Source organism: Schinkia azotoformans LMG 9581 (assembly GCF_000307855.1).
Lineage (GTDB): Bacteria > Bacillota > Bacilli > Bacillales > Bacillaceae_J > Schinkia > Schinkia azotoformans.
In genome coordinates this window covers 57672-109664 of record NZ_AJLR01000152.1, presented here as the reverse complement: position 1 = coordinate 109664, position 51993 = coordinate 57672, and the positions used below count along the sequence as shown (strand labels likewise).

The following is a 51993-nucleotide window of genomic DNA, read 5'->3' as shown; positions in this document are numbered from 1 at the left end:
TTAGCAATTCTTAGTTGACTCATCGTAGGGAGGAGACCTGAAGTTTGCTAGGCGATAGGCGCTGGAGCTAGACAATGTTGAGTGGGACATGGGGTCGGGTTCTCCGTCCCGCAATTACTTTTGCTTAATAATGCGCTTAAGAATGAAAGCGTTTTAACGAAGAAGAAAAAAACCACACAAAAAACCTGTTTCAAAAAAATGGCTAATGGTGTTTCATTGCAGTTGCCAAGTAGTTGGATTTTGCAAAAAATTTGCTATATATAATAGGAAGAAACTCGAAATAGGTAAACAGGAAATTATATGTTCCTTATAAATTATTATTTTATCTTTGAAAAGGTCAACTTTACTACCCTCGCTCTACTAACTATATTTAAAACTATTGATACAGTCCAAAAACCTTGTCACACTCCGATTAATAAATTTTTACATAAAAATACCATTATAGTGACACAATAATCGATTAAGGAGTGTGGTGCTATAATGCTAAAAACTATCATTAGTTTGACCCTCGTCAACCTGCTTTTATCAAGTCAACTTACGCATACTTATGCACATCAAATCCATACGAATGTTCCGAAAATAAAACCAATTAAAATAAACGTAACCCCTCCAGAAAAGAATCAATCCAAAAAGTTCATCATTGAAGTTGAAGACCAAGAAGTACTTAAGAAAATAAAAGCCAATTATCCAAATGTAAAACTAGACAAGGTGTTTGATACGGTCCTTCAAGGTGCATCGATTGTTGGAACCGAGGAAGATATTGAAAAAATAAAACGGCAGCCCGGGATTAAAGAGGTGCATCATACAAGTACCTATAAAGTTGAGCTTGATCAAAGTGTGCCTTTCATCGGTGGAATGCTTCTCCGCGGTGAATTCGATCAGAAGGGTCGGCGCCTGACAGGTAAAGGTGTGAAGGTCGGTGTTATCGATACGGGCATTGATTATACTCATGGAGATTTGCAACGAAATTATCAAGGTGGGTTTGACCTTGTCGATGAGGACGAGGATCCGATGGAAACGGTGAAAAGCCAAGGGGAGGCTACCTTGCACGGATCACATGTGGCTGGAATCATTGGTGCCAACGGAAAGTACCTTGGGGTAGCACCCGATGCTGAAATTTATGCCTATCGTGCGCTCGGTCCGGGTGGTGTCGGAACATCCGATCAAGTCATTGCCGCCATTGAAAAAGCGGTCGAGGATGGAATGGACATTATTAATCTATCGCTTGGCAGCTCAGTCAACGGTCCGGATTATCCGACGAGCATGGCACTCGATAAGGCGGTGGAAAAAGGAGTTATTGCGGTAACTTCAAATGGAAACTCCGGCCCTGGGTTGTGGACGGTAGGCTCGCCAGGCACTTCGGAAAAAGCAATTTCAGTTGGTGCTTCGACTCCGCCGCTTGAGATTCCTGTACTAGAGCTGGAGTTGGTTCCAAACAAAACCTTTATCCTTCAGCCACTTCAAGGCTCCGTACCTTGGAACCTAACAAAAAGCCACAAAATCGTTTTCGGCGGACTAGGATACCCAACAGAATTCCCGGATGTCAAAGACAAAATTGTTTTAATCGAAAGAGGAGAAATATCTTTTACGGAAAAGGTTAATAATGCCTATAAAAAGGGCGCGAAAGCAGTGTTGATTTTTAACAATGAGGAAGGAACTTTTTCAGGAGGACTAGAGGAGGCAATCACGATTCCGGTTGTAGCGCTCACCCGGGAGGACGGACTTTTTATAAAAGACGAACTGGAAAAAGGACATGAGTGGGCGGCGACAAAAATGAGGAAGGTGCAGGACCAATTGGCCAATTTCAGTTCACGCGGTCCGGTTACGCACACTTGGGGAATCAAGCCCGATGTGGTGGCACCGGGTGTGAAAATTAAAAGCACAATCCCGAACGGTTACATTTCATTGCAAGGGACAAGTATGGCTGCACCGCATGTTGCTGGAGCGGCGGCGTTAATTAAGCAGGCTCACCCTGATTGGAATCCAGAGCAAGTAAAGGCGGCGCTGATGAATACAGCAAAACCGATTTTCGATGATGTGGGTCGAATGTACAACCCATACGAGCAGGGGGCCGGTCGGATTCAGGTCGAGAAAGCGGTGGATGCGAAGGTGTTGGCATATCCTGGGTCATTGGCGTTGGGATCGATTGTGCCAAATAGCGGAATGATTGAGAAGTCGGTAAAGATAACGCTAGAAAATAAATCTAGTCAAACTGAAAAAATATCATTCGCCACTCCTAACTTGAAGGAAGGAGTACACTGGAGGCTGCCTTTATCCTTTTCGTTAAAACCGCTGGAAAAGAGAATCGTGACTGTAGCTGTGACTGTCGATTCGAATAAGATAACGGATGGCATTCACTACGGAAATGTAAAAGTAGAGTCAAGCAGTGATGACGAAATTCTACTCCCATATCTATTTGTTGTCGGAGATGCGGACCATCCACGGGTCATGGGCTTTTCATTCGAGAAGGAGAGTGGGGCGGATGATGTTTATAAATACGAACTCTACTTACCAGAAGGAGCGGAGGAATTAGGAGTTGCCCTCTTCGATCCGCTGACTTTAACCTACGTCGGACACCTAGTCCAGGAAAGAAATGTGAACAGAGGTTTACTAGAGGCTGAACTGAAGCGAGACGACATTCCATTCGCCGACGGGGATTACATTTGTATTGTCTATGCAATACAAAACGGCAAAGAAGGAGTGCAACAAAGTAGGATAACCATTGGGGAGGGGAAGTGAATAGAAGGGCTGGCAGTGGTGCCAGCCCTGTGAGGGGGACATTTCCGAACTTCCATGTGTAGAATTATTAAATAAAGGTAATTTAGTGTAATTTCATTATAAAAACGAACCTTTTTCTCACAGATTGGTTGTATTGTTATGAAAAAAGCATATTAAATTAACGAAAAGCCCTTTTTATGGACAATCTGTTGACCAAATTACCCAAAAAACAGGTTTAAAGCTGGGTGGAAGGGGGAAAGAGTACCCTGGGGAAAGCGATGATAGTACAGCGACAGTGAGGTACCACCGACCAGTTCCCAACGTCGAAAATACCTCTCACAGGGCACTGAAGGGGCTGCTTCCGAAATTTTGACATATATGTGACGATTTTCACTTAAAATGGATTGACATTAAAAGTGCCCTATTGTATGCTAAAAAAGGTGTGAAAAGGGAGCAAAATATGTATATATTTGTCAGTGAATTGAAAAAACTTTAGCGGAAGGAGTGTTTTTCCTTGCGTGATGAGAAACGGCCTAGAAATCCTTATAAGGCGATGGCGCTTATGTCCGCCATTTCTGCCCAATTGGTTGGCTCAATCTTAATAGGTTTATTTTTAGGAAAATGGCTGGATGCCGAGTTAGGGACGCTGCCATTATTTTTAATTTTAGGTCTATTTCTAGGATTGGCGACTGGCATCTATAGCATGTTGCAGCTTATCAAGAAGTTCAATGTGAACGATGATCAAAAATAAACATATTCTCACCCAAAGCCTTAAGCCATCTTAAGCCTAAGCCTTGAAAAAAGGGAGACATGATGAATATTAAAGAATACAAGCAAATTTTCATCAGAGAACTTAAGATTATTATTAATCTACTAGCAATATTTGTGATAGGATGGGGCTTTACGCCATACCCTCACATTTTTTTAGGGCTAATACTGGGAACTCTTATCAGTACATACAATTTATGGTCGATGCATAGCAAGGTTAACCGAATGGGACAAACCATCGTCGACAATGCGAACAAAAAAGAAGATGAAAAGAAAAAGAGAGTCAAGTCTCTTGGATCTTTGAACAGACTAGCAGCTGCCGCGCTGGCAGTTCTTATCGCAATGCGCTACCCGGAAACGTTTAGCCTAGTAGCCGTGATTATAGGATTAATGACAAACCATTTCGTCATTATGATAGATTTTCTTTTTCAATCCATCCGGAAAAACTGAAAGAGAGGTGAAACAATTTGGAACATGGTGCTCCAATAGTAACATTTTTAGGACTTCAATTTAATTTAGCCAACGTCCTTATGATCACAATTGCTTCAATTATTGTATTTTTACTTGCAACTGCTGGCGCAAAATCCTTACAACTCCGCCCAACTGGGATGCAAAACTTTATGGAGTGGGTTTTGGACTTCGTCAAAGGGATCATCGGGAATACAATGGACTGGCAAACGGGTGGTCGTTTCCTAACATTGGGCGTAACAATCATTATGTACATCTTTGTATCAAATATGTTAGGTCTACCATTCTCAGTATCGATTGATGGCGTTCTGTGGTGGAAATCACCTACAGCAGACCCAACAATCACATTAACTTTAGCTGTAATGGTCGTAGGTCTATCCCATTATTACGGTGTTAAGTTAACAGGGGCAAAACATTATGGAGGAACATTCTTCGCTCCAATGAAGTTTTTATTCCCACTAAAAATCATCGAAGAGTTTGCAAACACTCTAACTCTCGGTCTGCGTCTCTATGGTAACATCTACGCAGGTGAAATTTTACTAGGTTTACTGGCAGGATTAATGTCAAGTGGTGTCGGCGGTGCAATCGGTGGTATTTTACCGATGCTTGCATGGCAGGGATTCAGTATTTTCGTAGGTACAATCCAAGCATTTATTTTTACAATGTTAACAATGGTTTACTTGTCTCATAAAGTGAGCATGGACCATTAATATAAAAACTCTATTATAATAAAACTTTTCATAGGAAAAAGGGAGGACTTTTAAATGAATTTAATAGCAGCTGCAATTGCGGTAGGTTTAGCGGCACTAGGTGCTGGTATTGGTAACGGTCTTATCGTTGGACGTACAGTTGAGGGAATCGCTCGTCAACCAGAACTTCAAGGTAGACTTCAAACTACAATGTTTATCGGGGTTGCGTTAGTAGAAGCATTACCGATCATCGGGGTAGTTATCGCGTTCATCGTAATGGGCCAAAACGCTTAATAAAAAGAACCCATACAACAGCAAATTAAAGCATCAAGGATCATGGACCTTAGTTCATAATGGCGAAAGATCGATCTAAGCGAGATCCTTCGCCATTCCTTTATGGGGACCTAGTTCCAAGACTAATCACAAACTTAATTCGGAGTTTTTCGAGAAATTTCATCTAAAAATTCAACCGAAAAAGCATTCCGATTAAAACTAGAAACAAAGCTAAATCGCATTATTCATTTTCATGATGAGTAGGCACGTATTGAAAGGAGTGAAATACAGTGTCATTAGACTTTTTAGTATTAGCATCAGCTGGTGCGCAAGGTATTAACACAGGTGATATCGTTTTCCAGCTTGCATCGTTTATCATTCTATTACTTTTACTTCGTAAGTTTGCATTCGGCCCATTAATGGGAATTATGAAAAAACGTGAAGAGCATATTGCTAACGAAATCGAAGCAGCAGAAAAAGCTCGTCAAGAAGCCCAAAAGGTTGCAGCACAACAAGCTGAAGCACTTAAAACAGCACGTCAAGATGCTGCTGAATTAATCGAAAACGCTAAGAAACTTGGCGAGCAACAACAAAAAGATATTATCGAAGCTGCTAAAGTTGAAGCAACACGTCTAAAAGATGCTGCTGTAAAAGAAATACAGCAAGAAAAAGACCAAGCTATTTCAGCTTTACGTGAGCAAGTGGCTACATTATCAGTACTAATTGCATCTAAAGTTATTGAAAAAGAGTTAAATGAACAAGATCAACAAAAACTGATCGATGAGTACATCAAAGAGGTAGGCGAGGCACGATGAGTCAAAACGCTGTCGCTGGTCGCTATGCCGTCGCTCTTTACCAATTAGCAAAAGAACGTAACGAATTAGAGCAATTAGAACAAGAATTACAGGTTGTCGAAAAAGTAGTGGCTGAAAATCCACAATTTCTTACAATCTTAAAACATCCAAAGATTGCAAAAGACACGAAAAAAGCGTTAGTAAAAGAAGTATTCAAAGATGCATCACAAACTGTGATCAACATGATTCTTCTTTTAATCGATCGCAAACGTGAAGAAATCCTTCTAGAAGTGGCTGAACAATATTTCCTTTTAGCTAATGATGCACGCGGTATTGCGGATGCGAAAGTATTCTCAGTCCGTCCATTAAATGCTGATGAAGAAAAAGCACTTTCAGAAGTTTTTGCAAAGAAAATTGGCAAATCAGAATTACGCATTACAAATATCGTAGACAACAGCCTAATTGGCGGTGTCAAGATACGAATCGGAAATACAATTTATGATGGCAGTGTAAAAGGTAAGCTTGACCGTATTGAACGTCAATTACTATCAGCACAACGCTAGAAGTAGGGGTGAAATTCATGAGCATCAAAGCAGAAGAAATTAGTGCACTGATAAAAAAGCAAATCGAAAATTATCAGTCTGAAATCGAAGTGAATGATGTTGGTACTGTAATCCGTGTCGGTGACGGTATCGCACTTGCTCATGGTCTTGATAACGCAATGGCGGGAGAACTTCTTGAGTTCTCTAACGGAGTAATGGGTCTTGCCCAAAACTTAGAAGAAAACAACGTTGGTATCGTTATTCTTGGACCATATACTGAAATTCGTGAAGGTGACGAAGTTCGTCGTACAGGCCGTATCATGGAGGTTCCTGTAGGTGAGCAATTATTAGGACGTGTAGTAAACCCATTAGGTTTACCGGTTGACGGCTTAGGCCCAATTGAAACTACAAAAACTCGTCCAATCGAACAAAAAGCACCAGGGGTTATGGCTCGTAAATCAGTACATGAACCATTACAAACTGGTATTAAAGCGATTGACGCTCTTGTACCAATCGGACGCGGACAACGTGAGTTAATCATCGGTGACCGTCAAACTGGTAAAACATCAGTAGCAATCGACGCAATCTTAAACCAAAAAGACGAAAATATGATTTGTATTTACGTTGCAATTGGTCAAAAGGAATCAACAGTTCGTGGTGTTGTTGAAACATTACGTAAAAACGGTGCATTAGATTACACAATCGTTGTAACAGCATCTGCATCACAACCAGCTCCATTATTATACCTTGCTCCATATGCAGGTGTAGCAATGGGTGAGGAATTCATGTACAACGGTAAGCACGTTTTAATCATCTATGATGATTTAACAAAACAAGCATCAGCATACCGTGAACTTTCATTGTTATTACGTCGTCCTCCAGGTCGTGAAGCGTATCCAGGGGATGTATTCTACTTACACTCACGCTTACTAGAGCGTGCAGCAAAACTTAACGATGATTTAGGCGGCGGTTCAATGACGGCACTTCCATTCATCGAAACACAAGCTGGTGACGTTTCTGCGTATATTCCAACAAACGTTATCTCAATTACAGACGGACAAATCTTCTTACAATCAGACTTGTTCTTCTCAGGGGTACGTCCAGCGATCAACGCAGGTCTATCAGTATCACGTGTAGGGGGTTCTGCCCAAATTAAAGCGATGAAAAAGGTATCAGGTACATTACGTCTTGACCTTGCTTCTTTCCGTGAGTTAGAAGCATTCGCACAATTCGGTTCAGACCTTGATAAAGCTACACAAGCAAAATTAAACCGTGGTGTTCGTACTGTAGAAGTATTGAAGCAAGGTTTAAACAAGCCGCTTGCTGTTGAAAAGCAAGTCGTAATCCTTTATGCATTAACAAAAGGCTTCCTTGACGAAATTCCAGTAGCAGATATTGGCCGTTTCGAGCAAGAACTATATGCATGGATTGAACATAACCGCAAAGAAATTTTTGAAACTATTAAGAGCACAAAAGAATTGCCTGCTGATGCAGACATTACTGCTGCAATCAATGACTTCAAAAAGACATTTGCAATATCTGAATAATAGAAAAGCGGAAGCGACCGTTTAGCGAAGTTTACTAGTCGCTGGTCGCTGTAGCTAGACAACGATACAGAGATTATCTTATTTTAAAAATAAATAAAGGTGGCGCGAGCCTCGCAAGGCCCGGCCCCTTTACCACGAGAAAAAGGTGGTGAAACGAGTGGCTTCATTACGCGAAATAAAAGGTCGTATTACATCAACAAAGAAAACGATGCAAATCACAAAAGCGATGCACATGGTATCAGCTTCTAAGTTAAGCCGTGCTGAAGAAAACGCTAAATCATTCTATCCGTACATGGAAAAAATGCAAGAGGTTGTAACAAGCATAGCCCTTGGAAGTAAAGGTGTCAGCCATCCAATGCTAGAATCAAGACCGGTTAAAAAGACTGGCTATCTAGTAATCACATCTGACCGTGGCTTAGCTGGTGCTTATAACAGTAACGTTTTACGTGCTGTATTACGACAAATTCAAGAACGTCATAAATCAACTGATGAATACACGATTGTTGCAATTGGACGTATGGGACGTGACTTCTTTAAGAAGAGAAATATGCCGGTTGTCAAAGAAATCACTGGTTTAGCAGACCAGCCCGTATTCTCAGATATTAAAGAAATAGCTAACCAAGCAGTTGGTATGTTTACAGATGGGGCTTATGACGAACTTTATATGTACTATAACCATTTTGTTAGTGCGATCTCACAAGAATTAACGGTGAAAAAGCTTTTACCGTTAACAGACCTTGCTGAAGGCAATACTGGCTTAAGTTCATATGAGTATGAACCATCTCAAGAAGAAATTTTAGAAACACTGCTTCCGCAGTATGCTGAAAGTTTAATTTATGGAGCGCTGCTCGATGGTAAAGCTAGTGAACATGCTTCGCGTATGACTGCAATGAAAAGTGCTACTGATAACGCTGGTGAGCTTATCGATTCACTTACATTGTTATTCAACCGTGCACGTCAAGCTGCAATTACTCAAGAAATCACCGAAATCGTCGGTGGGGCAGCAGCATTAGAATAGTACTGACTTTAAGTGCAGCCAGGCAAACACCTGACTCACTAGTACTGAATAGAACGGAATGTTCATAGTGAACAAATCTGTTAGGAGGAAAAGCGATGAATAAAGGACGCATAACAGCAATTTTGGGTCCAGTTGTAGACGTAAAATTCGAAAGCGGCAAGCTTCCTGAATTATACAACGCCCTTAGAATTGAACATAAAGCGCGTACTGCATCAGAAGTGGATATCAACTTAACATTAGAAGTTGCCCTTCATCTTGGTGACGATACAGTACGTACAGTTGCGATGGACTCTACTGACGGTTTAATTCGCGGAATCGAAGCAGTAGATACTGGCGCACCAATCTCAGTACCAGTTGGTGACGTTACTCTAGGTCGTGTATTCAACGTATTAGGAGAAGCAATCGACCTTAACGAACCGATTCCTGCAGAGGCTCGCAGAGATCCAATCCATCGTCAAGCACCAACATTTGAACAATTATCAACACAAGTTGAAATCTTAGAAACTGGAATTAAAGTAGTAGACCTTCTTGCTCCTTATATCAAGGGTGGTAAGATCGGTTTGTTCGGTGGTGCCGGTGTAGGTAAAACCGTATTAATCCAGGAATTAATCAACAACATCGCTCAAGAGCACGGCGGTATCTCAGTTTTCGCTGGTGTAGGTGAACGTACTCGTGAGGGTAATGACCTTTACCACGAAATGAGTGATTCAGGCGTTATCAAGAAAACAGCGATGGTATTTGGTCAGATGAACGAGCCACCTGGAGCACGTCAACGTGTTGCCTTAACTGGTTTGACAATGGCTGAATATTTCCGTGATGAGCAAGGACAAGACGTGTTATTCTTTATCGATAACATCTTCCGTTTCACACAAGCAGGTTCAGAGGTATCTGCCCTATTAGGACGTATGCCATCTGCCGTAGGTTACCAACCAACACTAGCTACTGAAATGGGTCAATTACAAGAACGTATCACATCTACTAACGTAGGTTCAGTTACATCAATCCAAGCGATCTATGTACCAGCGGATGACTATACTGACCCAGCGCCAGCAACAACTTTCGCTCACTTAGATGCAACAACTAACCTTGAGCGTAAGCTTTCTGAGATGGGTATTTACCCAGCGGTGGATCCATTAGCATCTACATCTCGTGCATTATCACCTGAGATTGTTGGTGAAGAACATTACAATGTTGCTCGTCAAGTACAGCAAACATTACAAAGATACAGAGAATTACAGGATATTATCGCAATCCTAGGTATGGATGAACTAGGCGACGAAGACAAGTTAGTCGTTGCACGTGCTCGCCGTATCCAATTCTTCTTATCTCAAAACTTCCACGTTGCTGAACAGTTTACAGGTCAACCAGGATCATATGTACCTGTAAAAGAAACGGTTCGTGGCTTCAAGGAAATCCTTGAAGGTAAATACGACGATCTTCCAGAAGACGCATTCCGTCTAGTTGGACGTATCGAAGAAGTTGTTGAAAAAGCAAAAGCAATGGCTTAAATCTAGAAGTGAGAAATGGGAAATGAGAGAATCTCATTTCTCACATCTTACAACTCACCTCTAGAATAGGAGGTTATCTAATGAAGACAATTCAAGTCAGTGTAGTTACTCCTGATGGCGCTGTAGTTGAAACAGATGTTGAAATGGTTAGTGTAAAAGCAGTAAGCGGTGAACTTGGTATTTTACCAGGCCATATTCCGTTGGTTGCCCCGTTAACTATTAGTGCTGTTCGTCTTAAGAACGGCAACAACACTGACAAAGTTGCTGTTAGTGGTGGCTTCGTTGAAGTAAGACCTGAAAAAGTGACAATTCTAGCTCAAGCAGCTGAATTGGCTACAAGTATAGACATAGATCGTGCTCGTGCAGCGAAAGAACGTGCAGAGCGCCGTTTACAACAAGCAAAAACAGACGACGTTGATTTCAAACGTGCCGAACTTGCATTAAAACGTGCAATCAATCGTTTAGATGTTGGCGGACGTTAATATTATTCAGTAGATCCCTCCACTTTCATAAGTGGCGGGATTTATTTATGTTATCTAGTTGTAAAAAACCTAATGCAGGATCAAATTCGATCCTTCTTTAGTTTTTTTAGCAACATAGTTTCACATAATGAAACAAAATATTACGTCAAAATAATAATGACAAGAACTGTATTCACATTTTTTTCATGAAATAAAAATAATTATGTGATAAATTGCACAGACTTAATCACATAGTAGAATAAATGTCAATATTTCCGAGATGAAGTTCATGTTTTTTTACGATATTTTTGACGTTTGGTCGACACAATTTTAGCTATTTGCTATAATAAGGTCGGTGTGAGTATTTAAGAATAAACCGATTTGGGGGGGATGGTATGGACAGTTTGTTTCTGTACCAAAACAATTATTTAATTGTAGTTGTCTTTCTATTGTTAGGTATTATACTACCTGTCGGAGCACTGACATTTGGTCGATTCCTGAGACCGTATAATCCTACGGCAGAAAAGAGGACGACCTACGAAAGTGGTCTAGAACCTTTCCATGAAGCTAGGGTTCAGTTTAATGTACGTTATTATATTTTTGCTTTAATGTTTGTTATTTTTGATGTGGAGACAATCTTCTTATATCCGTGGGCGGTTGCCTATGATAAGTTGGGAATCTTCGCATTAATTGAGATGTTAATCTTCGTTGTTATGCTTATTATCGGCTTAATTTACGCTTGGAAAAAGAAGGTGTTAAAGTGGATTTAAATTTAAATTTAGCGGATATTACACCGGAAGAACAAGAAGAGTTCAAACGCAATGTGTTTTTGACTACAGTAGAAGAAATTAAAGCATGGGCTCGTAGAGGTTCAATTTGGCCAATGACCTTCGGGCTCGCTTGTTGTGCAATCGAAATGATGGCTGCAGGTGGAGCGCACTTTGATATTTCTCGTATTGGTAAAGAGGTCTTCCGTGCTTCCCCACGTCATGCGGACTGTATGATTGTTGCTGGTACTGTTACGAAAAAAATGGCACCGATCTTGCGTCGTCTTTACGATCAAATGCCTGAACCAAAATGGGTTATTGCGATGGGTGTTTGTGCAACTGCAGGCGGACCGTATGTGAAATCTTACGCAGTTGTAAAAGGTGTAGACCAAATTGTGCCGGTTGATGTATATATACCAGGTTGCCCTCCAAACCCAGCTGCTTTACTTTACGGCTTGCATAAATTGGAAGAAAAAATCCGCCTAGAGGCTAAGACTGGAAAGCGGGTGATGTAATCCATGAGTGACAAGGATTTAGAGCAATTGAAGAAAGAGGCTGTTGAAAAAGCAAAAGCTGCTGCTGCCGCGAAGGCGAAAGCTGCTGCGGCTGCAAAGGCAAAAGCCGCTGCGTTAGCGAAACAACAAGGTGGAGCGGAAGCACAAACGGCTGAAAGTGAAGCCCCAGCAGAAGTAAGTGCTGACGCAGCAGGAGCAGATGCCAAAGCGAAAGCCGCCGCTGCTGCGAAGGCGAAAGCTGCCGCAGCCGCAAAAGCAAAGGCTGCCGCTGCTGCAAAAGCAAAATCAGCAGCATCAGAAGCTGCATTCCAAGCAGAGGGTGCCACAGCGTTACCAGAAGGTACGGATGATAAGGCGAAGGCCATTGCCGCTGCGAAAGCAAAAGCCGCTGCAGCCGCTGCCGCAAAGGCCAAAGCTGCTGCAGGAGGCGCGGGAGCCGCAGCTGGCGGTGACGATGAAAAGGCGAAAGCAATCGCTGCTGCGAAAGCGAAAGCTGCTGCTGTAGCTGCCGCAAAAGCCAAAGCTGGCGGAGCCGCTGAAGCAGTAGGTGCAGAAACACCACCGGAAGCACCATCACCAAACCAACCATATTTAGATAAATATATTAAGGTGATCAAAGACCATTTAGGCGAAGACGTATTAGAAGATGCTTACATAAACAAGCTATCTCAAGATGTACCTACATTGGTTGCAAAGCCAGACACATATTACAAGATCGCCGAATTCCTTAAATACAATGAACAGCTTGGATTTGACTATTTATCAGAGCACCATGGTTCAGACTTCGTGAAACATATGGAAGTCTACAACCATCTTTACTCTTATAAAAATCGTCAATCCGTTGCTTTAAAAGTAAAAATTGATCGTGACAACCCGGTGATTGATTCCTTAACACCATTATGGCCTGGTGCCGACTGGCCGGAAAGAGAATCCTATGACCTTGTGGGAATCACATATACGAATCATCCTAATTTAACTAGAATCATGCTTGCAGACGATTGGGTAGGACACCCACTTCGTAAAGACTACGAGCAGTATGATGTGGAGGTGTAGCAAATGGCTTACAAAACCGAAGAATTGCTACTCAACGTTGGTCCTCAGCATCCAAGTACACACGGGGTATTCCGGGTAGTTCTTAAGCTTGATGGTGAAATCATTAAAGAAGCTACACCTGTTATCGGTTATTTGCATCGTGGAACGGAAAAGTTGGCTGAAGACCTGCAATATACACAAATCATTCCATACACTGACCGCATGGATTACCTGTCAGCCATGACAAATAACTACACAGTTGTTCACACGGTAGAAACGATGATGGGCTTAGAAATCCCTGAAAGAGCGGAGTATCTCCGTGTCCTTGCGATGGAGCTAGGACGAGTTGCCAGTCACTTAATTGCATTCGGAACATTCCTAATGGATATGGGGGCTACAAGTCCATTTATGTATGCAGTTCGTGAACGTGAAATGATTTTGAACCTATTAAACGAACTTTGCGGTGCCCGTATCACTTTCAACTACATGCGTGTAGGCGGTGTGAAATGGGATGCTCCAGATGGCTGGATCGAAAAAGTAAAAGAATTCGTTCCTTATATGCGTGAAAAAGCCAAAGGCTATCACAACCTTGTAACTGGAAATGAAATCTTCCAATCACGTGTAAAAGGGATTGGTAAGTTTACGAAGGAAGAAGCGATTGCTTATTCATTAAGTGGTACAAATCTTCGCAGTACGGGCTTAAAATGGGATCTTCGTAAAGACGAACCATATTCAATCTATGATCGTTTTGACTTTGATGTCCCTGTTGGGGAAAATGGCGATGCTTTTGACCGCTATATGTGCCGTATGCTTGAAGTAGAAGAATGCTTGAAAATTATCGAGCAAGCTTGTGAACAGTTCCCAAGTGAAGGGCCAATCATGGCTAAAGTTCCGAAAATCATTAAAGCTCCTGTTGGGGAAGCATTTACACGTATTGAGGGAGCACGTGGTGAAATCGGCTGTTATATCTATAGTGACGGCAAAAAAGAACCATATCGCTTGAAATTCCGACGTCCAAGCTTCTATAATCTTCAAATCTTCAAAAAGCTTGTTGAAGGTCAAAATATTTCAGATATGGTCGCTATTTTGGCGAGCTTCGATATCGTGTTAGGGGAGGTTGACGGATAATGATTCAATCACTATTAAACTCACCTCCAGGACTCTTGAACTTTGGGATTTACTTTCTGTTAGCAGCATTACTATTGTTTACAGTGATCTTGGCTTTCGTTGCCTATGCGATCTTAGCAGAAAGAAAAGTGCTTGCCTTCATGCAATCACGTGTAGGTCCGAACAAATTAGGGGGCCGCTGGGGTTTATTGCAAACAGTAGCAGACGTTTTGAAACTATTGCTTAAGGAAGACATCATTCCGAAAGCGGTTGATAAACCATTATTCCTACTGGCACCCGTTATTGCATTCGTACCATCATTCATGGTCATTGCAACAATACCGTTTACTGATAAATATCAGTTCGCAGACCTTAATGTTGGGATCCTTTACTATATCGCACTATCAGGTATGTCGATCGTTGGTACCGTAATGGCGGCATGGTCATCAAACAATAAATATTCATTAATAGGTGGGATGCGTGGGGCAGCGCAAATGGTTTCCTATGAAATTCCGCTCGTTATGTCTATTTTAGGTGTTGTTTTATTTACAGGCAGTATGAACTTAAATGACGTCGTTCATGCCCAACAAAATATTGCTTATATCTTTTTACAACCAATCGGATTTGCTGTATTCTTCATTGCTGCCAATGCTGAATTAGCACGTATTCCATTTGACTTACCGGAAACAGAGTCAGAGCTAGTTGCAGGTTACCATACTGAATATTCAGGCTTCCGTATGGCCTTCTTTATGCTTTCAGAGTATGTGTATTTGTTCGCGATGTCAGCGTTAATCACTGTTTTATTCTTGGGCGGATGGAATCCAATCCCATGACTTGGCTTTATTCCAGGTGCTGTGTGGTTTGCCCTGAAGTTCAGCGTAATCGTCTATATTTTCATTTGGTTCCGTGCAACATTCCCACGTTTCAAAGCTGATACATTAATGGAATTTGCGTGGAAAGTATTATTACCAATCGCATTAGCGAACCTATTTTTATCTGCAATACTAAAGGCATTATTTTTTTAAACTAAAAAAAATTAATTTAATCCAACCACGAGAAAAAGGGGTGGAAGCATGAAGGGCGTATTTAAGGGCTTGGGTTATACCCTAAAGGAATTAACAAAAAAGCCGGTCACATATGATTATCCAAATGAACCATTGGCCTTGCCCGATCGTTTTCGCGGTATACAGAAATTTTACCCTGAAAAATGTATCGTTTGTAATCAATGTGCGGCGATTTGTCCGACAGATTGTATAAAGCTTACCGGTAAAAAACATCCGGATCCAAGTAAAAAGGGGAAAATCATTGACACGTATACAATCAACTTTGAGATTTGTATTTTGTGTGATTTATGTACAGAGGTTTGTCCTACAGAAGCGATTATTATGACAAATAACTTTGAACTTGCTGAGTACAGCCGTGACGAGTTATATAAAGACTTAAGTTATTTAGATGAAAATGATGAGAGTATAAGAGAGGTGAACAAACCATGAGTGGCGAGCTTTTAGCGTTTTTTATCCTAGCCTTAGTTGCAATTGTGGGCGGGGTACTATTGCTCAACCTTACAAAGGTAGTCCACATGGTTGTTGCCTTAGTATTCACCTTCTTAGCGTTAGCCGGACTTTATGTTACATTATCGGCTGAATTCGTAGCCGTTGTTCAAGTTATGGTTTATTCCGGAGCAATTACGATCATCATGCTTTTTGGTATCATGTTAACGAAACATGATGATCAAGAGGCGCGAAGACCACATTCTTGGAAAACAATATTTGTTACTCTCGGAGTGATCGGATTCTTCCTTGTAATGTATTTCTCAATTAATGATTTATCACTAGGCGAACAAGCAACAACATTGCATGAAAATAACGTACTGCAAATCGGTACTGAATTGTATTCAAAGTACATCATTCCTTTTGAATTAACATCAGTCCTATTGCTTGTAGCGTTAATTGGCGCGATTATTCTTTCTAAAAAGGATGACAAGGAGGATGAAGTGAATGAGTAGTGTACCTTTATCTGTCTACCTTGTGCTTGCCCTAGTACTTTTCTGTATCGGTTTATTTGGTGCTCTAACAAAAAGAAACACCGTGATCGTATTAATTTCAGTTGAATTAATGCTGAATGCAGTTAATTTAAATCTCGTTGCTTTTAGTAAGTATGGGGTTAATCCAAGTATCACAGGACAAATTTTTTCATTATTTACAATAACTGTAGCAGCAGCAGAGGTTGCGGTAGGCTTAGCGATCTTAATTGCCCTACACCGCAACAAGAAAACAGTTAATATTGATGACATCAACATAATGAAAAAATAGACATGAGTCTCACTGCCTGTGAGTCTGGAAGGGGATTGTGATAAGATGATGGAAAATGCATGGCTGATACCACTGTTTCCACTTCTTTCTTTCGTACTTCTTCTTATTTTCGGTCGAAGGTTGAAAGAAAGCAGTGCCTATGTGGGTATGTTAGCAACATTAGCCTCCCTCTTACTTTCGGTCATGGTGCTGCTAGAGCGGCTTCAAGGAGAAAATGTTAAGATTGAGGGAACGTGGCTTACAATCGGAAATACTGGCTTAACGGCTGGTTTTGAAGTGAATCAATTAAATGCGTTAATGCTATTTATCGTTTCACTTGTAAGTTTCCTAGTTCATATGTATTCAAAAGGATACATGCACGGCGATGAACGTATGCCTGTGTTTTATAGCTATTTAGGTTTATTTACTTTTGCAATGTTATCATTAGTTATTTCACCAAACCTATTACAAGTGTACATCTTCTGGGAGCTTGTAGGTTTAGGTTCATTCTTGCTGATCGGATTTTATTTTTTCAATCCAGAAGCAAGAGCTGCTGCTAAAAAGGCGTTCATTGTTACACGTATCGGTGACGTCGGCTTATTCATCGGAATGATTTTATTATTCTGGCAGGTTGGCAGCTTTGAATATGATGAGATTTTCGCTGCAGTGGATGCTGGGGCAATCGAACCGTTTTGGATTACGTTAACAGCGATTCTAATCTTTGTCGGTGCGGTTGGTAAATCTGGTCAATTCCCGTTACACACATGGTTACCGGATGCGATGGAAGGTCCAACACCAGTTTCAGCATTAATCCACGCCGCAACAATGGTTGCTGCCGGGGTTTACTTAGTAGCGTCTTTATTCCCGCTATTCTCAGCAAGCGGGGCGGCGATGACTGTAGTAGCAACAATCGGTGGTATTACAGCTATTTTTGCAGCATCAATCGGTTTAGTACAAAAAGACATCAAGCGTGTGCTGGCTTACTCAACAGTCAGCCAATTAGGTTACATGATGCTTGCATTAGGGGCTGCAGGTTATGTATCAGGTGTGTTCCACTTAATGACACACGCCTTCTTTAAAGCGTTACTGTTCCTAGCTGCGGGTTCTGTTATTCACGCAGTTCATACACAGGATATCGAAGAAATGGGCGGTTTATGGAAAAAAATGAAGCTGACAGCGCCATTGTTCCTAATCGGAACATTAGCGATTAGTGGATTTCCATTGCTATCAGGTTTCTTTAGTAAAGATGAAATTTTAGTTGCTGCATGGGCAGACGGCCGCTACGGATTGTTTTGGTTAGCTGTTGGTGCCGCATTCTTCACAGCATTTTACATGTTCCGTTTGTTCTTCATGGTATTTACAGGGGAATCTAGAGGAGAACACGGAGATCATGCGCATGAATCACCAGGTGTGATGACGTTCCCGATGATTGTGTTGGGAATTTTAGCGATTGTCTCAGGCTATGTGAATACACCTTGGTTTGGCACGTTTTTGGGGGATTGGTTAACAGAAGGTTCACACAGTCTAGGGCATGGTCATATTGAGGGACCAGGTTGGATCATGTTCGTAGCAACAGGGGTTTCTTTAGCTGGTATACTACTCGCATATCTTATGTACGGTGCAAAAGTACTTTCACGCGACTGGCTTGTTAAGCCGTTTCCTGTATGGTACAAAGTACTTTACAATAAATATTACATCGATGAAATTTATCATGCCATCGTCGTACTCGGAACACGCACAATCGGGTTAATTTTACAAGTTTTTGATACTTATATCGTTGGTGGTCTTGTAAAAGGAACTGCTGCTCTAGCTCAAGGAATTGGGCGCGCAGGTGCGAAGCTTCAAGATGGTCAAGTCCAAACGTATGGAACAGTTGCCTTCTTCGGGATAGCCGTTCTAGTGGTGATCATCGCGTTGACAGGGGGTTATCTTGGATGAGTAGTCTTCTAACGTTTTTAGTTTTCTCTCCCCTGCTCGGGATTATCGTTTTAGCCTTTATGGCAAAAAATAATGAAAAAGCAATCAAAGCGGTTGGTTTCATCGCAACATTAGTTCCGTTATTACTATCCTTTGTTGCCTACAGCCAATTTGATTTTAATGAAAAAGGAGTACAGTTAGCCCAAAAAGTGGACTGGATCTCTTTTAATATGGGTGGGGACTTCCCTTTCATCATTAATTATGAAATGGGTGTAACAGGACTTTCATTAGTTCTACTTCTTTTAACAACAGTTGTGGCAACACTAGCTTCCGTTGCATCGATCTACGTAAAGAAGGAATGGAAAGGATTTTTCATGCTATTCCTACTCCTTGAGTTAGGGATGCTAGGCGTGTTCGCTGCACAAAACACAGTATTATTCTTTATTTTCTTCGAAATTACATTAATTCCAACGTTCTTCTTAGTTGGTAAATGGGGTTATGAGGAAAGAATGAAAGCGGCTTATAACTTCTTAATCTTCAACGGACTTGGTTCTGCGATTTTATTAGTTGTTTTTGCATTACTTTTTGCAAGAACAGGAACAGCCAACTACGAAGAGTTAAGAACAATTATGGCAGCAGACCCACAGGCCCTTGCAACAGTGGGAATTACACCAGGCTTTAAAATGGGAATTTTAATTGCGTTATTGATTGCATTTGGGGTTAAGCTTCCAATCTTCCCATTGCATTCATGGGTATTAACAGTCCATGCTGAAGCACCAATCCCAACGGTTATGATTCACTCAGGGATTTTGCTTAAAATTGGGGCATACGGTTTAATTACATTCGGTTTAAATCTGTTCCCGGCTGAGTTTGGACGTCTAGCAGTGTTAATTGCCGTACTTGGTGTAGTGAATTTATTATATGGAGCATTTTTAGCTCTAGTTCAAACAGATTTCAAAAAAGTATTGGCTTACTCAAGTATTTCACATATGGGAATTGTCTTAATCGGATTAGGCGCTATGAATTTAGAAGGTATTCAAGGTGCGATTTTCCAAGTAATCTCCCATGGTTTAATTTCAGCTTTATTGTTCTTTATCGTCGGTATTATGTACGAGCGCACAGGAACAACAACAATCGACGCACTTGGCGGTATTGCGAAAGTAATGCCAATCACTGCAGGCTTCTTCTTAGCAGCAGCAATGGCATCTCTTGGACTACCAGGTATGTCAGGGTTTGTCAGCGAGTTCATGGCATTTTTAGGTTTATTCAAATCTATGCCGGTTGTAGCGGCAATCGGATGTTTAGGTATCATCTTAACAGCTGCTTATTTACTGCGCGCTGTGTTGAATATTACGTTTGGTGCAACAAGCACTCGTCATACAGGGCTAAAGGATATTCGCTCAGTTGAATATGTACCAGTATTAGTATTGTTGGCATTTGTAATTCTGATCGGTGTCTACCCTAATATTCTGACAAACGCAATTGCAATGACGCTAGAAACTATAATGTTAGGGATAGGGGGGTAAGCTGATATGGATTTAGAAACATTGTTAAGCTTTAAATGGGGACTTATGGCTCCAGAATTCACAATTGTGATTACAGCTACCCTTTTATCGCTAATAGATTTATTTATGGATAATAAGAAAAGCCGCAATATACTCGGTTGGATTGGAATCGCCGGTATCGTCATTGCGTTGGTTTTCTTAATTGGACAAATAGGGCAAGAGCCAGCTGATATTTTATTTGGCACTTACATTTTTGATCCATTCGCCGTTGTATTTAAGTTTATTTTCCTTGTAGGAACAGCTTTTGTTTTCTTACTAGCAATGAATTATAATCCAGAAGATAAGATTCGTCATCGTGGTGAGTTTTTCTACTTATTTATGACAGCACTTTTAGGTGCTATGTTCATGGCTTCAAGTGCAGACTTAATTACATTATTCATCGGCCTTGAATTGTTATCTATTTCTTCTTATATTTTGGCAGGTATGCGTAAAGACAATTTACAATCGAATGAAGCTGCAATGAAATACATCATCAACGGAGCTATTTCAACAGCATTTATCCTATTCGGATTCAGCTATATCTATGGTATAACTGGAACTACAAATATATTCGAAATTGGCATGCGTACTGCAAATTTAGCGAGCAGCGATTTACTAAACTTAGCAGCTCTAGCGTTCATCATTTCATTTGTTGGTTTATCTTTCAAAATCGCAGTTGTCCCTTACCAAATGTGGGCACCAGACGTATACCAAGGTTCACCAACACCTGTAACAGCATTCTTGAGTGTTGTATCGAAGACAGCCGGATTCGTCATCATCATCCGTCTATTCCTTACAGCATTCCATAGCGCACCAGGATTGAATGTTGACGACTATAACCTGTTATGGTCAATCAAACCATTGCTTGGAGTCATCGCTGTCCTAACAATGATCGTCGGAAACACAATTGCATTAAGACAGAAAAACATCAAGCGTTTATTCGCTTATTCAAGTATTGCCCATGCCGGTTACTTACTAGTACCATTCCTTTCATTATCACCATTATGGTTAGAAGGAATTTGGTTCTACCTAGTAGCTTACTTACTAATGAACCTTGGTATGTTCGCAATCCTACAAGTCGTAACAGTCAAAATGGGAAGCGACGATATCTCAAGCTTCTCCGGCCTATACAAGCGTGCACCAATTGCCGCCGTTATGATGGCAATCTTCCTGTTGTCTTTAGCAGGAATACCGGGTACAGCTGGCTTTATCGGTAAGTTGAACATCTTCATCGGGGCCTTAGGACCAATCACAGCGATGGGACCATTCCCAGGCCACATCGTTTTGGTGAGCATCATGATGGCAACAACTGTAATCTCATACTTCTACTACTTCGGCGTCATGAAACAAATGTTCATGGTAGCCCCAGTAGACGAAAATGAACCTGTTCGGATCAAATTGCCAAGCGGCGTAATGGTAGTCGTAGCACTATGCGTAATCGGTACAATCCTATTCGGAATCGCACCAAACCTAGCACTCGACTTCTTCTACAGCGTGATGGGGATGTAAACAATAGTGTAGTGTGGAAAAAGAAAAGACTCGCCTGGGGCGAGTCTTTTCTTTTTGGTACATGCGCAAGTGTGGGTGGCTTTGGCCGTTGGGCCGCAGGGGTGGGTTCTCTGTCCCATTTTTGGGCCATGGGGTCGGGAACTCTGTCCCAGTACTAGCAAATTTGTTAAATATTTTTTTACTTTTCCTTTAAATACTGCATAATGGTTAATGAAAGGCCGGTTAAACGTATTGCTGTTTTGAATAAATTTGGTGATAATTCATACATAAAGTTAACTTTTGTCGTTATATGTATTTTCCAGGAAATATTGAAGGGAGGAGGGGAAATAATGTTTGAAAACTTTGGTCAGCAATCGGCTGTCAGCATTGTTGTACATTTGCTATTTTTCGCTATTACTTGGTGGACATTAATGGGGCTGAGAATGGACTTGTTAATCAAACCGGGGAAGATCGGTCATGCAAAAGTACTAATGATTTTATTAACAATCGCGATCGGTTCGGCAGTAAGCAATTTCTTTTTAAACTATCTTCTCTGGGCACAGCAGCTGCAATTTATGTTTTAAAAGGTTCCGGTTTAGTATTTCCGGGACTTTTTGCGTTTTGGGTGGGACACAGTTCCCGACCCCGCGGCTTAGCCCACGAACATCCGGGCCAGAGAACCCGACCCCACGGCTCGACCCTACGGCTCAAAACTGGGCAGAGAACCCGACCCTGCGTCCCACCAAGACCGAGCCTATGACCCACCTATTTTCCCCTTAAACCTAAAACTTATCCATGTCGATAACTGACGACTTCTTCCACGTATTCATCCTAAATTAACTGGCAAAAATGTAAATAAAGAATCTTGTAGGTGACTAAACCAAACTAAAAAAAGAGATAACAGAGGATGGCGAATCAAATACGGATCAAAATCTAATCAACACAGCCATCCAGTAGGGAGAAGAGGAGCTTTAAAATGAATAAACCAATTTTTGTTCTTTTAACTTTTATGTTTGTTATGTTTTTTCAATTTAATGGTCATGGGAATAGCCAAGTGATCGGTTTGACGGAAAATGCGACGGAGCAACTTCAAGATATTTTTGAAGTGATGAACAAGCACGAAATCAAAGTCGAGGGTTGGTCAATTTATGCACGCGAGGACCGCACTTCTTTTACAAACAAAGAAAAATACGATGCCAAGGTCGACCATCTAAAGAAACAAAACCCGAACTTCGAATGGGAGCAAATACAAGAAAATGGCATATACAAAACAGTGGGTACCGCAGAAACAAAAATCCAAAAAACTGAAACAACTAGCATTGAATCAGATGTAAAAGCAGATACTACTAATGTAGCTACAAGTTCGGCAAAAATCGACAACCAACAAAACGAAAGCCAATCCCAAAATAATAGCGAAATAGCCGTAACAAAAAACACAACTGCAGCACTAAAAGAACAAATAATTTATGTCGCCTACCCCCATAAAGATCAACTCAAAACGTATCTTATATATGTGATTGAAGGAGAAAATTGGGAACCGGAGCTTATGAATGATTTTGCACCATCGGTTCAAACAAAAATAGGTACAATGTTCGACAAAAGTCCGCAAATTTTCTCTTGTGCAAAGGGTCAAACTGGTGGTAAGATAGATGGTGTTTTGTATAATCAAGCCCTTAAAATACTAAAGGACTTTTCCGCAGATCCAATTGAATCTTTACAAGAAGAGGAATTTGTCACAGTATCAGCATATACTGAAAATTGGAAGAACAGCATCCCTGAGAAGAATAAGGAAATGAATATACAAATAGCGTTACGAAATCATGGATTGGGCGCCTCAACTACGGTCGTAATTGGCACACCAATCATCACATCTGAATATTAATATATAGATAATGGACGCGGAGGGGAATACCTTGGATAAAATCATCGTCCGTGGTGGTAGGCGGTTATCGGGTACCGTAAAAGTTGAAGGTGCTAAGAATGCTGTACTGCCTGTCATCGCAGCAAGTTTACTCGCTAGTGAAGGAAAAAGCTATATTTACGACGTCCCTTCTCTTGCAGATGTTTACACGATTAATGAAGTTTTACGTTTATTAAACACAGAGGTTATTTTTAATGATAATATGATTCAAGTTGATGCTTCTAAGCCATTACTTACAGAAGCCCCATTTGAGTACGTTCGAAAAATGCGTGCCTCTGTTCTTGTAATGGGACCATTATTGGCCCGCGTGGGTCACGCACGTGTGGCGTTGCCTGGCGGATGTGCGATCGGTTCCCGCCCAATTGATCAACATTTGAAAGGCTTCGAAGCTATGGGTGCCTCTGTTGTAGTAGGTAACGGCTTCCTTGAAGCAAAAGTGGAGGGTCGACTTCGTGGTGCGAAAATATATTTAGACTTCCCAAGCGTAGGGGCAACGGAAAATATTATGATGGCAGCTGTATTAGCCGAAGGCACAACGACAATCGAAAACGTTGCAAAAGAGCCTGAAATCGTTGATTTAGCGAATTACTTAAATGCAATGGGAGCAAAAGTTAGAGGTGCTGGCACGGGTACAATTCGTATTGACGGCGTTGAAAAACTAGTAGGTGCTCATCATACAATCATTCCTGACCGGATTGAAGCAGGAACATTTATGATAGCTGCAGCAATTACGCAAGGCGATGTTATTGTTAAGGGTGCTGTTCCTGAACATTTAACTGCTTTAATTGCAAAAATGGAAGAGATGGGCGTTCGTTTTGAGGAAGTTAAAGATGGAATCCGTGTAATCGGACCAGAACGTCTAAAAGCAATTGATTTAAAAACAATGCCGTATCCTGGCTTTCCAACAGATATGCAGTCACAAATGATGGCACTGCAATTAAGAGCAGAGGGCACGAGCATGATTACTGAAACGGTTTTTGAAAATCGTTATATGCATGTGGAAGAATTCCGCCGCATGAATAGCGATATCAAAATCGAAGGTCGTTCAGCAATCATTAACGGTCCAGCAAATCTTCAAGGAGCAGAAGTATCTGCAACAGATCTTCGCGCTGCCGCAGCGCTCATCCTTGCTGGTCTTGTAGCAGAAGGCTATACACGCGTAGTCGAACTTAAACATCTAGATCGCGGCTATTACAACTTTACCGAAAAACTTGCCGGCCTAGGTGCAGAAATCGAACGTATCAACGAAGATACAATTACAAAATCAAGCAATATCATCAATGTTAGGTCAAACCTAGCATAGCCATGGTGGGACACGGGGTCGGAAACTCCGGCCTAGTTCAAAGCAAAGGAGCCAAAAATCAATTGGTTCCTTTTTTTGTGAGGTTAGTTGCGTTTTTGTGCGCCGTAGGGTCGGGAACTCCGTCTCAGATTGCACATTTTTGTCCAGCTCCAGCGCCCAGCGACTCGTAAACTTCGCTAAACGGGCGATTGCGCTTTTCTAATTTTAGTTCTATTTGCTTGTCCATCCCCATATTTTAGATATATAGCAACAAATTTGAACCTTTATTCCTTGGAATAAAGATCAAGTCTCCGGCGGATGTCTCAGATTTTTATCGAGCAAGCTCGATAATATCCGCTGGGCGAAAATACGCCAAGGCGCATTTTATTATGGAGGATGAGACAATGTCACGAATCAAACCACTAGTTATTCTTGGATCCGCACTTTTTGCAGTAATCTTATTAATTCCAACCTTATTAGTAATACCCTTTACAAACGAAAAACATACGCTAAATCCACATGAAAATTCGGCAGTACCAGCTTCAGCAACCCAACAAAATCCAATGCTACAAGAACCAGCGATTGAAGTTGCTGTCTATAGAAGTAAAACAAAGAAAATCGACAATATCCCACTAGAAGAATATGTAAAGGGAGTCGTTGCATCAGAAATGCCGGCTGAGTTTGAATTAGAGGCTTTAAAAGCACAAGCTTTAACCGCCCGCACTTATATCGTAAAACAATTATTAGGAAATGAACCGATTAGCGCTCCGGAGGGGGCAGTAGTAACCGATACCGTCATGCATCAGGTATATAAGAGCCCAGAAGAGCTTCGCACCGCTTGGGGAGCAGCTAACTATGAATGGAAAATGGAACGCATTACAGAGGCAGTAGGGGCCACAAAAGGCCAAATCATAACGTATAACAACGAGCCAATCACAGCATCATTCTTTTCAACAAGCAATGGCTTCACAGAAAACTCTGAGGATTATTGGAAAAATTCATTCCCATATTTACGTAGCGTAGAAAGCCCTTGGGATAAAGCATCTCCAAAATTCAAGGACCAGGTTATCGTGTCCGTCGCTGACTTCGAAAAGAAGCTTAATGTAAAAATAAAATCAGACACAGTTGGTGAAATTATTTCTCGAACAAAAGGCAATCGTGTAGCCCAAGTCAAAATCAATGACAAAACGTTCGACGGCCGCGAAATCCGTGAAAAACTAGGTCTGCGTTCCAGTGACTTCACATGGAAAAAACAGGGAACTAACGTCATCATCATAACAAAAGGCTATGGTCACGGTGTTGGTATGAGCCAATACGGTGCAAACGGCATGGCTACCGAAGGCAAAACATTCAAAGACATCATCACCTACTACTACCAAGGCACAGCTATTTCAAGCATCGATTCCAACATAGCCGCAGCAGTAGTGGCGAAGAAATAAACAGGATATTTAGCGGGAGCTCCTGAAACTGGGGCTCTCTTTTCGGGGTGGTGCTCTTTTGCTCTTCAGGTTGTGGGTCACGGTTGGAAAGAGCCACAGGGTCGGGAACTCTGTCCCAAGCCCATCCTCCCACCACCAACATCTTAATTATTTTACCTCATCGGACTCCAATTCAACATTCAAATTGAATGGACTCTTCCCATTAGCCACTAAATCCAAATGCCACCACCACTCGCTTAGCGGGTGATCCGACACAGAAAAATCATAAGCCTTCTGTATATGCTCAGACATGATCTTTGCATTATCAATTAACTTCAAATCATATTCTGATAACTTCATCTTCTGGTCCTCGGTTAGTTCATGAACCACTCTTTCCAGATCGCTGCGTCTATGCAGCAAATCCACCGACTCAAAAGGACTAATCTCTAAATTACCAATGCATTTACCATACAACTCAATACTTTTACTATACTTGGAATTCACTCACACCATCCCCCGACTTCCATAAATACTTATCGTACTATAGAATAAATTTTCCCCTCAAAATAAATGATACACGAATATGAAAGCAATAGAATAAAAAATTGCTTGCCAATCAAAAGTCGGCAAGAAAACATAAATAAGAGATAAAAAACTTTTATAATCATGGAATGTTCCTAGTAAAATAATTCACGAACCGAGCCAGAGTTCCCGACCCCATGTCCCAAGCCCTCCATAAAAAAATTCCCCACCCCATGCATAATCCCGCCCCTTTTGTCGAAAAATAATCTAAAAAAACTTTTTCTCCAATGTATAGAAACTAGTAAATTTGATAAAACTGGTTGCTGAGGTGATGAAAATGAGAGAGGAAGAAAAAGTAACTTCTCTAGATTCAAAGTGGAAACGTATTATCAGAAAGAAATGGGTGCTTCCATCAGTTTACATTGCAAGTGCAGCATTAATTTTGACAGGAGTACTTTGGTTCCAAGCAGCTACAGGCAACCTGTTCGGTACAGATAAAGACGAGCAAGCACAAAATGTAGCCAACAATCAAACACCAAACTACACAAACCAAGAAGCCATTCCTGTTACTGCAACTGAAGAAAACTTCAAAATGCCTGTAATGGATGAAAAATCAGTCGTCATTAAGAAGGAATTCTATGATAATGATGCATCCAGTGAAGAACAAGAAGCCGCACTCGTTTTCTATAATAATACGTATTATCCTAGCACTGGCATCGATATCGCCCAAGAAAATGGCGAAGGCTTTGACGTAGTAGCTTCATTAAGTGGTACAGTCGTTAGAGCCGAAAACGATCCGATCCTAGGAAACGTAGTAGAAATTGAGCATGAAAATGGCGTAACCACATTCTATCAAAGCTTAGATGAAATGCATGTGGAAGCGGGGATTCAAGTAGATCAAGGTGATGTTATCGGTACAGCTGGAACAAGCGTTTATAACAAAGATGCTGGCATCCACGTACATTTTGAAATTCGTCAAAACAACGACCCTATAAATCCTAATGATTTATTCAACAAACCACTTTCAGAAGCTGAAAACGTGGCAACTAAAAATGCAGCAAAATCAAAAGAGTCTGCTGAACAAGTGAAAGAAGAAGGAAAAACGGATGCTGCTGATAAGGCAACTGAGGCTAAATCTGCTGATGAAAAACAACCGGAGCAAAGTGAAGTACCTGCTGATAAAGTGAAAGATCAGCCTTCTGATAAAAAAGAAGACAAATCTGGTACTGAAAAACCAGAAACTGACGCTTCTATTAGCATGAATAGAGGTTAATGACACAGCAAAATAATGAAAGGTCTTGAAAAATCCACACAACTTCAAGGCCTTCTTTTTTTGTAAAAAAACTTCTGAAAAATAGTAATTCTCAAATCTCCTAATTAGTACATTTGTACTATAGAAACCTTAATAATTCACTATGTATAATACTGATTACCTATAAAAGTAAAGAAAAAGTCAGCAAAGACAAAGACCTACCACCAACCATCCTTCATAAAATAAAACAAAAATTTGAACCAACCGATAAATCCCCCCATAAACTTCATCCACAATCCTGAAATAACATTATTTCAATATAAAAATTTAACGTCACAAAAGAGCCAAGGAATTGTCACATACAAGCTTACAAAAACGTGTCCAACCACAAATCGACAAAAAATTATAATAAATTTATAAAAAAAATCTTGACGGTAGCACCTATATTCTGGAATAATACAACTATGGAAATATTCAAAAAATTATTAAAAACGTTATAACTCTCTGCCTAAAATTATATTGAAAGAGTGGAGCCCAAACAATGCTCAACCCATACGCACAAAAGGCGGAATAAATTTTACTTTTCTATCATATGTTGAATACGCTTACATGTAAGATAGTTATAAAATCTTGTCTGGAGGAAAAAGTGATAGAGAAATTAGAAAAATAAAAATCTACTAAAATTCTCATAAACACAACAACTCACACATAGTTTACAATAAGCCCACCTTTTCGGGCTTACTGATAAAAAATAGGACGACCTCTAATGAATTTAAGGGGGTGATTCAAAACAAAGGGGTTAAGAGGGTAGTCCACAAAGTATTTATCTAAGGGAGAAGGATTAACTTTATTCTATTGAATAAAGTTAAAGCCTCCGGCGGATGCCTCAGATTTTCAGGGGTAGTTTTTCGAGCGAGCTCGAAAAAATCTGGGCACAAATACGCCAAGGCGCATTTGATCCATAGGGACATCACACAATAAAGGGGATGAAAAAATGAGTAGTACTGCTCGTAAGGAAACACGTTCAGGTAACGTAGATTATGAGAGATTAGTTGAAACACCTGAGTTTAAAGCGTTGGTTAAACGGAAAAATGCATTTATGACGCCATATGTAATCGTATTTCTGGCTGCCTATTTCATACTTCCGATTTTAACAGGGTATACAAGTATACTAGAAACGAAAGCCGTTGGCTGGATCACATGGACATGGATTTACTCATTCGCGATGTTTATCATGACTTGGACGTTTGCAACAATCTATTTGAAAAAGTCTTCAAGTTTCGATAGCGAAGCTGAAGAAATCATTGCAAAAAATATTCTCAAATAAAAGAGATCATATAAAGGGGGGCGTTCTAATTGGGTATTGTTTCTGTACTAATTTTCGTTGCTGTAATAGCAGCAACGCTAGTAGTAACTTATTGGGCAGCAAAGAGAACTTCAACGGCAAGTGAATTCTACACAGCTGGTGGATCTTTGTCTGGTTGGCAAAATGGCATGGCGATAGCGGGAGACTATTTATCAGCTGCTTCATTCTTAGGTATTGCGGGGGCAATTTCTTTAGTTGGTTATGATGGATTTTACTATAGTATTGGTTGGTTAGTAGCTTATCTAGTAGTATTATTCCTAGTAGCGGAACCAATGCGTAACCTTGGTAAATATACAATGGCAGATATGATTGCGTCACGTTTTTCAGCACCTAGAGTTCGTGGTGCAGCAGCATTCAATACAATCACGATCGTAATTTTCTATATGCTTGCTCAGTTAGTTGGAGCGGGAGCACTTATTAAACTTCTTCTTGGCATTGACTATCATATTGCAGTTATTATCGTTGGTATTATGATGACAATTTACGTTTTATTCGGTGGTATGACAGCGACAAGCTGGGTACAGATCATTAAAGCGGGTTTACTCATGGCAGGAACAATTATTATTTCCTTCCTAGTATTCTTAAAGTTTGACTTCAGTCTAGTTCAAATGTTTAACGAAATGGCAACAGCAACACCACATGGTGAAGCTTACTTACATTCAGGTGTTAAATATAAAAATCCATTGGATTTAATTTCAGTTCTAATTGCACTTATTCTAGGTACTGCTGGTTTACCACACATCCTAATGCGCTTCTTTACGGTTAAAGATGCGAAAACAGCTCGTTCTTCTGTAATTTATGCAACATGGATCATCGGTATTTTCTATGTATTAACAGTTTTCTTAGGCTTTGGTGCGGCGAAATTCGTAGGCTCAGATGCGATTATTGCCGAAAACGCAGCTGGTAACATGGCGGCGCCAATGCTTGCCGGCGTATTAGGTGGACCAGTTCTTGAATCATTCGTATCAGCGGTTGCATTCGCGACAATCTTAGCGGTTGTTGCCGGTCTAGTATTATCTGGAGCATCAGCGATCGCTCACGACCTTTATGGACAAATTTACAAAAAAGGTAAAGCAACTGAAAAAGAGCAAGTTAAGGCAGCTCGTGCAGCTTCATTAGGTATCGCTGTATTCTCAATCATCATTGCACTTGGTGCAGAAAAAATGAACGTTGCGTTCCTAGTGTCACTAGCATTCTGTATCGCTGCAGCAGCAAACCTACCAACAATTCTTTTTACAATCTATTGGAAAAAGTTCAATACAACGGGTGCAGTAACATCAATGGTAGTAGGTCTTCTTTCATCATTAATTCTTGTGGCAATCAGCCCAAGCGTAATGAGCCCAACAGAAGGCGCAACATTAATTACAGGAAATCCAATCTTCCCATTCACGAACCCTGCGATTATCTCTGTACCACTTGGTTTCTTAGCAGCCATTATCGGTACATTAGTTTCAGCTGAACGCGATGAGAAGAAATTCGCTGAGGTTGAATTCAAAGCACAAACTGGTTATAGAGAGATTGGTTAATTCATTAAATCTTAAATTGGTAGTCCTAACCCACAAATAAAATAAATAGACTGAGAACCCTCCTTCCTACTTTGTTAAGCCATGGATGGGGGTTTTCGTCTATTTTCAAAATAATAATGAGGTAGAAGCCATGAATGTACTGAACAAAGTAGAACTATATGAGCTGGTGCATAAACATCCACTATTTGCAGGCTCAACCGAGGAACAATTTTCAAAATTAATGGAAGACTGTGAGTTGAAAATTTATAAAAAAACGGAAAAAGTCCTGTATGCGAAATCCCATAGGGAAGGCCTGCTTCTCATTTTAACCGGGGTGGCAGAAGTCTACATTGGCGGGGAAAATGACAGAAGGGAAATTCTTGAAGTTCTCCAACAAAATGAAATTATTGGCTTTTCAAGTCTGGCTCAGTTTTTAGGTGAGCCGGATGATCATATCCGTTCCCTTACCGTTGAGGTAGAGGCGGTTGAGGATCTATATTGCCTGAAAATCCCTTATTCAGTTGTCGAAAAAAGATGGTCAGACGCAGAGGTCCGTGATTTTTTCCTAAGAAAAGTAGCAATCAGGCTACGAGATATCTATTCTTCATTGGCCGAACAGGTGAAATTGGCTGCGGATTGGGGCGAAAGTGAGCCGTTTGTCCGCCGTGTACAAGATCTAATGACGGAACCGGTTATTACGATTAGCGAGAATGAGACAGCTCAGGAAGCGGCACGGAAAATGGTAGAGCACGCTATCGGATCGGTCCTTGTAGTGGACGAAGCGGAGAGGCTCCTCGGGGTCATCACGGATAAAGACATCGTTCGTAGAGTCGCAACCCAATTAGAAAATCATTCACTTCAATTTCAAGCTAAAGACATCATGACTCCCAATCCACTTACAATTTCACGCAATGCTTATTACTATGAGGCTTTATCAGCCTTTTACACAAATGGTGTAAAGCATTTACCGGTTATTGAAGAAGAACGGGTTGTTGGAATTGTGACCCTATCTAGTTTGCTTACTAAGAAAAATAGAGGACAGATGAGTATTTTAAAACAAATTGAACAGTCCTCATATGACAATCTACCATCGGTTAAAAATGCCATTTATGATGTTTTAACGAGCTTAATCAATGATGAAATCTCAACGGTTCATATGCTCGAAATTATTACAAAGCTGTATGACCGCCTCACCCGACAATGTGTAGCCCTAGCCGTTGAATCATTAGAAAAGAAAGGAAAGGGTACACCACCGGTTCCATTTACATGGTATTTAATGGGGAGTGGTGCTAGGGGGGAGCAGTTTATGCTTACAGATCAGGACCATTTCCTCGTCTATGCCGATCCTGATGATTCGAAAAAGCAAGCAGTGGAAGATTATTTTTCACTGCTGGGTGAAGAAATCGTCGTGCACCTGGAAAAAGCGGGCTATTCACGTTGTATCGGCAAGATGATGTCCAATAACCCGGATTGGCGTGGATCTATTACGGACTGGAAGGCAAGGCTTCGCGAGTGGGCATTAAAAACAACGGACGAGCAAATTTTATTGGGACAAAACTTTTTATCGTTCCGATTTTTATATGGCGATAACAACTTGAACGAACAATTTGTCACGATGGTCCAAAACAAATTGGAAGTTTCCCAGACTTTCCTTTATTACATGGCCCAACAAGAACGAGAAAAATTAGTTCCACAAATTGACCAATCTTTTCTCGGGCTTTTCAAAGGAAAGAAGAACGTGATAGATGTAAAAAAACATGCCCTGTTCCCACTTCATCATTGCTTGCAGGTGCTGGGGGCAATAAATGGCATCATCGAAGGAACCTCCCTGCAGCTTCTGAACGAACTAGTTAGGAGAAAAGTCCTGTATGAGAGCCTTTCAGACGATTTGCGCCATGCCTACGAAGTAGCTTTGAAAACTCGGATTAAAATGTCTTGGGAAAAACATCTAAAAGGGGAACAGAGCACAACGGAGATAGACATCACTTCCCTTCATAGCTGGGAGAAGGACGAAATCATGAATATGTTAAAAGCCGTGCGTGCCCTGCAGTTCCATCTTTTGTCAAAACTATGAGTTTATAGAACTGAGTGCCGTGCAGTAAGGGGACAGGCACCACTGGTGGTACAACTGGCACACTAACTGGTGTACCAAGTCTGGCACTTTTTACAGGTTGGTCTTCAACAATAATCATGGGTAATTGAAAATAGGGGGATTCAAGCTTGTTCTGGTTAAAAAAATCGATGTCCTGTCCATTGGACGACAATCTACCATTATCAACACCAATCGAAGAACTATCATTCACAATCTTCGATACTGAAACGACTGGCTTTCAAGTAGCGACAACCGATCGCCTACTTGAAATCGGTGCTGTACAAATGAAAGGATTCGAAGTATTAGAACAAAACACATTCCAAACCTTCGTCAAACCAAATCGGGACATACCAAAAATTATCACCGAACTAACCGGCATAACAGAGGAAAAAGTCAAAGCGGCTCCAGAATCAATCGACGCCATCACCGCCTACTTTGACTTTATCGAACAAAACAAAAGTGCAGCACTAGTGGGTCACTACGTTGCCTTCGACGAAATGGTCCTACGGCACGAAATAAGACGAGCTAAGCAAGTCCTAAAAAAGCCAAAACTTATCGATACGCTTAACGTAATCGGGCTCCTCAGCCCGTCCTGGGATATGCGTGACCTAGAAAGATACGCCATGGCCTTCGGCACCCGCATCTACCCAAGACACTCAGCTCTAGGCGACGCCCTAACAACAGCGTACCTATTTAGCGAGCTCCTGCAGCAATTCGTCGACCGCGGCTACAAAACATGGGGAGATTTATTACTATATAGTGATGTGGAGTCGAGGAGTCATTCGTTTTGATGTGATTACTATCTCCCCTTTTAAATTGATATCCTAGAAATAGGATCAATGAAATTTATGGAACTCAATAATAATCATAAGCAAACTAAAGAGTTAATAACAATAATAAAGTCAGGTATCAATGGATACCTGACTTTTGATGATAACTCTGGCCCCAGAATGTAATTTGCTAAATAAAAACTTTTTGAAGTTCGATCTCCAGTCCCTCAACTACATTTACAGGTACAGCATCTTCTTTTGAGTAAACCCCAGACAATCGATAAAAGCCATCTTCCAATAAGAATACTTCTACAGTCTCATAGAAAGGGTCAACGATCCAATATTCACGCACTCCAGCCTTTTCATAGGTTTTATATTTTGTCCAGCGATCATAGTTAGTATTGGATGGCGATAATATTTCAAGAATAAAATCTGGACTTCCGTTACAGCCATGGTCGTCCAACTTAGACTTATCACATATAACTGTTAGATCTGGCTGCACTACATCTAAAATATCCTTATCATCCTTGTTTTCACTAAACAGGCGTACATCAAACGGAGCAAAATAAACCTCGCAACTTTTATTCCTTAAAAATTGACTAAATTCAGTCGAAAGTTCACGCAGTATTTTCTGATGTTTTCTGCTTGGTGCAGGCGTCATATCATAAACTAGGCCATTAATTAATTCCACCCGAACATTTTCATCCCATTTACGATAATCAGCATAACTGTATCGGACATTTTCTTTAGGCAATGCCATAAAATACCCTCCGTTCATACCTACCCATACTTTATATATAATTATAACACTTCTATACTAAATGATAAAATACTCCAGTAATTGCGGACCATAGTTCCCGCCCCCATGGCTCACCTATGGTCCTTCCTTCCTATAAAGGTCCTGTTATAATATGTAAAATAATAAAGAAATATGGAAGTTCATTAGTTTTTACGATAAAATAGACCTACTAGCAAACAAAATACTTGAATTATCTGAAAAATAAATAAAAGTTCTATTTTTAGTAATACTTTAAAGAAATTTAGGTGGAGGATATAATGCTCGATATTTTCTCGTTAATAAAGAACAAAACAGAAATCACAAGTTCGGATTATTCAATAGAAGATATTGATTTGTCTTCTGTACCTAATCACATTGCAATTATAATGGATGGAAATGGGCGCTGGGCTAAAAAAAGAGGTCTTCCTCGTATTGCCGGTCACTATGAGGGAATGAAGGTAGTCCGTAAAATTGTAAAATCAGCTAATGAAATTGGAGTTAAAGTGTTAACTCTTTATGCATTTTCAACTGAAAATTGGAAGAGGCCTAAAGAAGAGGTTGATTATTTAATGAGGCTCCCAGAGGAATTTTTAGGAACATTTTTGCCTGAATTAGTTACTGAAAATGTTCAAGTCAGGGTAATGGGGAACCAAGAGCAACTTCCATCACATACTTTAAAAGCATTAAATAAAGCGATTTATGACACTCAGTACAATGATGGTTTAATTCTAAACTTCGCATTAAATTATGGTAGTCGCTATGAAATGATTGAAGCGATAAAACAGATCGTGAAAGATTCAAAGAATGGTAATTTAGAAGTCGAAGATATTAATGAAGAATTGTTTTCTAGTTATTTAATGACTTCTGATATCGGAGAACCTGATTTGTTAATTCGCACCAGTGGGGAGATTCGGCTTAGCAACTTTATGTTGTGGCAACTAGCATATGCAGAGTTTTGGTTTACCGATGTGTATTGGCCGGATTTTAATAAAAACGAATTTCTTAAATCCATTGTTGAATACCAATGCCGAACTCGAAGGTTTGGTGGAGTATAACTAATTAAATCGAATACATATCAAAACAAAAGGCTGGGTATCGCCATGATACCCAGCCTTTTGTTTTGCACCCATAAATGGACCATAGTTCCCGCCCCCATGGCGGACTCCATGGCTCAAAAGCAAAAAAATTCTAACAATTCCCTTGTCCCTATTGACTTTTAAGCATAATACCACTTGTTCGCTAATAAATATATACAAACCATGTTTAGAGAGTGTTTGAGGTGAGCGTATAAAGTGAGTCTCATTTCGCACTTCTCACATCCAATTTAGGGAGGCGAGTGGTGTGCACGATTACATCAAAGAGCGTACTATCAAGATTGGCAAGTATATCGTGGAGACGAGGAAGACAGTTCGCGTCATTGCGAAGGAATTTGGCGTTTCCAAAAGTACTGTCCACAAAGATTTAACAGAACGACTTCCAGACATTAATCCCGAGCTAGCAAACGAAGTAAAAGAGATACTCGATTATCATAAATCAATTCGACACTTACGGGGTGGTGAAGCAACAAAATTGAAGTACAAATCGGATAAAACCGATGCTGAGACAGACAGCACCGAAGTACAGATCAGATAATCTAAAAAATCCAATAAATTCCCAATGAAATTTCCGATTAGAAAAACACGATATTTGCCCACAATGGTAAATGTTGATGTTTTTCTTATACTATAATCCATAAAAATTAGACTTTATAGTACAAAAAATGACAGACCCTATGCAAATATGATACAATATGATATTAGAGATAAAGTATCGGTTTCCATATAGATGGAATGATTTAAGGAGGATAATGATTAATGATTGCTAGGGATATCGGAATTGATTTGGGAACGGCTAATGTGCTGATCCATGTGAAAGGGAAGGGTATCGTTTTGAACGAACCATCTGTAGTTGCGATTGACCGCAACACTGGTCGTGCATTAGCTGTTGGTGAAGAGGCAAGACGTATGGTAGGTCGTACACCTGGAAATATTGTTGCAATTCGTCCATTAAAGGATGGGGTCATTGCCGATTTTGATGTAACGGAATCAATGTTGAAGTATTTTATTGAAAAAATCAATGTGAAAGGCTTTTTCTCAAAACCGCGGATGTTAATTTGCTGTCCAACTAATACAACGTCGGTGGAAAGAAAAGCAATCAAAGAAGCTGCTGAAAAAAGCGGCGGTAAAAAAGTATTTCTTGAAGAAGAGCCAAAGGTTGCTGCAATTGGTGCAGGGATGGATATCTTCCAGCCTAGTGGAAACATGGTTGTAGATATTGGCGGTGGAACAACAGATGTTGCCGTGCTTTCAATGGGCGATATTGTCACCGCCTCTTCTATTAAAATGGCTGGGGACAAGTTCGATACAGAAATACTGAATTATATCAAAAGAAAATATAAGCTGTTAATTGGTGAACGAACATCTGAAGATATCAAAGTCAATGTGGCAACTGTATTTCCAGGTGCACGTAATGAGGAAATTGATATTCGCGGTCGTGATATGGTCTCAGGCCTTCCACGTACAATTACTGTTTATTCACAAGAAATCGGGGAAGCACTACGTGAATCAGTGGCATTGATTGTACAAGCTTCAAAAAGCGTATTAGAACGTACGCCACCAGAGCTATCAGCAGACATTATTGACCGTGGTGTAATCCTAACAGGTGGCGGCGCCTTGCTTCACGGCATCGACCAGCTTTTAGCAGAAGAATTAAAAGTTCCTGTTCTAATTGCAGAAAATCCAATGGACTGCGTAGCAATCGGAACAGGCATCATGTTAGATAATATGGATAAACTTCCAAGTAAAAGATGGGGCTAAACCGGTCGATATAAAATGGGACAAGGGGTCGGGTTCTGTGGCTCGGTGGGTCCTGTGACCCAAATGGGACAGTGAACCTGACCCTCTGTCCCACTATAAAGGAAAAGTTCCGATCTCGAAGGGAGACAACAATATGCTCCGAGGTTTTTATACAGCGGCAGCGGGCATGCTTTCACAGCAACGCCGCCAAGAAATGCTGACAAATAACTTAGCTAACGCGAATACACCCGGATTTAAAGCAGATCAAGGATCGCTACGGGCATTTCCGGAAATGCTAATCACAAGTATGAATACACAAACATTACCTGTTAAAAAACAATACCAACTAAGAGGTATGAATACAGTTGGTCCAATCAATACAGGTGTCTATATGCAGGAAGCCCTGCCAAAATTCAAACAAGGCGATATCCAAGAAACAGGTAATCAAACAGACCTTGCTTTAATTAATGGTAACCTTCCAGTTAATCCTGATACAAATCGCCCGGGTGCCATATTCTTTCAAGTCTTAGATGCCAACGGTGAGACTCGTTATACACGAAATGGGAATTTCACAGTAGATGGTGAAGGATATCTAACGACAACGGATGGTTATTATGTAACGGATACATTTGGAGATCCTCTCATGATCTATGGTGCTGATTTTACCGTTACTGCGGATGGACGTTTTTTCGAAGATGGCGAGGACACGGGCCAACAGATTCAAATCGCCTATGCAGAAGATCCGGGGCAACTTGTAAAAGAAGGCAATGGTTTATTCCGCTTAGACGGGGCAAACCAAGAGCTGCCAAGTGCGCTTGATAACCCGGAAATAACCTATCAGGTAAAACAGAAATTTATTGAGCGTTCCAATGTTAATATAGAACAAACGATGTCAGAAATGATGATGGCTTATCGGACATTCGAAGCCAACCAAAAGGTAGTACAAGCCTACGATAAAAGTATGGAAAAAGCCGTAAATGAAATCGGTCGTATAAGCTAGGGGGGTATGATCAATGAATCGATCAATGCTAACAGCAAGTGTAACAATGGCACAACTTCAGAAAAAGATAGATACCATCGGTCATAACCTAGCCAATTCAAACACAAATGGCTATAAAAGTAGAGAAACAAACTTTAATGATCTTTTATTCCAGCAAATTAATAATCAACCAAATGCAAATGAAGAGATTGGTCGTCGTACGCCAAATGGCATTCGCCAAGGCTCGGGGGCTAAACTCTCTGAAACAAATCTACGGATGGAACAAGGCAGTATTAAATCAACAGATCGCTCGTTGGACCTGGCTTTAAAAAGGCCAAATGATTTCTTTGGATTGCTCGTTGAAGAAAATGGAGACTTCACTACACGTTACACTCGGGACGGTGCCTTTTACCTCTCACCTTACGATGAAGGTGAAATGGCACTAGTTACAGGTAATGGAGATTTTGTCCTTGGAACAAATGGTGAACCGATATTTGTTCCAGAGAATTTTAAGGATATAAAATTCTCTGAGTCTGGTGAAGTAATCGTAACAAACAATGATAATACCGAAGAATCATTGGGCCAACTTCAACTTGTTCAAGTACTTCGCCCGCAACTTTTACAGGCAATAGGTGAGAATCAATTTGCATTGCCGGACTTAGAACAACTAAACCTATTGGATGAGGAAGTTTATCAGGTTGTAGAAGGTGAAGAAGGTTTGATCCAGCAAAGGGCCTTAGAAATGTCAAACGTCGATACCGCAACGGAAATGACAGAGCTACTGACCGCCCAACGCTCATACCAATTCAATGCAAAATCCATCTCAATAGCAGACCAAATGGCTGGTCTGATATCTAATTTGAGGTAGTTTATTCCAACCCGAGTAAGTTTCTTCTATGTATATATAAGTAAAATTAAAGGGGTAACAACAATGGCAAGTGAATTTGAACAGTTAAGGCAAGCTGAACAGAAATCACGCATACAACGGAGACAAGCAAGAGTTGTTGCGCGAGCCGAACGTGTCCAAAAACAACAAAGTCGAGAGAAGGATACCGAACAAAAAAAGCCGACCAAAATCCGGCTTATTCCTATTTGGCTGCGCTTGCTCATTGTTGCGATCCTACTCGTTGTTAGCATGACAGCTGGGATTATGTTTGGCTACGGTGTCATCGGAAGTGGGAAAGCGATGGATGCTTTAAAATTCTCAACGTGGGAACATTTAGTGGATTTGGTTGTAAAGGGTACGGATGAAAATAAATAATGCTAGTAATTTAGAGGGCTGCGTGCTCTCTTTTTTTGTGGCTGGGCCCCGGTTCGTTCCTTTGGGCCATAGTTCCCGACCCCGCGTCCCGAAAAAACTGAGACACAGTTCCCGACCCTCTGGCACACCACCGGCCCCATGTCCTGAAATATGTGAAATTTTAAGTTGACGTATAATTATTTAGGGTATAATATACCCATATAGGTATTATGGTATATTTTTCTAGGGAGGGGACTTTAATGAAGGGTTGGATAAAAATTATTGTTTTTCTCATCATCCCTGTAACGGCATTTTTATTAATTTTATCTGGCATTTTTAATGAAAAAGTAGAGCCAGGGACAAAGCTGGTGGAAGCTGAGCAGGTGGATGGGATTGAAATCGGGAAAGTAAATAGTGAGACGTATAATACCGGCAATAAAGTATTTGGATCTATAGTCTCGGATGAGAATGCAAAGATTGCATCAGAAATTATGGCGAATGTTAGTAATGTTCTTGTGAAAAGTGGTGACTTTGTAAAACAAGGGCAGACATTGGTGTTGCTGGATAATGAAAAAGTGAACGCATCGTTAAATCAAGTTTCAGCCAATATAGATACTGTAAAAGCAAAGGTTAAAAGTATTGATGAAACAATTAAACAAGTCGAAGCGGCTGTGACAAAGGCACAGGCAGATTTAACTTTAAAAGAAAAAATGTATAGCCGTATGACAAGTTTGTATGAGGCAGGAGCTGTTAGTCTGCAAGAAAAAGACGAAGCTGAAACAGCGTATCTTGCAGCAAAAGCACAGTTGGCAGAAGCGGAAGCTAAGCTAGCAACAACAAAAGCCAATCGCACAGAAGTGTTGGCGAACTTAGGTGTTGCGGAAGCTGCCTACAATTCAGCCAGCATTAGTGTTCAAGATGCAACGATAACGGCACCATTTGACGGAGTCGTGGTTGAAACGGTTGTGGACACAGGTGACATGGTGAATCCAGGTATGCCATTACTCACAGTAGAAAAAGCACCTTATTACTTGGAAGTTTTCGTTGATGAGCGTAAGCAAAGCGAGATTAAGATTGGAGATCAAATTTCAGTGACAATTGACGCTTTGCAAAATACCGTACAGGGCAAGGTAACAGAAATCACCCCAAAGATCGATCCAGCAAGCCGCACCTTTAGGGTGAAAATTGAAGTTCTGCAAACAGCGGGTAAGTTAAAGAGCGGCATGTTTGGCTATGCTATTTTTCCTGAAGGGGATCAAAAAGGAATATTTATTCCTAAAACAGCTATCTATTATTGGTCGCAATTAACTGCCGTCTTTGTTGTCGACGATCAAGGCATTGCTCATCTTCATTATGTGCAGCTTGGTAAAGAACAGGATCAAACAGTTGAAGTACTAAGCGGATTAAATCCGGGCGAACGCATCGTTCTATCCAACATTGAAAAGGTCAAGGATGGCGTACGGGTGGTGGCTGCCGAATGAAAAACGACTACGAAAAAAGCGAAAAGATAGGATTATCCGGTAAAATTGCGAGAGCATTCATTGATTCAAAGCTGACGCCATTGCTTGTCATCGCTGTGCTCTTACTCGGGGTCTTCGCGGTGTTAAATACGCCGCGGGAAGAAGAACCGCAAATATCTGTACCGATGGTCGATATCTATATCGCCTATCCAGGACATACGGCCGAAGATATTGAAAATCGAATTACAAAAGTAATGGAAAAGAAGCTATGGGAAATTGATGGCATCGAATATATTTATTCTACATCAACACCGGGCATGGCCAACTTCATTACACGATTTGAAGTAGGCGCGGATTTAGATCAAAGCTTAGTCCGTCTCTATAATAAGCTCATGTCCAATATCGATGAGCTTCCTGAAGGCGCAATGGAGCCGCTTGTCAAGCCGATTACGATCGATGATGTTCCCATTGTATCTTACACACTGTGGAGTGATCAGCATACACATTATGATATAAAAAGAATCGCCGATGTCGTCGCAGATGAAATCAACAAAATCGAAAATGTCTCGAAAACGGAAGTCATTGGTGGGCTTAACCGAGAAATCCTCATTCGAATTGATCCAAATCGCTTGGCAAGCTACGGCATTTCCCCGATTGCCATTGAACAAACAGTAAGGCAGGCCAATATTTCATTGCCATCTGGAGAATTTGATCAAGGAAACAAAGAATATAAAGTAAAAACAGGTCAGTATATTCAAAATAAAACCGAAATTGAAAACTTAGTAATCGGCATTTATGAAAACCGCCCCGTGTATGTGAAGGATGTGGCAACTGTAAAAGATGGACCGGGAGAAGTTACGAATTATGTCCTTCTTGGTGCAGGTCCAATGGCAGAAGAAAAGCATATTGAGAAAGAGCAAGGTGAAATTTATCCTGCTGTTACGATATCTGTTTCGAAAAAACCAAACACAAATGCAGTTTGGATTGCTGATAATGTAGAGAAGAAAATTGAAGACCTGAAAGGAAAAGTGATCCCACAAGAGATTCAAGTGACACCAACACGGAATTATGGTGAAACAGCGGAAGAAAAGGCAAACGAATTAATCAAGCACCTCCTCATTGCGACACTGTCTGTTACGCTTTTAATTGGTGTAGTTCTAGGGGTGCGTGAAGCCATTGTTGTTGGAATTGCCGTGCCGGTTACATTGGCACTAGCTTTATTCCTCAGTAAAATGTATGGCTACACCTTAAACCGCGTAACTTTATTTGCACTGATTTTTGCGATCGGGATTCTCGTCGATGATGCGATCGTTGTTGTTGAAAACATCCATCGCTGGTTCCAAAAAGGAACGCATAAGCCATTGAAGGCAGCCATACTAGCCGTCGATGAAGTAGGAAACCCAACAATCTTGGCCACTTTCACTGTTATCGCAACACTAATGCCGATGGCTTTCGTTGGTGGATTAATGGGACCATACATGGCACCGATTCCGATTAATGCATCAGTGGCGATGTTCTTCTCATTGCTTGTTGCCTTTATTGTCACACCGTGGTTTGCTTATCGTTTCTTAAAAAAGACACCAGGTCAAAGAGAGCAGGCATTTGAACGTCATAACTTAAAAGGATATTCCAAATGGTATGCGAATACAATTCAGCAAATGCTTCTAAATAAAGGTAAAAGATTCGTATTTTTACTTGGTGTTATTGGGTTACTGTTAGGCTCATTTACGTTTTTCTATACAAAGGCAGTACCTATGAAGATGATGCCGTTTGATAACAAAAGTGAAATTCAAGTTGTCATTGATATGCCGGAAGGTTCGACATTGGAAGGGACAGCAGCAGCAACAAAAGCAATTGGCCAATATATATCTACTATAAATGAAGTAACAGATTATGAAATGTATATTGGTGCAGCATCACCGTTCAATTTTAATGGGCTTGTTCGTCACTATTATTTACGTTCAGACAAACACGAGGCTGATATCCAAATCAATCTTGTAGAAAAAACAAACCGGAAAGATCAAAGTCATGATATTGCCAAACGAATCCGTCCTGATATTCAAAAGATTGCAGGTGAGTATGGCGCTAATGCCAAAGTTGTAGAAGTACCACCAGGACCACCGGTATTATCAACACTTGTGTTAGAGATTTATGGCAATGACCGGGAAGAGCAATTTGAAGTAGCTCGCAAGGCTGAGAAAATTTTTAAAGAAACAGCAGGCGTTGTCGACGTCGATACGTACATGGAAGATATTCAAACGCAATATAGTTTCTCGATTAAAGAAAAAGCAAGGCTTAATGGTATTTCAGACGAGCAAATCGTCAAAACGATTCAAATGATGGTGGATGGAGCATCTGTTGGATTAATTCACCCTGAACATGAATTAAATCCAGTCCAGATTAAAATTCAGCCAGAAAAAGGTGACCGAGCCAATCTGGAGGATATAAAGAGCATTCAAATTCCAACAGCAGAAGGTAAACTGATTCCATTGGCAGAGCTTGTTGACATTCAAGAAGGACAGGTTGAACAACCTCTTTACCGGAAAAACCTACAAAGTGTCACCTATGTTGTCGGTGATGTTGCCGGTTATGAGGAAAGCCCAGCCTATTCGATGGCAAAAATGTGGGATAAAATCGGAGCGATTGAAACAGCTTCCGGTACAAAAATTGAACAATATCTAACTCATCAGCCATGGTTAGAAGATGATAGTAAGATGAAGTGGGATGGCGAATGGCAAATCACGTACGAAGTATTCCGCGATTTAGGGCTTGCCTTTGCTGTAGCGTTGATTGTCATGTACCTGCTTGTAACGGGTTGGTTCCAGTCCTTTATTACGCCGCTTATTATCATGTCACCAATTCCGTTGACATTGATTGGCGTCATCCCAGGTCACTGGTTGTTTGGCGCCTTCTTCACGGCGACGTCCATGATTGGGGTAATCGCCTTAGCAGGGATTATCGTTAGAAACTCGATTCTATTAGTAGAGTTTACAATCATGCGCCGTAAGGAAGGGGCAACATTATCGGATGCAGTAATTGAAGCGGGAATCGTCCGAGCTAAGCCGATAATTTTAACAGCGGCAGCAGTAGTAATCGGAGCCATTGTTATTTTGTTCGATCCGATCTTCTCTGGACTTGCCATTTCGTTAATGTTCGGAACCATTGCCTCAACAGTTTTAACGCTATTTGTAATCCCGGTATTATATTGTATGGTAGAAACAAAACGTGCACAAATTAAACATCGAAAAGATAAAGACTGCACAATAGAGTGTGCAGATGATGTTAGAGGGATGTAGGTGGGCAAAAAAATGTTGTTCATGGAGAGCCTGCGCTCTCCATGTCAATAGCTTTTGATACTAAATCTAGTATGCTATAATTGGTCAAAAGTACATTGGAAAAGGAGACCACTACATATGTTAGATATTAATGAAATAAAAAAAATCATCCCACACCGTTATCCCTTCCTATTAGTAGACCGTATACTTGAAGTCGAAGACGGCAAGCGCGCGGTTGGCTACAAAAATATCACAGCTAACGAAGAATTCTTCAACGGACATTTCCCTGATTACCCAGTCATGCCTGGTGTACTCATTGTAGAGGCGTTAGCCCAAGTTGGTGCGGTTGCCATGCTCAAGCTTCCTGATAATCAAGGACGCCTTGCCTTCTTTGCAGGAATCGATAACTGTCGTTTCAAAAGACAAGTAGTGCCAGGGGATCAACTTCGCTTAGAAGTAGAAATGACAAGGGTAAAAGGAAAGATTGGAAAAGGAAAAGGAATTGCAACGGTAGATGGTGAATTAGTTTGTGAGACGGAAATTATGTTTGCGTTAGGGGATAAACAGTAATTAATAAGTTTGAGGTGGAAGTCAGATCGATAAATGTATCTGACTTTTTGCCGTTGTAACACTTCTGTAACGAAAGTAAGCAAACCTTAACTGTACCTTTGGCATATTTTCACATATAATCAAGTATAGATAGATATTGTGAGAGGAAACACAAAGTAAATGCTTTTACAATGATCTATAGATCAATAGCTTTGAACTAAGCCAAAGCGAATTGTGTATGGATGATTTCAATCTAACAGAATAACAAGTTGTCAATGAAATTCTATTAATATTACATTTGTGTAACATGGTAGAAAATTGTTGCATCTTGTAGCTAAAACATCCTATAATAGGAATGTGCTAACATTAAAGGGTAAATTCCTTAAAGAGGCACAGTGGTTAAAATGAAGTTGACAAATTGTCTAACTTATTTCTTGTAATATTTTTGTATTAGTAGAAAAGGTTGACAATTGTGAATTTCAGTACTATACTACACAATGGAACTTTATTTCTAGGTATTTACTAACCCAAGGGAACAATTCTATTAATCTTGTTACATAAGAAGTTATGAAGCTGTTCTTTTGGTTTAGTGAAAATATAAAATTTCAACCAATCATAGGGAGGATAAGAAATTATGAATAAAACTTTAAAAGTTATGACTTCTGCAGCTTTATTAGCTGGCGTTGTAGCTCCTGTAGCTGTAACAACTGTTGATGCTGCAAATACTAAGAATATTGTTGATAAGGTATTATATGTTGCTGATGATTACGATGCTACAGACCTAAATAATCCAAACAACTTAATCATTAGAGCAGATGATATGGATATCGCGACTACTGGTGATACGTTTAGATTATCATTGCCAAGTGGCGTGAATTGGTCAGATGGTTATTTTACAGAAGATAAACTTATCGATAACGATCAATTAACAGTTGTTTCAAGAACTGACCGTGATTTAGAACTTAGAATAGAGAAAAAAATTGCAAAAGGCGCTGGCGAATATAAAATCCCATTATATTTTGAAGTTGATGGAGCAGAAGGTGATGTTAAAGTAACTGTTGATCCAAGAGATTCAGTTCTTTCAGGTGGTCAATATACGATCGCTGTTATTGGTGGAGGTAAAACAACAGCATCAATTGCTTCTGTAAAAACAATTAAAGACGGCGGACAAATTGATGATATGCGCATAGATGAAACATCTCTTGGCGCACTTTACAATGGTGGCTCAAAGCAAAAAATCACATTAACTTTACCATCTAATTTTAAATGGGATAAAAATATCAGCAGCTCTAATATTAGCCTTGGTGGTGGATTTACTGAAGCTGGCGTAATTGATGTTAAAAATGATTTAACTGTAACTCCGAAGGATAATAAATTAACGATTGAATTCAAATTCAGTAAACAAGCATCAAAAATTGGTACATTCTATATTAAAGGTTTGAAAATCGACGCTGACAAACGCGCTGAATTTGGCGATATCGAAGTTGATCTTGATGGTGATAAAGTATCAAGTGCTACTATTGTCGTTGCAAAATATGGCGATTTCGGTACAGATGCATCTTTAAAAGGTGATGTGCCAACACTATTAGCTGGTCGCTTAACAGATGACAAGAAAGATGTAGAAACTGTAGAAGTTCTTGTTAAAGAAACGGTTGCAGGCTCTTGGTTACCAGGTAGAAGCGTAGACGTAGAATTCCCAACTTGGGTAAAAGTTCTAGGTGTAGATGTTTCAGATGCTAAAAACATTAAAGATAAAAATGGAAATAACGCTAAGGTAGAAGACCTATTTAACAGTGATATCGAAGGAAAAAGCAATGAAATCAGCTTTGATTTACCATCTGATCTAAAAGATACTGATTCAAAAAGAGAATTTAAAGTTAAATTCTATGTATCTACAAAAGCTGATGTTGAAGGCGATGTAACAGTTAAAATCAGTGGTCGTGCAGGTATTGAAGTTCCTGAAACAGTAATTGCTAAAGTTGTTGCTCCAGTTAAAGTTGAAACAGAAAAAGTAGATGTAAGAACAGGTATTAAAGAGCAACCTCTTAAGGATATCGTAATTACTGAAGCTGTTAAAGGTGCTTTACTTGATGATAAAACAGTACAACTTAAACTTTCTAACGGTGAATTTACAGATAAAAAACCAAAAATCACTGTAAGTGAAGGAAACGTTAAGATCAAAGAGGATTCTATTAATGTTGATGGTGGAGTATTAACATTTGACATTGATGGTGAAAGCACAAGAGCTAGTAAAATTGTAGTTTCAGGACTAGCACTTGACCTTAACCGTTCAGTTCCTGAAGGTGAAGTAACAGTTGAAGTAGGTGGAGATGCTATCGTTCAAAACTCTACTTTCGGTGATGATTGGGCACTTTATAAAGCATTTGGTAAGAATGATGCTAAATTCGGTGATACAACATTCAAATATGATGCTAAAGACCCAGAATATGATCTTTCTGGTAAAGTAGACGCTGGTGAATTCGATCGTGACTACGTTGTGAAGAAAGCTGTTGCAACAGTTGTAACTCCAGCTGATGGTAATGCAACAGTTGTACCTGCAACATTCACAATTGGATCTACTACTTATAAAGTAGGCGAAGTTGAAAAAACAATGGACGTTGCTCCATTCGTAGAAGCTGGTCGTACATTTATGCCAGTTCGATATGTAGCTGAAGCTATCGGTATCAGCCAAGATAACATTCTTTGGGATCAAGCAACTCAAACAGCTACATTTATTAAAGCAGGAAATGTTGCACAATTAAAAGTTGGTTCTAAGACATTAACAGTTAACGGTGCAAACATCGCAATGGATTCTGCTGCAAAAGTTAAAGATGGACGTACAGTAATTCCTGTTCGTTTCGTAGCACAAGCTTTAGGTGCATCTGTTAACTATGACGAAACAAATCAAACAGTTACAGTTAAGTAATTAACCCTAAATAAGAGGGCCTCCATTAGGGGGTCCTTTTTTACTAGAATCTATATCCAATATATGGAGATGAAAAGATGAATAAAATATCAAAATGGGCTATAATCCCTTTGCTAGCAGGAACTCTAACTTTCCCGCAGCTCACACATGCAGAACAATCGTCAATCTCTGTTTATGTCGACGGCAATAAAGTTGTATTTGATCAAAATCCTGTTATTCATGGGGATATTACCTTAGTTCCTTTGCGCGGCGTTTTTGAAAAGTTAGGTGCAAAAGTCGATTGGGAACAGGCAACTCAAGCCGTAAAAGTTGCGAAAGAGGATAAAACGATCACGCTTAAAAAAGGCTCTAAAGATGCTTTTATAAACAATATCCTCCAAAAGCTAGATACAGAACCACAATTACTAAATAATCGAATAATGGTACCCCTACGCTTCATTAGTGAAACCCTTGACGCAAAAGTAGACTGGAATGGAACAACAAGAACAATTACGATTACACAGCCGACAAGTACACAACAAACGAGCACAAATAGTAATTCTAATAGTTCAATCCCTAAAAATGAAAATTCGACTACATTAACATATAATGATGCATTACAAAAGGCACTTGCCTATAGCTACGCGCTAAAAAATGCCGAAAAAGAAATTGATAAGGCGGATGAATCACGTGATGACTACGGTGAATTCTTCAGATACAGTGAACCATTCGGTACGGGTAATTCATTAGAGGATGCTCAAATAAGACAAATTTATTTAGGGATGTTATCAGCAGATGACAAAGTGAGAAAAGCAAAACGTGATCTCGAAACAACAAAAGAAGAAATCACATATCAAGTTAAACAGGCCTATAATGATGTCATTCAAAAAGAGGCAAGTAAGTTGTATAACGAAAAAGCTCTAGCAGTAGAAGAGTTGAACTTCAAGCTTGCAAAAGTTCAGTTAACACAAGGAGTTATTAGCCAAGTTCAATATGATCAATTAGCAAATAAGCTAGATGGAACGAAAAAGACATTAGAGGCATCAGAAAAGGCTTTATCACAAGCGAAAATTAAATTAAATCAATTAATGGGTGTATCAAGTAACAACACATATGCATTAGTAGATATCCCTGCATTTGAAACGATGGAAAATGCGGATGTTGATTATCAAATTACGAAAACATTAGAAAAGCACCCAACGATATTTGAACTAGAACAAGCAAAAAATCTTACCCAAAAATCACTTGATTTATATACGTATAACTCAGGTAGTATCGGTGAGAATTATGAAACAAAAAGAATTACCGTGTCTACTCTTGGAAATCAAATCGCTCAAACAAAAGATAGTATAGCTCAAGGCATCCGTACAACCTATTTAAATATTAAGAGCTTAGAAGACCAATATGCGATCTTACAAACCAATCTATCTAATGCAGAAAAAAGTTTACAAGTAACAAAAGTTCAATATGAAGTTGGTCAAACAACTGAATTAGATTTAAGACAAAAGGAGCTTCAATTAGCTGATCTTCAGTCGAAAATCACGGATACTATTGTGAAGTTAGATAGCCTTCATGCAGTATATGAAAAGCCATGGGTAGCAATGGGGGCATCCTCAACAGCTCAATAAGGAGGGAAACAGTACCATGAAAAACTACAAACAATTTATTGCCGGTGTTATTGTCGGTGGTGTCCTTTTGTCAGGAGGCAATGTATTAGCGAATAATGCTTCGCTGCCTAGTATAACAAATTGGGTTAAATACAAAATTAATGGCGAAGCAAAAGCGTTGCCTAGCGGCTATACGACATTAAATTATGAAGGACATACGTATGTACCAACACGTTTTATCGCCGAACAACTAGGTGCAGATGTTGAATGGGATGATCAAACAAAGACGGTTACAATTGATAAACCGGTTGATAACATTAATAAAGAAGTCGATGACCAAGAAAATACTTGCGATAAATCTGAAGACCCATCTAAACAAGATTCAACTAAATATGAAGCACTTCCAGTCTCTAAAACAATTAATGGTGTACGAGTAGAAGTATATTCAGTTGAGGATGATCCCAACTATACGAAGTTGTATGTTATCGTAAAAAATACAAATGAAAATCTTGTGCAATTAGACCAAGGTACAGCAAGTTTCCAATCGGAATTAGACACATACGCTAATAAGGATATCCGTGGCGGTGTTTTATATTGGAAAGATACCACTTGGTTTAAAGATATTGGTGAAGACCAAGATGCTAAGGGTTATATCATGTTACCACCAATACCAAAAGATGAAAGACAAGGTAAATTTACTGTTGAAGTTTTTGAAAATGGCTCAACTCAAAAAGTGATGAACTATGAGTTTGACATAAAGTGGTAAAGTGAGTTTTACTTGAGGAAACTTCTATAATTATTATAGAAGTTTCCTTTTTTTATACTAACTTTATATGTTACATCCTATTTATCTAGCAATTACATAAAGCAAGAAATGGTGGTATTTTAATGAAATTGGATATTGAAAAATGGATTAATAGATTAGACCCATTGGATAATGAAGCAAAAGAGTTATTTTCGGAATCTGTAATCTGCTACAAAATAGGAGCATACAGATCCGCATTTATCATGTCGTATCTTGCATTTAAAATTACACTAAAAAACAGAATTATAAATTGTTCCTATCGTCCAGAGGGTTTTAATGAGGGACGATGGCAATCAGTTATAATTAAGGAGTTAAATAATGAAGATAATTGGGAGAAACACCTTAATGATATAATAGTAGCTGATCCTAAAAAAGAGGGAAGTATAGCTATCATATTTTTTGAACAAAGAGAAATAGCAAAAAACGAATATGAATACTGGAAGAATGTAAGGAATCAGTGTGCACATGCAAAATCAGGGATAATAAATAGTTCAACTGTGGAGTGTTTTTGGAACTATCTTCAAGATAATTTAAGTAAATTTTATGTTCTTGGTGGAAAACAATATTTATTAGAAGAACTGTTAGAATATTATAGGTATCGAGTAGTTGAAAATAAAAATAAGTTAACTTTGTTAATACATGATATAGAGGTAGTATATGGCGAAAATGCATGTGAATTTTTTAAAGAGTTTAATGTAAGGTTTGAAAATCGCTACAGAATAATGGTAAACGATGAGAACCGTGATTTTTGGAAGGAGATTATTTATTCATCTCATGACAATATTCAAGAAGGATTTATCAAAAGTATAATGGAGAAAGAGTACTATTTTATACAATTCTATCGGATTTTCCCTGACATCTTAGAAAAAGCTATTTCATTCGATAATAAATTTATTTTAGATAAAGTGTCTAAATGGCTTGAATTATGGGAACCCGATTATAGAGGGGGAAATAACACCTTTTGGGATATTTTATATAAATTATTAAAGAAGAAGCCTGATGAAGTAAATATTGATATGATTTCAAGGAAAGTTGACTTAGATATAATTTCTAATGTGGACTTTGATATAGAGCAGCTGAAGTTATTAGAAGGATATAAAGTATTTGATAAATTTATTTTAAATGCAGGATCGTACTTCTTTGATGTAACTTTTGATGGAATAAGAATAAATAATGGATATAAAGAAAGAAAGCCTATTGAATGGTTTAAGTATTCTACATGGAATAAAGAATTAATAGCGAAATTAAGTGAGTCTTTTGAACGATTGGACGTAAGTATTTCAAATCTGAAAAAGTCAAACTTCGGAAGCTGGGAATATGAAAGAAGAAAAATATATATTGACTTAATAAAATTGTATTGGTGCAACATCGAAAAGGTAATCGAAGATGAAAATTTAACTATCTATAATAAAATTTATGAGTATATCAAGGAGTAGCTTATTTTATGAAATAAGGAACACACGAACCGTCCCGGTATTCCTAAATTGTAGACACTCTGTTATAACATTAGCAAAGAGTCACTACTACCCGACTGTAAGGGGGGATCGTATAAATGGATGAGGTATTGGGAATTTTGAAAGCAATACAGGATGAACAAAGAGAGTTCCGAATGGAAATGAATAGACGTTTAGAAGTGATAGAGAAATATGCGATTCATAATGGTGAAAAATTGGACAACAATCGTGAACATGTAGGCGGAAAATAAGTTTTATCGAACATAAGAATTTAGAACTGGAGCAACGTATATACGAGTTGGAAAGCCGCTTTAGGCAGTAATTGTGTAGGGACACAAGCGGACAAACTCCTTGTTCCATTGAAGGGCACACAGAAAAAAGTAACATGACTCCTCCGCAACCAAGTGATGGGATAGGTTACTTTTTTCATTAATAATTATAGAGAGTCAGCCGTTCTTCATACAGCACGTATGTTGCAGGTGACCGTGCATCTTATATAGCACAGCTAACAGTTTATGTTGGTTGTTTTTTT

46 protein-coding genes and 1 pseudogene are annotated in these 51993 nt (G+C 39.8%); 45 read left to right on the top strand and 2 right to left on the bottom strand.

Going from position 1 to position 51993, the window contains the following annotated elements; translation table 11 throughout:
• Positions 1–480 precede the first annotated feature (480 nt).
• The 26 genes and pseudogenes from BAZO_RS23270 to spoIID all read left to right on the top strand — a co-directional run bounded on the left by BAZO_RS23270 (position 481) and on the right by spoIID (position 26089).
• Entirely contained in the window at positions 481–2739 is a 2259-nt protein-coding gene (locus BAZO_RS23270; protein ID WP_003333370.1) for a S8 family serine peptidase, read from the top strand.
• Positions 2740–3271: 532 nt separating this feature from the next.
• Positions 3272–3469 carry an AtpZ/AtpI family protein gene (locus BAZO_RS20260; protein WP_035196026.1) on the top strand — a complete coding sequence of 66 codons (198 nt, stop codon included), beginning with the start codon at positions 3272–3274 and terminating at the stop codon, positions 3467–3469.
• 59 nt (positions 3470–3528) lie between these two features.
• Complete coding sequence (locus BAZO_RS20255; RefSeq protein ID WP_003333368.1) at positions 3529–3936, top strand: ATP synthase subunit I; 408 nt, start codon at positions 3529–3531, stop codon at positions 3934–3936.
• Positions 3937–3953: 17 nt separating this feature from the next.
• On the top strand, positions 3954–4664 hold the full coding sequence (gene atpB / locus BAZO_RS20250; RefSeq protein ID WP_003333367.1) for a F0F1 ATP synthase subunit A: 711 nt from the start codon (positions 3954–3956) through the stop codon (positions 4662–4664).
• A gap of 54 nt (positions 4665–4718) precedes the next feature.
• Positions 4719–4937: a F0F1 ATP synthase subunit C gene (gene atpE / locus BAZO_RS20245; RefSeq protein WP_003333365.1), complete on the top strand. Its 219-nt coding sequence runs from the start codon at positions 4719–4721 to the stop codon at positions 4935–4937.
• A gap of 269 nt (positions 4938–5206) precedes the next feature.
• Positions 5207–5731, top strand: a complete 525-nt coding sequence (gene atpF, locus BAZO_RS20240) for a F0F1 ATP synthase subunit B (protein WP_003333364.1) — start codon at positions 5207–5209, stop codon at positions 5729–5731.
• Positions 5728–6273, top strand: a complete 546-nt coding sequence (locus BAZO_RS20235; protein WP_003333363.1) for a F0F1 ATP synthase subunit delta — start codon at positions 5728–5730, stop codon at positions 6271–6273. The genes atpF and BAZO_RS20235 overlap by 4 nt, the downstream gene beginning before the upstream one ends.
• Positions 6274–6290: 17 nt before the next feature.
• On the top strand, positions 6291–7799 hold the full coding sequence (atpA, locus tag BAZO_RS20230) for a F0F1 ATP synthase subunit alpha (RefSeq protein ID WP_003333362.1): 1509 nt from the start codon (positions 6291–6293) through the stop codon (positions 7797–7799).
• Positions 7800–7956: 157 nt separating this feature from the next.
• On the top strand, positions 7957–8817 hold the full coding sequence (locus BAZO_RS20225) for a F0F1 ATP synthase subunit gamma (protein WP_003333361.1): 861 nt from the start codon (positions 7957–7959) through the stop codon (positions 8815–8817).
• Between the two features lie 95 nt (positions 8818–8912).
• Positions 8913–10325, top strand: coding sequence for a F0F1 ATP synthase subunit beta (atpD, locus tag BAZO_RS20220; RefSeq protein WP_003333360.1), 1413 nt, complete (start codon positions 8913–8915; stop codon positions 10323–10325).
• Between the two features lie 80 nt (positions 10326–10405).
• Positions 10406–10807 (top strand): F0F1 ATP synthase subunit epsilon, encoded by a 402-nt coding sequence (locus BAZO_RS20215; protein WP_003333359.1) that lies wholly within the window; start codon positions 10406–10408, stop codon positions 10805–10807.
• 374 nt (positions 10808–11181) lie between these two features.
• On the top strand, positions 11182–11556 hold the full coding sequence (locus tag BAZO_RS20210) for an NADH-quinone oxidoreductase subunit A (protein WP_003333358.1): 375 nt from the start codon (positions 11182–11184) through the stop codon (positions 11554–11556).
• Positions 11547–12068, top strand: a complete 522-nt coding sequence (locus BAZO_RS20205; RefSeq protein WP_003333357.1) for an NADH-quinone oxidoreductase subunit B — start codon at positions 11547–11549, stop codon at positions 12066–12068. Before BAZO_RS20210 ends, BAZO_RS20205 begins: the two co-directional genes overlap by 10 nt.
• Before the next feature lie 3 nt (positions 12069–12071).
• Positions 12072–13121 (top strand): NADH-quinone oxidoreductase subunit C, encoded by a 1050-nt coding sequence (locus BAZO_RS20200; RefSeq protein ID WP_003333355.1) that lies wholly within the window; start codon positions 12072–12074, stop codon positions 13119–13121.
• Between the two features lie 3 nt (positions 13122–13124).
• Complete coding sequence (locus tag BAZO_RS20195; RefSeq protein ID WP_003333354.1) at positions 13125–14228, top strand: NADH-quinone oxidoreductase subunit D; 1104 nt, start codon at positions 13125–13127, stop codon at positions 14226–14228.
• Positions 14228–15232 (top strand): annotated as a pseudogene (gene nuoH / locus BAZO_RS20190) (NADH-quinone oxidoreductase subunit NuoH). Before BAZO_RS20195 ends, nuoH begins: the two are co-directional and overlap by 1 nt.
• 48 nt (positions 15233–15280) lie before the next feature.
• On the top strand, positions 15281–15700 hold the full coding sequence (gene nuoI, locus BAZO_RS20185; RefSeq protein ID WP_003333353.1) for an NADH-quinone oxidoreductase subunit NuoI: 420 nt from the start codon (positions 15281–15283) through the stop codon (positions 15698–15700).
• A complete protein-coding gene (locus BAZO_RS20180; protein ID WP_003333352.1) occupies positions 15697–16212 on the top strand; it encodes an NADH-quinone oxidoreductase subunit J in 516 nt (171 codons plus the stop codon). Before nuoI ends, BAZO_RS20180 begins: the two co-directional genes overlap by 4 nt.
• On the top strand, positions 16205–16519 hold the full coding sequence (gene nuoK / locus BAZO_RS20175) for an NADH-quinone oxidoreductase subunit NuoK (RefSeq protein WP_003333351.1): 315 nt from the start codon (positions 16205–16207) through the stop codon (positions 16517–16519). The genes BAZO_RS20180 and nuoK overlap by 8 nt, the downstream gene beginning before the upstream one ends.
• Positions 16520–16564: 45 nt before the next feature.
• The gene (nuoL, locus tag BAZO_RS20170) at positions 16565–18436 is read left to right on the top strand and encodes an NADH-quinone oxidoreductase subunit L (protein WP_003333350.1); all 1872 of its coding nucleotides are present in this window, start codon (positions 16565–16567) and stop codon (positions 18434–18436) included.
• Entirely contained in the window at positions 18433–19941 is a 1509-nt protein-coding gene (locus BAZO_RS20165; RefSeq protein WP_003333349.1) for a complex I subunit 4 family protein, read from the top strand. The genes nuoL and BAZO_RS20165 overlap by 4 nt, the downstream gene beginning before the upstream one ends.
• 6 nt (positions 19942–19947) lie before the next feature.
• Positions 19948–21468: an NADH-quinone oxidoreductase subunit NuoN gene (nuoN, locus tag BAZO_RS20160; RefSeq protein ID WP_003333348.1), complete on the top strand. Its 1521-nt coding sequence runs from the start codon at positions 19948–19950 to the stop codon at positions 21466–21468.
• 329 nt (positions 21469–21797) lie between these two features.
• Positions 21798–22031, top strand: a complete 234-nt coding sequence (locus BAZO_RS20155) for a DUF1146 family protein (protein ID WP_003333347.1) — start codon at positions 21798–21800, stop codon at positions 22029–22031.
• 392 nt (positions 22032–22423) lie between these two features.
• Positions 22424–23329 carry a YwmB family TATA-box binding protein gene (locus tag BAZO_RS21365; protein ID WP_003333344.1) on the top strand — a complete coding sequence of 302 codons (906 nt, stop codon included), beginning with the start codon at positions 22424–22426 and terminating at the stop codon, positions 23327–23329.
• 31 nt (positions 23330–23360) lie between these two features.
• Positions 23361–24671 (top strand): UDP-N-acetylglucosamine 1-carboxyvinyltransferase, encoded by a 1311-nt coding sequence (gene murA / locus BAZO_RS20140; protein WP_003333343.1) that lies wholly within the window; start codon positions 23361–23363, stop codon positions 24669–24671.
• A 383-nt stretch (positions 24672–25054) separates the two neighbouring features.
• On the top strand, positions 25055–26089 hold the full coding sequence (gene spoIID / locus BAZO_RS20135; RefSeq protein WP_003333342.1) for a stage II sporulation protein D: 1035 nt from the start codon (positions 25055–25057) through the stop codon (positions 26087–26089).
• Between the two features lie 147 nt (positions 26090–26236).
• Here spoIID and BAZO_RS20130 read toward each other — a convergent pair whose 3' ends face one another.
• Entirely contained in the window at positions 26237–26572 is a 336-nt protein-coding gene (locus tag BAZO_RS20130; RefSeq protein WP_003333341.1) for a hypothetical protein, read from the bottom strand.
• Between the two features lie 355 nt (positions 26573–26927).
• Between BAZO_RS20130 and BAZO_RS20125 the strand changes: the two genes are divergently transcribed.
• The 5 genes from BAZO_RS20125 (at position 26928) to BAZO_RS20105 (ending at position 33596) form a co-directional block, all read left to right on the top strand.
• Positions 26928–27863 (top strand): stage II sporulation protein SpoIIQ, encoded by a 936-nt coding sequence (locus BAZO_RS20125; protein WP_003333340.1) that lies wholly within the window; start codon positions 26928–26930, stop codon positions 27861–27863.
• Between the two features lie 973 nt (positions 27864–28836).
• Positions 28837–29169, top strand: coding sequence for a DUF485 domain-containing protein (locus tag BAZO_RS20120; protein ID WP_003333339.1), 333 nt, complete (start codon positions 28837–28839; stop codon positions 29167–29169).
• Between the two features lie 29 nt (positions 29170–29198).
• Positions 29199–30734: a solute symporter family protein gene (locus BAZO_RS20115; protein ID WP_003333338.1), complete on the top strand. Its 1536-nt coding sequence runs from the start codon at positions 29199–29201 to the stop codon at positions 30732–30734.
• Positions 30735–30864: 130 nt separating this feature from the next.
• Entirely contained in the window at positions 30865–32787 is a 1923-nt protein-coding gene (locus BAZO_RS20110; RefSeq protein WP_003333337.1) for a DUF294 nucleotidyltransferase-like domain-containing protein, read from the top strand.
• A gap of 146 nt (positions 32788–32933) precedes the next feature.
• Positions 32934–33596, top strand: a complete 663-nt coding sequence (locus tag BAZO_RS20105) for a 3'-5' exonuclease (RefSeq protein ID WP_003333336.1) — start codon at positions 32934–32936, stop codon at positions 33594–33596.
• A 169-nt stretch (positions 33597–33765) separates the two neighbouring features.
• Here the strand turns inward: BAZO_RS20105 and BAZO_RS20100 are convergent, their stop codons facing one another.
• Entirely contained in the window at positions 33766–34335 is a 570-nt protein-coding gene (locus BAZO_RS20100) for a Uma2 family endonuclease (protein ID WP_003333335.1), read from the bottom strand.
• Positions 34336–34631: 296 nt separating this feature from the next.
• Here BAZO_RS20100 and BAZO_RS20095 point away from each other — a divergent pair, with 296 nt between their 5' ends.
• The 14 genes from BAZO_RS20095 to BAZO_RS22520 all read left to right on the top strand — a co-directional run bounded on the left by BAZO_RS20095 (position 34632) and on the right by BAZO_RS22520 (position 51712).
• Positions 34632–35408 (top strand): isoprenyl transferase, encoded by a 777-nt coding sequence (locus BAZO_RS20095; protein WP_003333333.1) that lies wholly within the window; start codon positions 34632–34634, stop codon positions 35406–35408.
• Between the two features lie 286 nt (positions 35409–35694).
• Positions 35695–35985: a sporulation transcriptional regulator SpoIIID gene (spoIIID, locus tag BAZO_RS20085; RefSeq protein ID WP_003333330.1), complete on the top strand. Its 291-nt coding sequence runs from the start codon at positions 35695–35697 to the stop codon at positions 35983–35985.
• A gap of 221 nt (positions 35986–36206) precedes the next feature.
• Positions 36207–37208 carry a rod shape-determining protein gene (gene mreB, locus BAZO_RS20080; RefSeq protein ID WP_003333329.1) on the top strand — a complete coding sequence of 334 codons (1002 nt, stop codon included), beginning with the start codon at positions 36207–36209 and terminating at the stop codon, positions 37206–37208.
• Positions 37209–37341: 133 nt separating this feature from the next.
• A complete protein-coding gene (locus BAZO_RS20075; protein WP_003333328.1) occupies positions 37342–38187 on the top strand; it encodes a flagellar hook-basal body protein in 846 nt (281 codons plus the stop codon).
• A 13-nt stretch (positions 38188–38200) separates the two neighbouring features.
• The gene (locus BAZO_RS20070; protein WP_003333327.1) at positions 38201–39034 is read left to right on the top strand and encodes a flagellar hook-basal body protein; all 834 of its coding nucleotides are present in this window, start codon (positions 38201–38203) and stop codon (positions 39032–39034) included.
• A 63-nt stretch (positions 39035–39097) separates the two neighbouring features.
• Positions 39098–39427, top strand: coding sequence for a DNA-directed RNA polymerase subunit beta (locus tag BAZO_RS20065; protein WP_003333326.1), 330 nt, complete (start codon positions 39098–39100; stop codon positions 39425–39427).
• 239 nt (positions 39428–39666) lie between these two features.
• Positions 39667–40887: an efflux RND transporter periplasmic adaptor subunit gene (locus tag BAZO_RS20060; protein ID WP_003333325.1), complete on the top strand. Its 1221-nt coding sequence runs from the start codon at positions 39667–39669 to the stop codon at positions 40885–40887.
• Entirely contained in the window at positions 40884–44162 is a 3279-nt protein-coding gene (locus BAZO_RS20055) for an efflux RND transporter permease subunit (protein ID WP_003333324.1), read from the top strand. The genes BAZO_RS20060 and BAZO_RS20055 overlap by 4 nt, the downstream gene beginning before the upstream one ends.
• Positions 44163–44279: 117 nt before the next feature.
• Entirely contained in the window at positions 44280–44711 is a 432-nt protein-coding gene (gene fabZ / locus BAZO_RS20050) for a 3-hydroxyacyl-ACP dehydratase FabZ (protein WP_003333323.1), read from the top strand.
• A 613-nt stretch (positions 44712–45324) separates the two neighbouring features.
• A complete protein-coding gene (locus BAZO_RS20045) occupies positions 45325–47616 on the top strand; it encodes a copper amine oxidase N-terminal domain-containing protein (RefSeq protein ID WP_003333322.1) in 2292 nt (763 codons plus the stop codon).
• A 77-nt stretch (positions 47617–47693) separates the two neighbouring features.
• Entirely contained in the window at positions 47694–49223 is a 1530-nt protein-coding gene (locus BAZO_RS20040) for a stalk domain-containing protein (RefSeq protein ID WP_003333321.1), read from the top strand.
• A 16-nt stretch (positions 49224–49239) separates the two neighbouring features.
• The gene (locus BAZO_RS20035; protein ID WP_003333320.1) at positions 49240–49968 is read left to right on the top strand and encodes a copper amine oxidase N-terminal domain-containing protein; all 729 of its coding nucleotides are present in this window, start codon (positions 49240–49242) and stop codon (positions 49966–49968) included.
• Positions 49969–50090: 122 nt separating this feature from the next.
• Complete coding sequence (locus BAZO_RS20030; protein WP_003333318.1) at positions 50091–51443, top strand: hypothetical protein; 1353 nt, start codon at positions 50091–50093, stop codon at positions 51441–51443.
• A 116-nt stretch (positions 51444–51559) separates the two neighbouring features.
• The gene (locus BAZO_RS22520) at positions 51560–51712 is read left to right on the top strand and encodes a hypothetical protein (protein WP_157382189.1); all 153 of its coding nucleotides are present in this window, start codon (positions 51560–51562) and stop codon (positions 51710–51712) included.
• Positions 51713–51993 lie beyond the last annotated feature (281 nt).

Bases quoted from the DNA above. Each gene is read 5' to 3' on its own strand.
- BAZO_RS23270 (WP_003333370.1), top strand. From the start codon at position 481: ATGCTAAAAACTATCATTAGTTTGACCCTCGTCAACCTGCTTTTATCA.
- BAZO_RS20260 (WP_035196026.1), top strand. From the start codon at position 3,272: ATGGCGCTTATGTCCGCCATTTCTGCCCAATTGGTTGGCTCAATCTTA.
- BAZO_RS20255 (WP_003333368.1), top strand. From the start codon at position 3,529: ATGATGAATATTAAAGAATACAAGCAAATTTTCATCAGAGAACTTAAG.
- atpE (WP_003333365.1), top strand. From the start codon at position 4,719: ATGAATTTAATAGCAGCTGCAATTGCGGTAGGTTTAGCGGCACTAGGT.
- BAZO_RS20235 (WP_003333363.1), top strand. From the start codon at position 5,728: ATGAGTCAAAACGCTGTCGCTGGTCGCTATGCCGTCGCTCTTTACCAA.
- atpA (WP_003333362.1), top strand. From the start codon at position 6,291: ATGAGCATCAAAGCAGAAGAAATTAGTGCACTGATAAAAAAGCAAATC.
- atpD (WP_003333360.1), top strand. From the start codon at position 8,913: ATGAATAAAGGACGCATAACAGCAATTTTGGGTCCAGTTGTAGACGTA.
- BAZO_RS20215 (WP_003333359.1), top strand. From the start codon at position 10,406: ATGAAGACAATTCAAGTCAGTGTAGTTACTCCTGATGGCGCTGTAGTT.
- BAZO_RS20210 (WP_003333358.1), top strand. From the start codon at position 11,182: ATGGACAGTTTGTTTCTGTACCAAAACAATTATTTAATTGTAGTTGTC.
- BAZO_RS20200 (WP_003333355.1), top strand. From the start codon at position 12,072: ATGAGTGACAAGGATTTAGAGCAATTGAAGAAAGAGGCTGTTGAAAAA.
- BAZO_RS20195 (WP_003333354.1), top strand. From the start codon at position 13,125: ATGGCTTACAAAACCGAAGAATTGCTACTCAACGTTGGTCCTCAGCAT.
- nuoI (WP_003333353.1), top strand. From the start codon at position 15,281: ATGAAGGGCGTATTTAAGGGCTTGGGTTATACCCTAAAGGAATTAACA.
- BAZO_RS20180 (WP_003333352.1), top strand. From the start codon at position 15,697: ATGAGTGGCGAGCTTTTAGCGTTTTTTATCCTAGCCTTAGTTGCAATT.
- nuoK (WP_003333351.1), top strand. From the start codon at position 16,205: ATGAGTAGTGTACCTTTATCTGTCTACCTTGTGCTTGCCCTAGTACTT.
- nuoL (WP_003333350.1), top strand. From the start codon at position 16,565: ATGATGGAAAATGCATGGCTGATACCACTGTTTCCACTTCTTTCTTTC.
- BAZO_RS20165 (WP_003333349.1), top strand. From the start codon at position 18,433: ATGAGTAGTCTTCTAACGTTTTTAGTTTTCTCTCCCCTGCTCGGGATT.
- nuoN (WP_003333348.1), top strand. From the start codon at position 19,948: ATGGATTTAGAAACATTGTTAAGCTTTAAATGGGGACTTATGGCTCCA.
- BAZO_RS20155 (WP_003333347.1), top strand. From the start codon at position 21,798: ATGTTTGAAAACTTTGGTCAGCAATCGGCTGTCAGCATTGTTGTACAT.
- BAZO_RS21365 (WP_003333344.1), top strand. From the start codon at position 22,424: ATGAATAAACCAATTTTTGTTCTTTTAACTTTTATGTTTGTTATGTTT.
- spoIID (WP_003333342.1), top strand. From the start codon at position 25,055: ATGTCACGAATCAAACCACTAGTTATTCTTGGATCCGCACTTTTTGCA.
- BAZO_RS20125 (WP_003333340.1), top strand. From the start codon at position 26,928: ATGAGAGAGGAAGAAAAAGTAACTTCTCTAGATTCAAAGTGGAAACGT.
- BAZO_RS20120 (WP_003333339.1), top strand. From the start codon at position 28,837: ATGAGTAGTACTGCTCGTAAGGAAACACGTTCAGGTAACGTAGATTAT.
- BAZO_RS20110 (WP_003333337.1), top strand. From the start codon at position 30,865: ATGAATGTACTGAACAAAGTAGAACTATATGAGCTGGTGCATAAACAT.
- BAZO_RS20100 (WP_003333335.1), bottom strand. From the start codon at position 34,335: ATGGCATTGCCTAAAGAAAATGTCCGATACAGTTATGCTGATTATCGT.
- BAZO_RS20095 (WP_003333333.1), top strand. From the start codon at position 34,632: ATGCTCGATATTTTCTCGTTAATAAAGAACAAAACAGAAATCACAAGT.
- mreB (WP_003333329.1), top strand. From the start codon at position 36,207: ATGATTGCTAGGGATATCGGAATTGATTTGGGAACGGCTAATGTGCTG.
- BAZO_RS20075 (WP_003333328.1), top strand. From the start codon at position 37,342: ATGCTCCGAGGTTTTTATACAGCGGCAGCGGGCATGCTTTCACAGCAA.
- BAZO_RS20070 (WP_003333327.1), top strand. From the start codon at position 38,201: ATGAATCGATCAATGCTAACAGCAAGTGTAACAATGGCACAACTTCAG.
- BAZO_RS20065 (WP_003333326.1), top strand. From the start codon at position 39,098: ATGGCAAGTGAATTTGAACAGTTAAGGCAAGCTGAACAGAAATCACGC.
- BAZO_RS20060 (WP_003333325.1), top strand. From the start codon at position 39,667: ATGAAGGGTTGGATAAAAATTATTGTTTTTCTCATCATCCCTGTAACG.
- BAZO_RS20055 (WP_003333324.1), top strand. From the start codon at position 40,884: ATGAAAAACGACTACGAAAAAAGCGAAAAGATAGGATTATCCGGTAAA.
- fabZ (WP_003333323.1), top strand. From the start codon at position 44,280: ATGTTAGATATTAATGAAATAAAAAAAATCATCCCACACCGTTATCCC.
- BAZO_RS20045 (WP_003333322.1), top strand. From the start codon at position 45,325: ATGAATAAAACTTTAAAAGTTATGACTTCTGCAGCTTTATTAGCTGGC.
- BAZO_RS20040 (WP_003333321.1), top strand. From the start codon at position 47,694: ATGAATAAAATATCAAAATGGGCTATAATCCCTTTGCTAGCAGGAACT.
- BAZO_RS20035 (WP_003333320.1), top strand. From the start codon at position 49,240: ATGAAAAACTACAAACAATTTATTGCCGGTGTTATTGTCGGTGGTGTC.
- BAZO_RS20030 (WP_003333318.1), top strand. From the start codon at position 50,091: ATGAAATTGGATATTGAAAAATGGATTAATAGATTAGACCCATTGGAT.
- BAZO_RS22520 (WP_157382189.1), top strand. From the start codon at position 51,560: ATGGATGAGGTATTGGGAATTTTGAAAGCAATACAGGATGAACAAAGA.